Below are 57,671 nucleotides of genomic sequence, written 5' to 3'. Positions count from 1 at the left end.
CTATGCGGAACACCAGTTACTGGACGAAGCGGAGAAGGGCTTTAACCTCACGATCCTCTACGGGAAGGATACGGACTGGAGCACCGTGATCAATGCCTGCCGCCGGTACCCCATGTTTGCGGAAAAACAGGTGGTGCTGCTGAAAGAGGCCCAGGCCATGAGGGACCTGCTGAAGCTGGAAGCCTACATTGATAACCCGCTGGACTCCACTATTTTCGTAGTGGCCCACAAGCAGGGCAAAATAGACGGGCGCAGCAAAATGGCCAAGCTCATCAAGGAAAAAGGCGTGCTGCTCAGCACTAAGAAATTATACGATAACCAGTTGCCCGGCTGGGTGGAGGCTTATGTACGGGACATGGGCCGGGCCATTTCCCAGAAAGCCTGCATCCTGCTGGTAGACCATATCGGCAATGACCTTTCCCGGATCGCTAACGAGATAGACAAGCTGCTGGTGAACCTGCCGGCGGAGAAGAAGATAGACGAAGGCGATATTGAGAAATATGTAGGCATCAGCAAGGAGTACAATGTTTTTGAGCTGCAGAATGCCGTGGGCCAGAAGGACTTTACCAAAGTAATGCGCATCATACAGTACTTTGCCGCCAATCCCAAGGCCGGCCCTGTACAGATGGTGCTACCTGCCCTGTATAATTTTTTTGCCAAGGTAAACCTCATTTTCGGCGTGAAAGGCGGGGAAAAGGAAATTGCGGCCGCCCTGGGCGTGCACCCTTTCTTTGTGAAAGATTACATGCTGGCCGCCCGGCAATATGGCGCAGAAGGGGCGGAAAAGGCCATACTGCTGCTGCAGCACTATAACCTGCGCAGCATTGGTATTAACGATAGCGGGGTGGAGGACGAAGAGCTGATGAAGGAGCTGGCGTATAAATTAATGTGCTGATATATATTTGAGCTAATTAAACCCAATACCCTTACCTATGAAGAAAAAAGATATCGGTACAATAATGATCGTACTGGGAGTTATAATAGCGATCGCCACCATTAAGGGGATACCAGAGCAAATAGAGAAGCTGAAAGGGGAAGATACCAGTTATGCCATTGGAAGTATGATGGCAACTGTCGTATTTTTAGGGGCGGGCATTGCTTTAGCTATAGGTGGTTATAAGATGACTAAAGCTGATTAAGCCGTTCTTTCGCCTCCGCGCTGTCCCTGTCCATTTGCGCGATCAGCGCTTCCGCGCTGTCAAATTTCCGGTTCTGCCGGATAAAGTCAATGAACTGCACCTGTAGCTCGGAACCATATATATCCCGGTCAAAATCAAAGATATGCACCTCCAGCCGCAGGTCGGTGCCGTTAAAGGTGGGGCGGGTGCCTATGCTCATGACCCCGTTCAGCAGGGTATGGTCCAACATTACTTTCACGGCATAGATCCCTTCGGCCGGTATCAGCTTGCGCTCGTCCGGCAGTTGCAGGTTGGCGGTAGGATAGCCCAGTTGCCGGCCCATTTTGTCGCCGTGTATCACGGCGCCTTCCAGGAAATAGGGGTAGCCCAGCAGCTCGTTGGCCAGGGTAATATGCCCTTCCTGCAGGCTGTTGCGTATTTTGGTGGAGCTGACGGTCAGGTCGTGCACTACCTGCTGCGGGATCTCTATCAGCGCAAAGCCGTACTGCTGCTGCTCCGCTTCCAGCAGCTCCAGGCCGCCTTCCCGGTTATGCCCGAAGCGGTGGTCGTAGCCGATAATGATGGTATGCGGTTTGAACCGGGCTATCAGGAAATCCTCCAGGTAAGAGCGGGCGGACAATGCGGAAAATGCTTTGGTAAAGGGCACCACCACCAGGTGATCAATGCCTTCCCGGTCCAGCAGGGCTATTTTCTCCGGCAGGGTGGTGAGCAGGCGCAGCCTGTTATCGCCGGGAAACAGCACCTCCCGTGGGTGCGGGTCAAAGGTGACGATCACGGTTTCGCCCTGCACCGCCGCCGCCGCTTCCTGCAACTGGCGGATGATATGCCGGTGGCCGGCATGCACCCCGTCAAAGGTGCCGATCGTGATAACTGCATTACGAAAATCCGGTAATTGTGATAGTTCCCTGTGAACCTGCATAAAACTGAATAACGGTCTAAAACGCCGTGCAAATCTAACTTAGATTTTGTATAAATGTTTATGCAGGCCCGGTTTCCTTAAGAATTAATCAGTTACTTTTGCAGCGGGTAACGGATTGATCAGCTACTCATTATTCATTATCTAATTATTGATTATTCATGGATCTCTACGCCAAGCGCGGTGTTTCTGCTGATAAGGAGGATGTGCATAACGCCATCAGGAACATTGATAAAGGCTTGTTCCCGAAAGCTTTCTGCAAAATAATACCTGACATACTGGGAGGAGATGATAACTGGTGCAATATCATGCATGCCGATGGGGCAGGCACCAAGTCATCCCTGGCTTACGCCTACTGGAAAAAAACAGGCAACCTGGATGTATGGAAGGGCATTGCACAGGATGCTATCATCATGAACATAGACGACCTGCTTTGCGTAGGCGCTACGGAAAATATCCTGCTTTCCTCCACCATCGGCCGCAACAAGCAGCTCATTCCCGGCGAGGTGATCGCCGCCATCATTAACGGCACGGAGGAGATACTGGAGGAGCTGCGCAGCCATGGCATCAGCATTTATTCCACTGGCGGGGAAACGGCCGACGTGGGCGACCTGGTGCGCACCATCATCGTGGATTCCACCGTAACCTGCCGCATGCCGCGTGCGGATGTGATCTCCAATCACCGCATTCAGGCGGGCGACGTGGTGGTGGGACTGGCCTCTTACGGGCAGGCCAGCTATGAAAAGGGGTACAATGGCGGGATGGGCAGCAACGGGCTTACCTCTGCCCGGCACGATGTATTCAACAAATCCGTGGCGGAGGAGTTTCCCGAAACCTTTGACCCGGGCATTCCTTACGACCTGGTGTTCAGCGGCCGGAAGGCCCTGACGGACAAGATAAATGTACCCGGTTTCGGGCAGGTGGACGCCGCCAGGCTGGTGCTGTCGCCCACCCGCACCTATGCGCCGGTGATCAGGCAGGTGCTGGCGCAGTACCGGCCCCAGGTGCATGGCATAGTGCATTGCAGCGGGGGGGCGCAAACCAAGGTGCTGCATTTTATTGAAGGCCTGCATGTGATCAAGGACCGCCTGTTTCCCGCGCCGCCCCTGTTCCGGCTGATACAGGAGCAGTCCGGTACCGGCTGGCAGGAAATGTACAAGGTGTTCAACATGGGGCACCGCATGGAGCTGTACGTGCCGGAAGCCATTGCCGCCGATATTATCAAAATCTCTCAAAGCTTCCAGGTAGATGCGCAGATCGTGGGCAGGGTGGAAGCCGCCCCGGCAAAAAAAGTGACCGTAAAGAGCGAGTACGGCGTCTTCGTGTATGAATAAATAAAAAGTCCCGCACTGAAAAGCGCAGGACTTTTTTCCATAGTTGAGTTGTGTGTGCTGATCTTAGCACTTGTCTTTCTGTTTGATGTCTTTCTGCTTGAATAACAGGAAGGGGTTCAGCAAAGACAGGCCCTTATTTTCCAGCGTATACCGGATGGGCAGGTTGAACTTCACGGCCACCTTGTGCCCTTGCTGCCTGCCGGGTACCCATTTGGGCATGGACTCCACCACCCGCAGGGATTCCTCTTCCAGTCCGCCGCCTTTATGCTGGCCTACTATTTTGGCGTCCCGCACCGTACCATCTGCATCTACTACAAACTGTACGAACACGGTGCCGCTGATATTCTTTTCCTGCGCTGCTTTCGGATAGCGGATGTTTTTGCTGAGGTAGCGCGCCAGTTCCTGCTCCCCGCCGGGGAAGGCAGGCGGCTCTTCTACAAAGGTGAATACTTCGTTTCTTGAAATTGCGTCCTTTTTTACCTGGTCCTTTAACGTGAAATTTTTTGCGCGGTAAGTTTTGCCATCCTTGGTGCGTATGGTGGCGGTGGTCTTTTGATCATCGCCCGTAACCAGGTCAATGTGGGCAATGTCTTTGGTGTCAATTTTTGCCAGTTCCTCCGGGCTGACGTCAATAATACCCGGTCCTACTTCCGTTTGCGGTTGTTGCTGGCAGCCAATGAAAATGATCAGTGCGGCCACAATGGGAAATGCGATCAGTCTTTTCATGATAGTGTAGTTTGATTTTTGGTGAAGCAGCATTTGTATCCTGCGTTTGACAGGCGGATGGAAGAAATCATTGGTAAAGGACAGTTGCCGGCTTTGCAGGCTGGCCTGCAGGATGGTCTGCGCATAATCCGCCACGCTGTCTGCCGCCGCCTGCCGGTCCGCAATAAATTCGTGCACCAGCGCCAGTTCCCGCCTGAACAGGTGAAAGAAAGGATTGATCCAGCCGATGGCGCAGGCCGTTTCCAGCACCAGCTTGTCTATGCTGTGCTGTTCCTTTACGTGCACCAGCTCGTGCTGCAATATCTGCCGGCCATCCCTGCTGTCGGGATTCAGGTCCTTGCTCCAGAATATGTAGCGGAAAAAGGAGAAGGGCGCCTGCACCTGCCGGCTTTCTACAAAGCGGTAGGGAGGTAAATGCTGCACGCTGCCGGTTTTGATCAGCAGGCGGATCTTCCAGCAACCATAGCCGATGCGGGCCAGCAGCAGGAGCACCACCAGGCCGTAGCCCAGGTAAGCCGCCTGCGGGTAGCTGACCGTGCCGGATTGGGGAGCCGGTAAGATAAACTCGCGCAGGGTAATGATCTGCCGGGTATAGGCGGTAAGGGCCGGCGCTTCCGCCGTTGCCTGCGGTACCGGGAGCTGCAGCAGGGGCAAGGCGAGGGACAGCAGCGGCGCCAGCAGCAGGTAGTACCGGTTCCACTGGTGAAAGCGGTTATTGCGCAGCGCGGCATAATAGTACCCGTACAAAATGGCGGAGCACAGGAACATTTTTAGCAGGTAGGAGATTACCGGAGTCATGGCTTACTTGTTTTGAGCGTCCTTGATTTGTTTGAGCAGCTTTTCCAGGTCGTTTACGCTGAGGTCTTTTTCCTTGACAAAAAAGGAGATCATGTTGCTGTAGGAGCCTTCAAAATATCCTTTTACCAGTTGCTTTACCGTTTTACGGCTGTATTCCTCCTTGCTCACCAGCGGGTAGTACTGGTGCGATTTGCCATAGGCCTTGAAGTCCACGAAACCTTTTTCCACCAGTATCTTTACCAGGGTGGAAATGGTGTTGTAATGCGGTTTGGGGCCGGGCAGCTCGTCAATTACTTCTTTTACAAAGCAGGGCCCTTTCTGCCAGAGCACCTGCATGATCTGTTCTTCCGCCTTGGTCAGTGTTTTTAATGGAGATGCAGACATATACCGGTTGTTTTACTTGATCCAAATGTATAACTAATTAATTAGTTTGACAACTATTTGATTAGTTTTTATATAAAATGGTTCGTTAACCCCATTATTCATTTATTTTTGTTGGCATTACAGAAAAAACACAGGACTTTACAATGGAGGAGCAACCGATCTTACAACTATCCAACGCCAGTATATACCAGGGAAATTCATTGATCTTATCGGATGTAAATGTTGCGGTGAACCGGGGGGAATTTGTTTACCTGATCGGGAAAACCGGCACAGGCAAGTCCAGCCTGTTGAAAACCCTGTATGGCGACCTGCCCCTGCGCGAGGGAGCCGGCCAGGTAGTGGGATTTGACCTGAAGAAAATGGACTGGAAGAAAGTGCCGTACCTGCGCCGTAACCTGGGCGTAGTGTTCCAGGATTTCCAGTTGCTCACGGACCGGAATGTGCATAATAACCTGAAATTCGTGCTAAGGGCCACCGGCTGGCAGGATAACAAGCGTATGGAGGACAAGATTGCCGATGTGCTGGAAAAGGTAGGACTGGGCACCAAGGGCTTTAAAATGCCTTATGAGCTCAGCGGCGGGGAGCAGCAGCGTGTGGACATTGCCCGGGCCCTGCTGAATTCGCCCAAGCTGATCCTGGCGGATGAGCCCACCGGTAACCTGGACCCGGAAACCTCCGACGGCATCATGCAGTTGCTATTCCGCATCAGCCGGGAAGACGGGGCTGCCATCGTGATGGCCACCCATGACTATATCGTGCTGCAGAAATTCCCCTCCCGGGTGCTGCGTACGGAGAACGGGCAGGTAATAGATAATGCCGCCGTTAACTTTGCCGGCAATAATTAATGAACCCAACAATTAATAATTAAGAATTAATAATTATAGAAACTTGTCTTTCAGTCAATTATTAACTATTAATTATTCATTATTAATTGTTAAGGAGGGAAATTGTTAAATCCAAATATTCAATTTACCTTTGCACCGGAAAAATAGCGACGAAAAAAACTTTATCATTTTATTATTTTATTTAAGATGTCTTACTTAACTGTTGAAAAGAAAGCCAATATTTTCAAGGAATTTGGCGGAAGTGAGAAGAACACAGGCTCCATAGAAGCGCAGATCGCTTTGCTGACCTTGCGTATCACCAGCATTTCCGATCATATGAAGCAAAATAAAAAGGACTTTTCTTCCAATCGTGGTTTAATGAAAATGGTAGGCCAAAGAAAGCGCCTGCTTTCCTACCTCGCCAAAACTGATCTCTCTGGTTACAGGGCCCTGCTCGAGAAGTTAGGTCTCAGAAAGTAACGATGTTTATGTTATAGCGCTATTCCCAACTTCGAAAGGTTGGGAATAGTTTTTTTTAGGTATTACCTTTTAATCCTCTCTTTTTTATGAATCTAACGCCTATCTCAGTTAATTTCGATATAGGAAACGGCCGCACCGTCACCATTGAAACGGGCAAACTGGCCCGCCAGGCCGATGGCGCCGTTACCGTACGTCTGGGCGATTGTATTTTACTGGCTACCGTAGTAGCGAACAAAGAACCGAAACCGGGACAAAGCTTTTTCCCGCTTACTGTTGACTACCAGGAAAAATTTGCTTCCGCCGGCCGTATTCCCGGCTCTTTCTTCAAGCGCGAAGGCAAACTGTCTGACTACGAAGTGCTGATCTCCCGCCTGATCGACCGCGCGCTGCGCCCCCTGTTCCCCGATGATTACCTCTGCGAGGTACAGGTGCTGGTAACCCTGATCTCTTCCGACATGGAAGTGATGCCGGACGCCCTGGCCTGCCTGGCCGCCTCCGCTGCCCTGGCCGTGTCTGACGTGCCCATCCAGGAGATCATCTCCGAAGTAAGGGTGGCCCGTGTAGATGGCGAGATGGTGATCAACCCCAGCCGCTCCCAGTTGGAGAAGGCCGATATGGACTTCATCGTGGGCGCTACTGAAAAGAACATTATGATGGTGGAAGGCGAAAGCAAGGAATGCAGCGAAGAAGACCTGATCAAGGCCATTGAAGCTGCCCACGAAGCCATCAAGATACAGGTGAAGGCGCAGGAAGAACTGCGCCAGTTGGCAGGTGTAGCCGGCAAGCGCGAGTATACCAGGCCGCACACCAACGAAGAGCTGAAGGCCAAGGTGATCGCGTTCGCCAAAGACCGCATTTACCAGGTGGCCAAATCCGCTTCCAGCAAGCATGACCGCAGCGAAGCTTTCCACAAGATCGAGGATGAGCTGACGGAATCCCTGGGCGAGCTGCCCGAAGAGGACCAGCCGCTGGTAGGTAAATATTTCCATGACCTGGAAAAAGAAGTGGTGCGCAATATGATCCTGGACGAGTCTGTACGCCTGGATGGCCGCAGCCTGGACCAGGTGCGCCCCCTGAACATGGAAGTAGACCTGCTGCCCTCCCCGCACGGTTGCGCCCTGTTTACCCGCGGAGAGACCCAGTCCCTCACCACCGTGACCCTGGGTACCCCGGACGACGAGCTGCTGATCGAAAATGCAGCTACCTCCAAGTATTCAAAATTCATTCTGCACTATAACTTCCCGCCCTTCTCTACCGGCGAGGTAAAGATGATGCGCGGCCCCGGCCGCCGGGAAGTAGGGCACGGTAACCTGGCCCTGCGCTCCCTGAAGCAAATGATGCCGGGCAGCGATTACGCCTATACGGTAAGGGTGGTGTCCGATATCCTGGAATCCAACGGTTCCTCCTCTATGGCTACCGTATGCGCCGGTTCCCTGGCGCTGATGGATGCCGGCGTACCTATGCCCAAGCACGTATCCGGTGTGGCTATGGGGCTTATTTCCCGCGCATCAGACGGTAAATGGGCCGTGCTTACGGACATCCTGGGCGATGAGGACCACCTGGGCGATATGGACTTTAAAGTAACCGGTACCCGTGAAGGTATCTGCGGTATACAGATGGACATCAAGGTAGACGGCCTGAGCATGGACGTGATGCGCCAGGCGCTGGCGCAGGCCCTGCGCGGACGCCTGCACATACTGGAGGCCATGTATGCCTGCCTGCCTGCTGCCCGTCCGGAACCCAAGCCGCATGCACCGCGTATGGAGAAAATGATCATCGACCGCGAATTCATCGGCGCTGTGATAGGCCCCGGCGGGAAGGTGATACAGGAGATCCAGCGTGAAACCGGCACTACCATCAACATCGAGGAAGTAGGCGAAACCGGGGAAGTAAGCATCTTCTCCGCCCAGAGAGAAGGCCTGGAAAAAGCACTGACCTGGATCAAGGGTATTGTGGCCGTTCCCGAAGTGGGCGAGGTATACGAGTCTACCGTAAAATCAGTAATGCCTTACGGTGCATTCGTAGAGTTCCTGCCCGGCAAGCAGGGATTGCTGCACATCTCCGAAATTTCCTGGAAGCGCCTGGAAACCATGGAAGGCGTACTGTCCGAAGGCGAAAAGGTGAAAGTAAAGCTCACCGGCACCGATCCCAAGACCGGCAAGTTCAAGCTGAGCCGCAGGGTGCTGATGCCCAAACCGGAAGGATATGTGGAAAGACCGGAAAGGCCTGAAAGGCCCGACCGTGGCGACAGGTCCGGCCGTCCGCCCCGTGGCGACAGGGACCGCGACCGTGGTGACCGTGGCGAGAACAGGGACCGTGGTCCCAGGCCTCCCCGCCCGGATGCGCCTTTTGCCGCAGACGAAGAATAAGTAAAAAATTAAAAGTAAAAAAGAAAAATAGTAAGGCAGCCTTTCATAACGAAGGGCTGCCTTCCCTTTTTCAGGCCGGGCGCCTTTTATCATTTTTATTTTTAATTTTTGCTTTTTACTTTTATCTTGATTGCCCGTTTGCCACGGTTTAATTTATAAATTTCATGTTATACTGTATGCGAAAAACATCGCGAAACGGAAGCCGTGCTTTATGTTTGATGATGGCGGCAGGAATGTTGCTGCTATCGCTGGTTGCTGCCAGCAAACCGCCGCAGCGGGAGTATTATGAGATCAGGATCTACCATGTAAAAGACGCCAGCCAGGAAGAAATGGTGGACCGTTACCTGCAACAGGCCTTCATTCCCGGCCTGCACAGGTCAGGTATTGCCAAAGTAGGCGTTTTTAAACCCGTGGGCAATGATACGGCGGCAGACCGGCGCATCTATGTGCTGGTGCCTTACCGCAGCCTGGAAAAGTTCCTGCGCCTGCCCGGCCAGTTGGATGCAGACCGGCAGTACGCCGCTGCGGGCAGGGAATACATAGAGGCCCCTTATAACGCGCCCGCTTATACGAGAATGGAAACCATCCTGCTGCAGGCGTTTACCGGTCAGCCGCAGCTACAGCTACCCGCATTGACCGGTCCCAAAAATGAACGCATATACGAATTACGCAGCTACGAAAGTTCCTCCGAGGCATTGTACCGCAACAAGGTGCAGATGTTCAACCAGGGCGATGAGGTAGGTCTTTTCAAGCGGCTGGGCTTTAACGCCGTGTTTTACGGGGAAGTGCTGAGCGGCAGCCATATGCCCAACCTGATGTACATGACTACCTTTGAGAATAAGACCGCCCGCGACGAGCACTGGAAGGCTTTTGGCGCCGATCCTGCCTGGAAGCGGCTGGTAGCCATGCCGGAGTACCAGCACAACGTATCCCACTCCGATATCCTGTTCCTGCGCCCAACGGAGTATTCAGATATATAGTTACGCGTAATGCTTAACGCATAACGCTTAAGGCAGGTAGCGTTCAGCGTTACGCATTCAGCGTTCAGCGTTATTAAGTCTATCTTTGCAGCATGTCACATATTGCAGTTACGATTACCTGTGCGCCCGGGCTGACCGATGTGCTGATTGCGCAGTTGAGCGATGCCGGCTATGAAGGCTTTGAAGAAAAGACCGGCCAGTTGATCGCCTACATACCTGCCGGGCAGTTTGATGAAGCGGCCCTGGTCGCCCTGCTGCCGCCTTCTGGCACCACCTTTACAAAGGAAGAGATCCGGCCGGTAAACTGGAACGCCTTGTGGGAAAGCAATTTTGAGCCGGTGCTGGTAGGTAGCTTTTGCGGGATACGGGCGGGCTTCCATCCCCCGTTTGCACCGGCGCCGGAGCATGAGATCGTCATCACCCCCAAAATGTCCTTTGGCACCGGCCACCACGCCACTACCTTTTCCATGATACAGTTGATGCAGCAACAGGACCTCGCGGGCAGGAAAGTATTTGATTTTGGTACGGGCACCGGCATCCTGGCCATACTGGCCGCCAGGATGGGTGCCGCACAGGTAGATGCCATTGATATTGACGACTGGGCGGTGGAGAACAGCCGGGAGAACATAGCCGGGAATAACGTGCCGCAGGTGTGCATCTGGCAGGCAGACAGCCTGCAGGACATTACCGGGCTTTATGATGTGGTGCTGGCCAATATTAACCGGAATGTGCTCCTGCAATCCATGCCGGATATGCGCCGGTTGCTGGCGCCGGGCGGACAATTGCTGCTGAGCGGCATCCTGGTAGCGGATGAGCCCGAAATACTGGACAGCGCGGCAGCGCAGGGCCTGCTGAAACAGCGCCGCGTGGAGAAGGACAACTGGCTGGCCCTAAGCCTGCTTACACGATAAAAATAAAAGTTATCTTATACATGTAAGCAGCAATAATTTTTTCTCTTTCGTGTTATAGAAAAAATTAATGTTTTATTAATTTTGGCGCAGATTTTTGTTATCTTAGCAGTCCAACTTATTGTGATGATAGAATTGTTATTTCTTATATGTGCCTATTTAATAGGTTCAGTACCTACCGCCGTATGGGTGAGCAAAGGAGTTTTCGGCATGGATATCCGGGAGTATGGCAGCGGCAATGCCGGCGCCACCAATACTTTCCGTGTGCTGGGTCCTAAGGCTGGCACCTTTGTGATGGTGGTGGATATGCTGAAAGGAGTGATCGCAGTAAGGCTTTCTTATTTATTACCGTACTACCAGTCCACTGAGCATCTTACACAACTGGTCAATTTCCAGATCGGCCTGGGGCTGGCGGCCGTAGTAGGGCATATCTTCCCGATATGGGCCGGTTTCCGTGGCGGTAAGGGCATTGCCACCCTGTTTGGGCTGGTGCTGGCCATACAGCCTATCGTAGCCATTTGCTGCGTAGGCGTGTTTTTAATGATCCTGTTCCTCACCCGGTATGTGTCGCTGAGCTCTATTATCGCCAGCATCGCATTTCCTATCCTGATCCTTTACATCTTCAATGAGCCGGAGGTGTTTTACCGCATCTTTGCTATAGCGGTAGCGCTGATGGTGGTGCTGACCCACCAGAAAAATATTGCGCGGCTCCTGACCGGCAATGAGAACAAAGTGCCCCTGTTCAAGAACAAACGGCAGAAAGATTAAAATACCAAATACCAAATACCAAACGGGTAACAGTCACTAAATTGCCGGTACACATTTAGTAGTACTGGTGGCCTGCCGCTATTTTGGAATTTGGTATTTGGAATTTATATTTAGGTTTGGCATATGGATTGCGCTAAGTATTTTTGCTGCTGAACCAACTTAAATCAACAAGCGGTTGTTATATTGTTATATTACGGAGCGTACGGATTTGATAGCTGTTGGTACAATGAAAAACAAATGATTTTACCCATGAAGAAGACTGTTTTATTGATTGCCGCCGGCCTGGGCCTGATGGCTGCCTGTACACGGGTGCCTATTACGGGCCGTAGCCAGTTAAATCTCATTCCTGAAAGCCAGATGCAATCCATGGCCCTGCAGGAGTATCAATCCTTCCTGTCAGAGAACAAAGCTGTTTCGCCCAGTGTAAGCAAGGATGCTGAAATGGTGAAAAGGGTAGGTTCGCGCATTGCCAATGCCGTAACCCGCTACATGACCCAGCATAAAATGGGGGACCAGGTAGCCAACTATAAATGGGAATTTAACCTGGTGAATAGCAAGGAAATAAACGCCTGGTGCATGCCCGGCGGCAAGGTAGTGGTATATACGGGTCTTTTGCCGGTAACGCAGAATGAGACCGCGCTGGCCTGCGTAATGGGACATGAAATAGCGCACGCTATTGCCCGTCATGGTAACGAGCGTATGAGCCAGGGGCTGGTAGCCCAGGGCATACAGGTGGCCGGCGCCGTAGCCCTGAACCGTAACCCGCAGGCGCAAAACCTGTTCCTGCAGGCGTTTGGCGTAGGGGGCAACCTGGGCATGATGGCCTACTCCCGCCAGAATGAGCTGGAGGCAGACCACCTGGGCGTTATCTTCATGGCCATGGCCGGCTATAACCCGCAGGAGTCCATTCCCTTCTGGCAGCGCATGGCCAATATGGGTGGCCAGAAACCGCCGGAACTGCTCAGCACCCACCCCAGCGATGCCCGCCGCGTAGCGCAACTGCAGCAACTGATGCCGGAGGCTATGAAGTACTATACTCCGATTAAGTAAAATTCCAAATACCAAATCCCAAATTCCAAAACGTAGGCAGGCCCCTGAAGCACAGAGTTGTTACCGATAGTTAGGGGATGGCCTCTATTTTGGAATTTGGGATTTGGAATTTGGGATTTCTTCTATTTCGTCTCCGGCACAATATCCACCACGCGCTTCTGCTTCTGCACTTTCATTTTTTCCGGCACGTGCGCCAGTATCTCCTTCTTGAAAGCCCCGATCAGCGCCTGTTTGATGAAGAAGCGGTGTGTCACCAGGCTGATCTCCCGCACCGGTTCCGGTGTTTTGAAATAGCGTACCATATTCATTTGCCGTGTGCTGAGGTCCTGCAGCGAGAGCTCCGGCAGGATGGTGTAGCCGTCGTTCAGGTCTACCATTCTTTTCAGGGTTTCCACGCTGCCGGTGTTATACTCCAGGTTCTTGTACTCCCCCATGGTGAATTTATCCTTGCAGATGTTCAGCACCTGGTTGCGCATACAGTGCCCTTCGTTCAGCAGCCATACTTCCCGCACGTCCAGGTCTTCCGGCCTGATGAACTTTTTTGCGAACAGCTCATTGCTCTTCGCGGTATACACTACAAATGATTCATAAAAGAGGGGATGTTCTTCCAGGCTGGCATTATGCAGGGGAGTGGCCAGCAGCCCGCAATCCAGCAGCTCCTGCTTCAGTTGCTGGACGATCTGTTCCGTAGGGTATTCCCAGATCTCCAGCTTTACCTTGGGGTATTTTTTCATGAAGCCCGTCAGTATGCGGGGCAGTAGGTAGGGCGCCAGCGTGGGTATAATACCTACTTTCAGGCTGCCCTGTATCTCCTTTTTGTGGCCGGCAATGATCTCCCGGATGCGGGAGCTTTCTTTCAGTATCACGCGCGACTGTGCGATTACAGAAATGCCTATTTCCGTAGGCACTACCGGCAGCTTGCTCCGGTCAAATATCTTGATGCCCAGCTCATCCTCCAGCTTCTGTATCTGCATGCTGAGCGTGGGTTGCGTCACAAAGCACTTTTCCGCAGCTACCACAAAGCTCCTGTAAGTATCTACCGCTACAATGTATTCCAGTTGTACCGTGGTCATAGCCCAAATATTTACAGGCTAAGTTATCGATAAAATCTATATCTGCGCTAGAAAATCCGGTAGCGGTATTTGATCTTGTCCGTATTGTTATACAGCTCTTTAATATTGATGGAAGCCTGGATGTCGGTTACCGCCTCATTTTTCAGGTTGCGGAATTCCGTCTGCTTGTTCTCGATCAGGTTCTTGTCTGCCAGGCCATTGTCCTGGGCTATCTTCAGGGAGTTATTCACCTTGGTATAGTAGGAGTCCAGCAGGGAGAAGTATTCGTTATACAGGTTCTCGAAACGCTTGGTTTGCAGGATCAGGTCTTCCAACTGGTTGTTCACCTCCTTCAGGTTGGGATTTTCGCGCAGCAGCAGCTCATAGTCTATGCGTTTGCCTTTGGTATATTTAACTTCCAGCTTGTCGAAGAAATCCACCACTTTTTCCTTTTTAAATTCATCCAGGAAGAAAGTGTTCATGGTTTCCGCGATCGGCTTGTTGCCCCGCTGCGGCAACTGGAACTTAAGCGCGCTGGCGGTAAACATCAGGTGGTCATACAGGTTGTCCTGCAACAGGTTCAGTTGATCCTTGTTAAAGTTCAGCCCGAATTCAAACTTCTGGTTCGCATCGTTGAGCGCCGTGTAGTACACTACATATTTGTTCAGCTCTTTTTCAAATTCCTGCAGCGTTTTCTGGCTGATCTGCTTATTGTTCACGCTCACGCTGTGCAGGAAGTTCATCACGGAGTTGGCAATAGCCAGCGGCGGCGTCAGCGAGGTAAAGCTCTGGAAAATGGGGCTGTTGATAATGGACTTGGTAGATTCCACTATTTTACCGTTACGCTCCCCCTTGTCCGCTTTGCCTTTCAGCACTACTTTTTCAACCAGTTCCACGATGCGGTCACTGAAAGAAAATCCCAGTTCCTTGCTTTCCGGGTTGTTCAGCGAGGTGATGAACACGTCCAGGTTGTTGGTGGTAGTACGGGATTTCAGGTCAATGATCTTCTTGTTCAGCAAATAATAAGTTTCGCTGGCATTGATAAGGTTATTCCTTACCAGCTCATATTTCGTAAGATTGTCAATTTCTTTACCCTGTAACAGTCCCTGTATGGCGTTAGAGTTCTGTTTGTCACTGTCCGTTACTTTCTGCAGCTCCTCCAGTATATGTTTAATGGTGGTATCCCGGGTCTGTATGGCCGGCGCGCCCCGCATTTCCATATTATTCACTATGGTGTCAGCAGGTACGGTATCGGTCCTGGGCACCTGTGCCCAGGCAGTAAAAAAGCAGTGCAGCATCAAGAAAAGAAGGATGGTGAAACATCTTCCATAATTTTTCATATAAAGTATGTTCATGCTGTATTTGCGTTTTATTAACAAAGTATTAAGAAAATATAATGCCAAAAATTTTCAAGGGACAAAGATAGTGTGATTTTATTTGATAAGTAGGAATGCCACGATTCCTGTTATCTTTGCTGCCAAATTTAACCACTTTTCATGCTCAATAATAAGAAGATCATAGTGGTACTGCCGGCCTACAACGCAGCGTTAACACTGGAAAAGACCTACCGGGAGATCCCTTTTGACATAGTGGACGAGGTGGTGCTGGTAGACGATGCCAGCCGTGACGACACTGTAAAGGTAGGGGAGCAACTGGGCATCCGGCATATTATCCGTCATGACCGGAACAAGGGCTACGGCGGCAACCAGAAAAGCTGTTATGACAAGGCCCTGGAGCTGGGAGCCGACATTGTGATCATGGTACACCCTGATTATCAATACACTCCCCAACTAATACCGGCCATGTGCAGCATTATTGCCAACGGAGTGTACCCGGTGGTGTTAGGCTCGCGCATCCTCGGCAGGGGCGCGCTCAAAGGAGGGATGCCCCTGTATAAATACATATTTAACCGTTTTTTAACCCTGGCGCAGAACCTGCTGATCCGCGAAAAGCTGAGCGAGTACCATACCGGCTACCGGGCTTTTTCCCGGGAGGTGCTGGAAAGCATCTACTACAGGCGCAACAGCGACGATTTTATTTTCGATAACGAGATGCTGTCGCAGATATTCATGAAAGGGTTTGAAATAGGGGAGGTGACCTGCCCTACCAAGTATTTCGAGGAGGCGTCCAGCATCAATTTCAGGCGGAGCGCTATTTACGGGCTGGGTGTGCTGCGGGTGTCGCTGCAGCACCGCCTGCATAAATGGGGCATTATTAAAGGGAAGATATATTAAATGGGATTCCAACACCAGATACAATTCGCAAAAAAATACCTGCATTACTATTTTACGGCCGGCAACCGGCATGATGTGCACTCTCCTTTTGTATACGCACTGGTAGAGGAAGTGCTGCGGGATAAAAGGCAGCCGGCCGCATTCCGGGAAGTGGAGGCATTACGGAAGGAGCTGCTGGAAAGCAGGGAAACCCTGCAGGTGACAGACCTGGGAGCCGGCTCGCTGACCGGCGCGGGGCCGGTACGCCGGGTGGCGGATATTGCCCGGCATGCCGCCAAACCGCCCAAGTTCGGGCAGTTGTTCTATCGCCTGGCGCAATACCTGCAGCCGCAATACCTGCTGGAGCTGGGCACTTCCCTGGGCCTGTCCACCGCCTATATGGCGCTGGCCCGGCCGGAGGCGCAGGTCATTACCATTGAAGGCTGTCCCAATATTGCCGCCCGCGCCCGCCGCAATTTCGAGGCGCTGGATATACCCGGCATCCGGCAGGAGACCGGTAATTTCGATCACGTGTTGCCCGCCCTGCTGCCGGAGCTGCCCCGCCTGGACTGGGTGTATATTGACGGCAACCATCGCAAAGACCCCACCCTGGATTACTTTGAGCAATGCCTTACCAAAGCGCATGACCAGTCCATGTTCATTTTTGACGACATTCACTGGACGCCCGGCATGGAAGCAGCCTGGCGCACCATCCAGCAGCATCCCCGCGTAACCCTTACTATTGATCTCTTTTTTATAGGGCTGGTGTTTTTCAGGCCGGAGGTGAAAGTGCCGCAGCACTTTGTGCTGAAGTACTGACAGGAGGTAGCACATTATTGCGTATTTTCATTAAAACATTTCCACGATGCGCTACCTTTTACTCTTTGCTTTTACGCTAATGAACATATACAGTATGCAGGCCCAGGACATGAGCGCCTACAGCCATGAAATATTCTATCACGGGGGCGATACCCTGCGTTACCGCCTGCTGGCCCCCGCCGGCGCCGATATGCATAAAGCCTACCCGCTGATCATTTTCCTGCACGGCTCCGGGGAGCGGGGACGCGATAATGCCGCGCAGTTGCTGCATGGCGGCGCGCTGTTCCTGAAGGATTCCATCCGCCGGGAGTTCCCCGCATACGTACTGTTCCCCCAGTGCCCGGACAATGAAGCCTGGGCGCCTTTCCGCCTGAAGCGGGATACCAGCGGTAAAGTGACCGGGGCCGATTTCCCTGTAGATGTACCGCCCACCAAACCGGGCGCGCTGGTAAAGGCATTGCTGGACAGCCTGCTCACCACCGGCAAGATAGACAGCAAGCGGGTGTACCTGGGCGGTCTCTCACTGGGCGGTATCGGCACCTTTAACATGCTGGCCCGCTACCCGGATATGTTTGCCGCCGCTTTCCCGATCTGCGGGGCCGGCAATCCGGAGACTGCAGCCAATTATGCGGGCAAGGTGCCGGTATGGATCTTCCACGGGGGAGACGATAAGGTGGTACCGGTCAGCTTTTCCCGGGATTTCTATGCAGAGTTGAAAAAACTGGATGCGGAAGTGAAGTATACGGAGTATCCCGGCGTGGGGCATAACAGTTGGGACAATGCCTTTGCGGAGCCCGACCTGGTGCCCTGGCTATTCCGACATCATAAATAAGCCATTATACTTTGCGGTTTTATGTATATTTACCTTTGTAAAAGGGTAACGGACCACCTTTATGGACTATCATCATACACTGGAAGCTCCTTCCGGTATTTTCTCCGCCAGCATGCGCCGCAAATTCCTGCATCGCCGGTGGATGTGGCTGGCAGCGGTGCTGCTGTTCCTGCTCTCGTTTGCGCTATGGCAATGGTTTGGCACCAACATGACGGAGATACGCACCAACGCTGAGAAACGTACCCAGGTCACTTTGCCGGACCATACCGAAGTGCTGCTCAATACCGGCACTACCTTCCGGTACCGCAAATTGTTCAACGACTACGCCCGCCGCGAAGTATGGCTCAACGGGGATGCGGTTTTCCAGGTGCCGGAGCAGGAAGTGAATACCGGCCACCAGGCCCGGCCTTTTATTGTGCATACCGCCGGGATGGACATTACGGGGGCGGGCAGCAGTTTCAGGGTAACCGCGCATCGCCGCACCACCCGGGTATCCCTGGAGGCGGGCAGCCTGCATATTCATTTTAAGGATAAAAAACTGGCGGATCGCCGCCTGGAGCCGGGGCAGACCCTGATCTACAACGGGAAGGACCAGCCGCAGGTCCAATAAAAAAATCCCGATACCCTGTCCCGGTAAAACCAGGACCGTACCGGGACTCCCACTCAGCACAGGATTGAATTGTTAACTATTTTTAACCGCCTTGATGGCTGCCTTGGCGGCTGCAATGGTAAAGTCAAGATCTCCGCGGGTCAAAGCATGGCTGATGAACCAGCTTTCAAAGGTAGAGGGCGGCAGGTACACGCCGCGTTCCAGCATGGCATGGAAGAAGCGTTTGAACAGCTCGTTGTTGGCGCCCGATGCCGCGGTGAAATCAATGATGGGGTATTCTGTAAAATGCACGCTCAGCATAGAGCCCAGGTGATTGATCTGGTGGATGATCCCGGCGGCGCCCAGCGCCTCGCGCAGCCCGTTCACGAGATAGTCTTTTTTCTCCTCCAACTGCTGGTAGATCACCGGGTTTTCCTGCAGGGTCTTCAGCAGGGTATAGCCTGCTATCATGGCAATGGGATTGCCGCTCAGGGTACCGGCCTGGTATATTTTACCCGCCGGGGCTATATGCTCCATGATCTCTTTAGGTCCGGCAAATGCCCCTACCGGCATACCGCCGCCGATGATCTTGCCAAAGGTGACCAGGTCCGCCCGGATACCGAACAGCTCCTGTGCGCCGCCCCGCGCCAGGCGGAAGCCGGTCATCACCTCGTCAAATACCAGGAGGATGCCGTTGGCGTCGCAGAGCTGGCGCAGGCCTTCCAGGAAGCCCGGCTGGGGTGGAATGCAGCCCATGTTGCCTGCTACCGGTTCTACAATGATGGCGGCTATCTGCTCCGGGTGCGCAGCTATCAACTGTTCCACGGCGGGCAGGTTATTATAGGGCGCTGTCAGCGTATCTTCCGCTACGGTTTGCGTAACGCCGGGCACGGACTGTATCTCCAGGGTGGCTACGCCGCTGCCTGCGCTTACCAGGAACGCGTCTGCGTGGCCGTGATAATTCCCTTCGAACTTGATGAACTTGTTGCGCCCGGTATAGCCGCGGGCCAGCCGCAGGGCAGACATGCAGGCTTCCGTACCGGAGTTCACCATGCGCACCATGTCTATATTGGGCACCATGCTCACGATCAGCTCCGCTATCTTTATTTCTAGCTCCGTAGGTGCGCCGAATGAAGTAGAGTAGGTGGCATACTCCTGTATGGCCTTTACTACCGGCTCATAGGCATGTCCCAGTATCATGGGCCCCCAGGAATTGATATAGTCTATATAGCGGTTCCCGTCTACGTCAAACAGGTGGGCGCCCTGGGCGCTCCGCATGAACACAGGCGTACCGCCTACGCTTTTGAACGCGCGCACCGGGGAGTTGACCCCGCCGGGAATGAGCTGCTGCGCCCGCTCGAATAGAACATTGCTTCGTGAATACATGGCACAAAAATATTTTTATCCTAACAACTTTACGGCATCTTTTGCAAAATAAGTAGCGATCAGGTCGGCGCCTGCGCGTTTGATGCTGGTTAGTATTTCCAGGATGGCTTTTTCTTCGTTCAGCCATCCCATGCGGGCGGCCGCTTTTACCATGGCGTACTCGCCGCTTACGTGGTAGGCGCTTACGGGAACGGTTACACGGTCCTTTATCTGGCGCATAATATCCAGGTAAGCCAGGGCGGGTTTTACCATTACAATGTCCGCGCCTTCTTCCACATCCATCAGGGTTTCCTTAATGGCCTCCCGCGCGTTGGCGTAATCCATCTGGTAAGTTTTCTTGTCCCCGAAGCCGGGCGCGGAGTCCAGCGCATCGCGGAAGGGGCCGTAAAAACAGGAGGCGTATTTGGCGCTGTAGGCCATGATGCCCACCTTATCAAAGTTATGGGCTTCCAGCAGGTTGCGGATGGCCAGTATGCGGCCGTCCATCATATCGCTGGGCGCTACAAAGTCCGCCCCGGCCTTTGCATGGTTCAGGCTCATGCGGGCCAGCACTTCCACGGTAGCGTCGTTCACGATCTCCTGGCCTTTTACAATGCCGTCATGCCCGTAGGAAGAGTAGGGGTCCAGCGCTACATCGGTCATTACTACCATTTCCGGAACGGCATCCTTAATGGCTTTAATGGCGCGCTGCATCAGCCCGTCAGGGTTAACGGCCTCGGTGCCTTCGTTATCTTTCAGCTCATCCGCACATTTTATGAACAGCAATACGCTGCGGATGCCCATGCTCCACAGTTCCCTGGCCTCCTGCACGGTATTGTCCAGCGAGTAGCGGTAGTAGCCGGGCATGGAGGCAATCTCTTCCTTCACATGCGCTCCCTCCGTAATGAACAGCGGTGCAATAAAGTCTGCAGGCGTCAGTATGGTTTCTGCCACCATCGCGCGGATGGCGGGGGAGGTTCTCAATATCCTGTTACGTCGTATCATAATCTAATATTTGAGCATGTAAAATCATAAATGTAAAATTTCAAATGTAAAAGTAGTCGTTAAGTGTTTTAATGAAACATCGCCATTTTACTTTTACATTTGAAATTTTGCATCTAATATTCTTTTTTCTATTCTGTCCAATCCCTCGGCTGCAAATACTCTAGCAGCTTCGCTTCCGGGCTGCCCGGCGCGGGATGGTAATCGTATTCCCAGCGCGCGCGGGGCGGAAGGCTCATCAGGATGGACTCTATGCGGCCGTTGGTTTTCAGCCCGAACAGGGTGCCCCGGTCGTGGATCAGGTTGAACTCCACGTAACGGCCACGCCTGTACTCCTGCCAGTCCTTGTGAGCCGTGGTAAAGGGCGTGTCTTTCCTTTTCCTTACAATGGGAAGGTAGGCTTCCGCCAGGGCCTTCCCGTTGGCCTGGGAAAAGCGGAACAGTTGTTCCGCGTCCCGGTTCGCATCGGGGCGCAGGTAATCGTAGAAGATACCGCCAATGCCCCTGGCTTCATTATTCCGGTGCTTATTTACAAAATATTCGTCGCAGTGTTTTTTATACAACGGGTACAGCTCTTTGCCAAAAGGATCGCAGGCCTGTTTGAAGGCCTGGTGAAAATGCCGTCCGTCCTCTTCAAAGATATAGTAGGGCGTAAGGTCCGCGCCACCGCCAAACCAACTGTCCTTCAGTTGGCCCTGCTGGTCGTACAGCTCAAAATAGCGGAAATTGGCGTGCACGGTGGGCACAAAGGGGTTCAGCGGGTGTATGACCAGTGAAATGCCGCAGGCCATAAACCGGCTGTCCGTTACCTTGAACTGTTGCGCCATGGCTTCCGGCAGGGCGCCATGCACCACGGAGGTGTTCACGCCGCCCTTTTCAAATACGGCCCCGCCGGCGATCACGCGCGTTTTGCCACCGCCGCCGCCGGGCCGCTCCCAGCGGTCTTCCCGGAAGGTGGCTTTCCCGTCAATGGCTTCCAGGGCGGCGCAAAGCTCGTCCTGCAGGCCGTGTATGAATGATATGAAGGAGTCTTTTATCATAAATTAATAATGAATAATTAATAATTAATAATCGTAAGGCCGGCATAACATGAAACACCGCTGTTGCGAATATTATTAATTATTAATTCTTAATTATTCTTCACCGTTTCTACGAACGCCCGGGCATGGTCCACCGGTATATTGGGCAGGATGCCGTGGCCCAGGTTGGCGATGTACCGCTGTTGGCCAAAGCCCTGCATCATGGCTTTCACCGCTTTTTCAATTTCCGGGATGGGCAGCAGCAGCCTGGCGGGATCAAAATTGCCCTGCAGCGTTACGTTGCTGCCGGCAAAGGCCCGGGCCTGCTGTGGTTGTATGCACCAGTCTATTCCCAGCCCGTGCGCGCCGGTAGCGGCCATGGCTTCCAGGGCGTACCAGGCGCCTTTGGCGAATACGATCACCGGGCAAATGTCTTTCATGGCCGCTACGATCTGCCGGATATATTGCAGGGAGAAAGTTTCAAAATCTTCCGGGCTTAGCAGGCCGCCCCAGGAGTCGAATAGCTGCACGCAGTCGGCGCCGGCGGCTGCCTGCTCTTTCAGGTAGGCGATGGTGGTATCGGTGAGCATCTGCAGCAGTTGGTGCGCTACCTGCGGCTGCTGGAAGCAGAAGCCTTTAGCCTCGTCAAAAGTTTTGGAGCCTTTGCCCTGCACCATGTAGCAGAGCAGGGTCCAGGGCGCGCCGGCAAAGCCTATCAGGGGCACGCGGCCGGCCAGGGTTTGTTTGGTAAGGCGCAGCGCATCAAACACATAATGCAGGGTATCCTTTACATCGGGTACGTGCACGCGCTGCAGGTCCGCAGCGCTTTTTACCGGCGCCGGCAGCACAGGGCCTACTTTTTCTATAAGCTGCACCTCCAGTCCCATGGCCTGGGCTACCACCAGTATGTCGGAAAATATAATGGCGGCGTCCACGCCCACCTGGTCTACCGGCATGACAGTGATCTCGGTGGCCAGTTCGGGGTTCTGACAGCGTTCAAAAAAAGAATATTTGTCCCGCAGCTTGATATAGTCCGGCAGGTAGCGCCCGGCCTGGCGCATCATCCATACAGGGGTACGTGCTGTTGTTTCTCCGCGTAAAGCTCTCAGCAAAAGGTCATTCTTCAATGCGCTCATTCGTAGCAGTTAATGTTGTTAAAATAAAATATAGCTGTTTGCACCATGCTTTCCGCACTGGGCGCGGTGCTGATAATGATCCGGTTATCGGTAAAGTCCTCCAGCGCCGCTGCAGTGGTTTGGCCAATAGCAAAACATACCGTGTGCCTGGGCAGCCGGTTCACGCTGAAAAAGCTGGTTACCGCGCTGGGACTGAAAAAGAACATCCCGTCATAATCCGATGTAGTGACAACAGGCGTGGGCACATTTTCATACAACACTATTTCATGCACCCGGATGCCATGTGCGGAAAGGATGGCCGGCAGCTCATCCCGGCGTTGCCGGCTGCAGAAGAAATATACTTCCTGTACATCGCCCAACTGCACAATGGCATAGGCCAGCGCTGTGGCATTGGCGGCCGTGGCCCTGAAATTACATTCACGTAACGCTTCCTGCACCGCCTGCAGGGTAGCGCCTTCCAGGCAGCAGATGTCCCAGGTACTGACTACGTAAAACGTATCGCCCTGGTGCAGGTAGCGGTCCATGATATTACCTGCATGAGCGCTGGTAAATACCGCGGTAATATGCTGCGGCAGCAGTTGTTCAATAACGCCCCACAGCTCCTCCGTTATAACAGGCTGTATATCTGTAAACGCCTGCACGCTGATGTCCAGTCCCTGGCCGGCCGCTTTTTCCAGCAGGTGGCCGGAGAGGGGCCTGGTGCATAATATGCGTGGGCGTTCATTTTGCATGTTTGATCTCCGCTACTATTTTATCGCCGCCCCGGAACAGGATGTCCTGTGCCATGGTTTTGCCCAGGTCAGCCGCTGCCTCCACCGGCACCTGTTTCGCCGCTTCCAGGAAGGTTTGCCCATCCAGGCTGCTCAGCTCCCCGGTAAAATGGAGCCGGTTGTCGCGAATATAGGCATATGCGCTGATCGGGGTGGTGCAGCCGCCCAGCAAGGTGCGCAGGAAATCCCTTTCCACCTGGGTGCACAGGGCGGTTTCCGCGTGATGCAGGGGCGCGCAGGCTTCCCGGCAAAAAGTATCGTCCTCCCGGCATACGGCCGTTACCGCGCCCTGTGCAGGAGCGGGCAGCATCCAGTCCAGCTCCACGGACCTTTCGGGCCGCAGGTGTATCCTTTCCAGCCCGGCGGCGGCAAAAATAGCGGCATCCCAGGGCTCGGCAGCCAGCTTTTGCAGGCGGGTGTTCACGTTGCCCCGCAGGTTATGTATCTGGTGCTGCGGGAAGCGGCGCAGCCACTGGGCCTTGCGCCGCAGGCTGCTGGTGGCGATATGGGCGGTATGGTCCTTTTGCTCCAGGAAGGCCATGTCCTGCTTGTATACCAGCAGGTCGCGCACCGGGCCTCTTTCCAGCACGGCCGCCTGCACAATATTTTTCGGTAACTGGGTAGGAACGTCTTTCAGGGAGTGTACCGCAATATCGATGCGGTTGTTCAGCAGGGCGGCATCCAGCGCTTTGGTGAAAATGCCCTGTACGCCTATTTCGTACAAAGGAGTGACCAGGTCTATGTCTCCTTCGCTTTTGATCAGCACCAGTTTGGCGGTATAGCCTTGTGCGGTCAGCAGGTCCTTTACCAGGTTAGCCTGCCAGAGGGCTAGCTGGCTTTCCCGGGTGCCTATCCGTATTTCTTTTTGCATGAATTAATCCTGGTTAATGCCGGTCTCAAAAATGTCGTTAATCATGGCGATGTACTGATCGCTTTTGCCGGTTTCCTTTCGCACTTTGCCAGCCATCAGGTTGATCATTTTCTGTATGATGCGGGAAGAAACTTCTTCCATGTCCTCCAGGTCGTAGCTGGCGCCGTTCTTCTGCTGCTGTATTTCCCGGGTGTGGATCTCCTGCAGCTTGTCCTTTACGGCTTTCAGCACCACGGCATGTTTGCGCATTTTGTACCAGTAGAGGAATTCCGCCATGTGCTCGTCTATCATGGCCAGCGCTTTGGGCACTTCCTGCATGCGCATCTGCAGGGTCTCGTCCTGTACTTTGGACAATTCGTCCACGTTCACCAGGGTGATATGCGGCAGCTCGCCTACGGCCGGCTCCACGTTGAAAGGAATTGAGAGGTCGATGACCAGCTTGGGCGTGGCGGCCTGCAGGTGCGAAGCCAGTACGGTGGGCTGCGGCGCATTGGAGGCTACCAGTATCACATCGGCCTGCTGCAGGGCGGGCACCAGGGCCTGCCAGGGGGCGGACTGCAACCCGTGTAGTCCTGCAAATTCCGCAGCCACGGCTTCCGTGCGGTTGATGAGCGTAATATCCTTTACGCCCAGGTACTCCATCATATTCTTGCAGGTGTTGCGGCCTATCTTGCCTACGCCCAGCAACACCACTTTTTTATGCTGTATGTCCGGCACCTTTTTTTCCAGCAGGCGCACGGCGGCAAAAGCTACGGAAACGGTGCCCGCGCTCAGCCCTGTTTCATTCTTGATCAGCTTTGAAACCTGCAGCACGCTGTTTACCAGCCTTTCCAGGAAGCCGCCCAGGCAGCCGTTTGCCTTGGCAAAGCGGGAGGCGGTGCGCAACTGCCCGATGATCTCGTAATCGCCCAGTATCTGTGAATCCAGCCCCGTGCCCACCTGGTACAGGTGTTTCACCGCATCTTCGCCGGAACGGATGTAGGCTAACTGCGCAAACAGGTTGCAATCGCCGTTGGTGGCCTTGCAGATCAGCTCCATGAGCTGCTGTGCACTGGGTGCAAAACCGTAAATTTCCGTTCTGTTACAGGTAGAAAGTACGAAAAGATCATCCAGTTGTAGTGCCTTTGCTTGCTCCAGCAGGTGCCCGTATTGTGCCTGGTTGATGGCAAAGCGTCCTCTGATAGCAGCATCCGTTTTTTTGTAGTTGATACCAATACTGTGAAAATTGGTAATATCTTTTGAATAGCTGACCTGCATTATTTCCATATAAGCTTCCGGCTGCAAAAATACTGGCATACGCAGCAAACACGGGCTTCTTGCTGTCATTAGTGTGTCATTTGTGCTGTTTATGACAATCATAAGACATTGGCCGCAGATGCTGCTGTTACGTAGATAAAAAACAATGATTTTCGTCAGCTTTGCAACTGACGCTAATCTAACAATTGCATGACATTTTTCACAACATCAACCTGAAAGAACCGTTACTTTTGCAACAATTTCTGAATAATGGAAGCGAAAACTGATACAGGGATCGTACTGATGAATCTGGGCTCTCCTGATTCCACAGCCGTTCCCGATGTGCAACGGTACCTGAATGAGTTCCTGATGGACAAAAGGGTGATCGATTACCCTTATTTATTACGGTGGCTGCTGGTAACCCGCATCATTGTGCCCCGGCGCGCGCCCAATTCTGCGGCGGCTTACCGCTCCATCTGGTGGGAAGAAGGCTCCCCGCTGATGGTGCTTACACAGCAGTTGCAAAAAGCAGTGCAGCATGACCTGCAACTGCCCGTGGAAATTGCCATGCGCTACGGCAATCCTTCCCCGGCCGTAGCATATGATAAGCTGCTGCAGCAAAACCCGCAACTGAAGGAAGTGATCCTGCTGCCCCTGTACCCGCATTACGCCATGTCGTCTTACGAAACGGCTGTGGAGTACGCAAAGGAGCTCCATAAAAAGAAACGCTATCCCTTTAAGCTCACCATTATTCCCCCTTACTATAACGAGCCGGATTATATCAATGCCGTAGCGGAAAGCATGCGGCCCTACCTGCAGCAGGACTACGACCATGTGCTGTTCAGCTACCACGGTGTACCGGTAAGGCATATACGAAAAGGAGACATTACCGGCGGGCATTGCCTGCAGGTGGAGGACTGCTGCCATGTGCCGTCAAAAGCGCACGGGTTTTGCTACCGCCACCAGGTATACAATACATCGGAGCTGGTGGCGGCCCGGCTGGGACTGCCCGCGGAGAAGTGGAGCGTTTCCTTCCAGTCCAGGCTGGGGCGGGAGGAATGGCTGCAACCCTATACGGCGGAGCGGCTGGAACAGTTGCCTAAAGAAGGGAAGAAAAAGCTGCTGGTGGTATGCCCGGCCTTTGTGTCCGACTGCCTGGAAACGCTGGAGGAGATTGCCGTGGAAGGAAAGCACTCCTTCATCAGCAACGGCGGCGACAGCTTTACCATGATCCCCTGCCTCAATGTGCACCCGCTCTGGGTGCAGGCAGTGGTGAAGTGGTGCGAACAATCAGTTACTACATCATGACCAACACGACCATCATCGCCGGCGCCGGTATTGCCGGGCTCACCGTCGCTTATGAGCTGCAGAAACGGAACATGCCCTACCTGTTGCTGGAAGCGGGACCGGAGGTAGGCGGCGTGGTACGCTCCCTGCACAAAAATGGTTTTGAGCTGGATGCCGGGCCTAATTCCATAGGCGCCACATCCGCCACCCTGGCGTTTTTCCGGGAGATAGGGCTGGAGCAGGAACTGCTGGAAGCTACGGCAGCAGGCAAAAACCGATTCCTGGTGCGTCATGGTCGTTTACACCCCGTGTCTCCCAATCCCGTCAAAATACTTTCTTCCCCCTATTTAAGCGGCGCCGCCAAATGGCGCCTGTTCACCGAGCGTTTCCGGGCCCCGCAGCCGCCGGCTGCAGAGGAATCTGTAACGGCTTTTGTGAGCCGCCGTTTTAACCGGGAGATCTGCGATTACCTGTTCGATCCCATCCTGTCCGGCATTTATGCCGGCGACCCCGCCCGGCTTTCCGTGAATGAAGTATTGCCTTTCCTGCCCAAATGGGAGCAGGATTATGGCAGCGTTACCAAGGGGCTGTTCCGGAACAAGGGCCTGATGGCCGGCCGTAAGATCGTGGCCTTCAAGGGCGGCAACCAGGTGCTGGTGCAGCGCCTGCAGGCGTTGCTGCGGGAGCCGCCGCGTTACAATTGCCGCATTACCGGCGTGGAACGGGCGGCAGCAGGATATGCGGTGAAATATGACGCCGGCGGGCAAACGGAAACCCTGTCCGCAGCCCGCGTGCTGTTCACCACCCCGGCCTATGCCACGGCAGCGGCATTGCAGGGCCTGGACCCTGCACTGGCGCAGCTCCTGCACGCTATTCACTACCCGCGCATGGGCGTGCTGCACCTGGGGTTTGACAGGGAAGCGGTGCGGCGCATGCCGCAGGGCTTCGGCTTCCTGGTGCCTGCCGCCGCGCAACTGCATTTCCTGGGCGCGATCTGTAATTCCGAGATATTCCCATCCCGGGCGCCGGCCGGCCAGGTATTATTCACCGTATTTACCGGCGGCGTACAGCAGGAACATTTCTTTGATGAAATGAACGATGATGCCCTGCAGCAAAAGATACTGGAGGAGCTTACTATTTTACTGCAGTTGCAGCGCCCGCCCGTGATGCAGCATTTCAGCCGCTGGGAAAAAGCCATTCCCCAGTTGAACACCGGGCACCGGCTGGTGCGTGCCGCCGTGCAGGATTTTGAGCAGCGGTTCCCCGGTATGTATATCAGCGGCAATTACCTGAGCGGTGTGGCCATACCAGCCATTATACAACATGCTGCCGCGCTGGCGGAAAAATTGTGGGCTTGGAATTCTAACGGTTAATGGAAGTGAGCTTGATTACGAAAATTCTATTGCACAAATAACCTCTTTAAACTGATAAGTAAGCGTATAATTATGCTCAAGTAATCTCCTATTGTCAAAAAAAGTTTTAATTTACCTTACGCTGATTGATTCATAAAAGAGGATATTAATATCTGCAATATTAAAGGGACATCCAAAACAAGCTGTTGGAATAAGAAAATTCAGGGCAAATAAATTTAACATATATTTCTCATTACCGAAGTATTGTGAGAGATATACTTATGTATTATACTCTATATATTGGCACTGCCTTATGAAACAATCTTTCCTGTTTTTTTTCTTCATTACTTGCTGTATTCCAAAGCTTTTGGCCCAAAAGATAGTAATTGATATCAATACTTTTGATAAATGGGCTTCTATTTCCAAAGACCTGAAAATAAGTAATAATGGGAAGTATGTATGGTATACCATAGCAAATAGTAGTTATACATATTTCCAGCGGAAATTGGTGATTCAATCGGTAGCTACTAATTGGAAATTGGAATTAAATGGAGCACGCAATGCGTCATTTACAGATGATAGCCGCAAAGTGTTATTTATTCAAGAAAAAGATAGTTTATGCTTGCTCGACTTGGATAGCAAATATGCTAAATATATTCCTAGTGTCGTTGATTTTCAGCTTTTTAAGCATGAGGGTGATGAATGGCTGGCTTACCGAAAGAAAATTCCGGAAACTCAACTTGTTCTACGAAACATGAAGAATAATGAAGAGCAGGCATTCACAAATGCTACAGAATACCTGCTAAGTAAAAACGGAACATCTCTGGTTTTTAAGCAGGAGAAACTAATAGGGAATGATACTTTACAGACTTTAAGCTGGGTTAATATTTCTAAAGGGCATTTAGGTGTGCCGAAAGTTATTGACGAATGTAAGGAAATATTGAATTTTCGTTTTGATGTTTCAGGAACACAACTGGCTTTTCTTAAGAGAGAGAAACGAAACGGACTGGAGGACAGATCAATTTGGTATTATAAAATTGGTATGGATCAGGCTGTTCCGCTAATAAATGGCAGTTCTCAGGAGATAGATGGCAACCTGCAGGTGGAAGGCTTATCCAACTTTAGTATTGATGGAGAACGGATGTTTTTTACTTTAAAGAAAAAAGATGTTCTCCGGGCAGCGCCCAAAGGGGAGCAGGTAGATGTATGGAATTACCTGGATGTGAAGCTTCAATCTCAGCAGCTAATAGAAGTTGCTCCCAGTCCAGGGAGCTATGCAGCAGTAATAGACGTAAGAAATGGTCGTATTATTCGATTGCAGAATGAGGACGAGGAATTCCGAATGATTAGTAATGACCGGAATGATGACTGGGCATTAATTACATATAAAAAGGGACATGAAGTAGAGGCCTATTGGAATAGATTATCGGCCCCACAATATTACCTGGAAAGTGTGAAAACGGGCAAGCGGAAGCAAATAGGAGTTCCTTTTTACAATATATCTCCAGGTGGTAAATATCTAGTAGGAGACGATGGACAAGGTAACATATTCACATATGAACCAGCTACTGGAGTGATACATGATGTTACAAAGTCAATTCCGGTACCAAGGGGTGATGCAGATGAAGATGTTGCTGGCAAATTATTTGACAGGGGTTTGATTTTTGGAAATTATTGGCAAATTGATGATGAAGGTATGGTGGTGTATGACAAGTATGACGTTTGGCAGGTAGATCCCAATGGAGTAAATGTTCCCATTAATCTGACCCACGGTTATGGACGAAAGCACAGTATCACTTTCAGATTTATAGAAGATGAAGACAAGATATATAGTAAGAATGAAATATTCACACTGAGTGCCTTTGATAATGACAGCAAAGATAATGGCTTTTATACGATAACATTGGGGAAAATGCAGGCCCCTAAATATTTGACCATGGGGCCTTATGTGTTTTATGTTCCATCCAAGCCGTTTATTATAGATGGAATAAAACCATTTAAGGCACGTGATGCAGAAAGTTATGTTGTATATAGATGTAGTGTTAAAGAATCTCCGAACTATTTCTGGACAAAGGATTTTAAAAAGTTTTATCCCTTAAGTCACGTTTACCCGGAGCGGAATTATGCCTGGTTACAATCAGAACTGGTGACCTTTACCACTATGGATGGGCGTAAGGAACAAGGAGTGTTGTATAAACCTGAAAACTTTGACCCTCATAAAAAGTATCCGGTTATTATTCACTATTATGAAACAAAGTCAGACCGGTTAAATCAATATGTTGCTCCGGGATTTTCAAACGGGGACATTAATATTCCTTATTTTGTGAGCCTGGGCTACCTCGTGTTTACACCTGATATCCATTATACCATAGGCGAGGTAGGACAGAGTGCTTACAATGCGATAGTGGGTGCGGGGGAGTATCTAGTCAGGCAGTTTTGGGTAGATGGCAAAAAGATAGGTCTGTCAGGTCATAGTTTTGGCGGATATCAAACCAATTATGTGATCGCTCATTCCAATTTATTTGCAGCGGCTTGTTCTGATGTTGGTGTGATAGATTTAATCAGTCTGTACGGGCACTTGCGTATGGGAACGACTTGTCAGGAATTTTGCGAAATGGCGCAGCTTAGAATAGGTGCAAGTTTGTGGGAAAAGAACGATTTGTATATAAAAAACTCTCCTATTTTTCAAGCGGGTAAGGTTACAACGCCAGTTTTGTTAGTGAGCAATAAACAGGATAAGAACGTACCTTTTACCCAGGGAGTGAAGTTTTTTACAGCCTTGCGTCGTTTAGGTAAAAGAGCCTGGATGCTGCAATATGACAATGAGGGTCATAATATTTTTCAAAGGAAAAATCAAAAAGATATTAGTATGCGCATAATGCAGTTTTTTGATTACTATCTGAAAGGAGCACCCATTCCTGAATGGATGGCAGCCGGTGTCCCAGCAAGAAAAAAAGGTACTAACCCCGGATTGGAATATGGTATAAGCGCCCCGTAAACAAGAATGTTAAAGTATAAGGAACGTAGTTTATACATTGCTATAAAGTGTTCGGCCAGTTTTTACTATTTATGAGGTAATATTAGTTAAATATAATAATATTTCTTAATATTATTATTGATATAACTGCCAACATTGGCTGGCAGTTATATCCTAATCTGTTTACATGCCGCCTGAAATGTTAGCCCTCATTGTACAGTCGACACCTTCAATTGTCGTAGCATAAACAGTACCAGCAGGGCTGGGTACTGGTCCGAAGTTTACATTAGTTAAAGTACATTCACCTGTCCCGTCTGCAGTTAGCCTATAATAGGTAGTAATACCCCTGTAAGATTTAAATGCCAGCGCTCCGCCAACTACTGCAAACATAACGATGGCTGTTAAAGCAATTTTTGCACGTTTCATGATCAGTTTGCTTTTTAGGATTCAAAAAGCTAAACTTTTAAGTTAACAAATTGCCTATTCTTACTTTTAACTTCAACAAAAAGGCGCTAGGCATTAACCTTCTGCGAAGTACCCGGGTAATTTATTTATTCAGTAAGTTTGGAGTTGAGAACAGAACCAAATTTATAGAACTGCATTTAGATACCTCTCTGATTAATTTTAGTTGGCAAATGAAAGATGTGAAAAGGGGGTTTTAATAGTCTTTGTGAATCTTTAATGGTTCAAATTTTTAAAACTTATACCTTGTATTTCAAATTCTAGAAAGACATCCTGGCTATATTAGCTTCACTTGAACATTGGGATTGGTGCCAAATTCATATTAAGAATAAAATGCAAGCTAAGATAACCAAAATTTTGTAAAAGATCAATAGGGCAAGTTCCTGTTGTCCTGAACAGTAACACGTTAAATTTACCTCTCATTCTTCCGCGGTTTCCCTTTTTTTCTTTAAATTCCATTATAAAATTCCACCAGATGATTGCAGGCGTACTCAAAGAAAAGACAGGAGAAACACGCGTGGCACTAGTGCCGGAGATCGTAAAACAACTGGTCAGGCAATCGGTAACCGTCTGGGTGGAAGCGGGCGCCGGCGCACAGGCCTTTTATCCCGATGAGGCGTATACGGAGGCCGGGGCGGTGATTAAGCCCGCTGCCGACATCCTGCAACAGGCGGACCTGCTCCTGGGCCTCGGCCTGTCTGATCATCATATCCGGGAAGCCATTCCCGAAGGCAAAACACTGGCAGGCATTTTCCAGCCATTATACAACACCGGCCTGATGCAGAAGGCGGCTACCCGCCGGCTTACGCTTTTCAGCCTCGATACCATTCCCCGCACCACGCGCGCACAGAGCATGGATGTGCTCAGCTCCCAGGCCAACATTGCCGGTTACAAGGCGGTGCTGCTGGCCGCTTATACCTATAGCCGTTATTTTCCCATGTTCATGACCGCTGCCGGCAGCATAGCGCCGGCCAAGGTGCTGGTGCTGGGCGCAGGCGTTGCCGGTTTACAGGCCATTGCCACCGCGCGGCGGCTGGGCGCGGTTGTGGAGGTATTTGACACCCGCCCGGCAGTAAAGGAGGAAGTGATGAGCCTGGGCGGCCGTTTCATAGAGGTGGAGGGGGCGGCGGACGCCAGCCAGGCGGGCGGGTACGCTGTAGAGCAAACGGAGGCGTATAAACGCCGGCAGGAAGAGAAAATAGCGGACAGCATCGCCAAAGCGGATATTGTGATCACTACCGCCCAGATACCCGGAAAACCCGCGCCGGTATTGGTTACCCGGGCCATGCTGGAACGTATGCGCCCCGGCGCGGTGATCGTGGACCTGGCAGCCGCTACCGGCGGCAATACCGCGCTTACTCAGGACAGCAGCACCGTGCAGCACAATGGCGTTACCATCATCGGTAATTCCGCCCTGGCTGCCACCATGCCGGTAGATGCCAGCAAGCTGTACGCCAGGAACCTGTTCAATTTCCTGCAGTTGATCATCCGTGAAGGACAACTGGCTCCCGATTTTGAAGATGATATTGTGCAGGGCGCCTGCATTACCCGCAACGGCGCTGTCGTGAATGAAAGGGTGAAGGCCCTGGGCAGCCTGGTGGTGTAAGGTGCCTGCTACCACAGACTTTTTTTGCAACCGATAATACGCAGTTTATGATCGCTTCCTTGCTCTCTTTTATCCAACAACATCTTGAGCTGATCTACATCGTCATACTATCCGTGTTCCTGGGTATTGAAGTTATATCCCGGGTGCCTTCCGTGCTGCACACGCCGCTGATGAGCGGCGCCAATGCCATTCACGGCGTGGTGATCATCGGCGCTATCATTGTAATGGGAGAGGCGCCGGCGGATAATTACCTGGCGCTGGTGCTGGGCTTCCTGGCCGTTATACTGGGCACGCTGAACGTAGTAGGCGGCTTCGTGGTAACGGACCGTATGCTGGAAATGTTTAAGTCTAAATCCCAAAATCCAAATTCCAAATCCCAAACTGCAAAATCCAAATAATGACAGGCACTTGTATGAATAGCTGTTTTCCAATACCTCTGGGCATAGATAGCCTGCTTTGGAATTTGGGATCTGGGATTTGGAATTTCCTTCCCATTATCTACCTGGTCGGCTCTGTTACATTCATTATCGGCCTTAAAATGCTCAGTCACCCGGCCACCGCGCGGAAAGGCAATCTCATAGCCGCCGGCGGCATGACGCTGGCGATACTGGGCACCATCTTCCTGTACCGGCATAACGGGGAGCGCCTGCATAATTACGGATGGATATTTGCCGGTTTGCTCATAGGCGGCGTCATTGGCGTGCTGGCTGCGCGGAAAGTGAAGATGACGGCCATGCCGGAAATGGTGAGCCTCTTCAACGGTATGGGCGGCGCCTGCGCCGCCCTGATATCGGTGGTGGAATTCAACCATATGATCAGCGTGCCGCCTGAAGGCGGCATTATCTCTACCGTGATCAAGGCCATTACAGATACCGGCCCTGCATCATTGAGCGGCCGTACCCTTATCATTTTGCTGGGGCTGATCATCGGCACGGTGTCCTTTGCCGGCAGCATGATAGCCTGGGGAAAGCTCAACGGGCGCATCCGCGATTTTGCTTTCAGGGGACAGCATATTGTGAACCTGCTGGTGCTGGGCGTTTCCGTGGTGGCAGCCGCGTACCTCGTAGCGGCTATTGATAACCATGTGCAGCCGGAGCTATCGGCCGGGCTGGAACTGCGGCTGCAGGCAGACGGTATTGTACGGTGGCTGTTCTACCTGGTATTGCTGCTGTCTGTCGTGTACGGCGTATTATTCGTGATGCCCATCGGCGGCGCGGATATGCCGGTGGTGATCTCCCTGCTGAATTCCTTTACCGGCGTGGCAGCCGCCTGCGGCGGTTTCCTGTATAACAACCCGGTGATGCTCACCGGCGGGATACTGGTGGGCTCTGCCGGCACCATCCTCACCATCCTGATGTGCCGGGCCATGAACCGTTCCCTGAAGAATGTGCTGATCGGCTCTTTCGGCGGCGCCAAAACCGGTGTGGCCAAAGAGCAGGGGCAGTACAAGGCCATTTCCGTTCCGGATGCGGCCGTTGTGCTGGCTTACGCGCAGAAGGTGATCATTGTGCCGGGCTATGGCCTGGCTGTAGCACAGGCCCAGCACGCCTGCCATGAGCTGGAGAAACTGCTGGAGGACCGGGGCGTGAGCGTGCAGTACGCCATTCACCCGGTAGCCGGCCGCATGCCGGGGCATATGAATGTATTGCTGGCGGAGGCGGATGTGCCTTACGAAAAGCTGCAGGAAATGGAGCAGGCCAACGAGGCCTTTCCCTCTACGGATGCCGTGCTGGTGCTGGGCGCCAATGATGTGGTGAACCCTGCCGCCAAAAATGACCCGGATAGTCCCATCTACGGGATGCCCATCCTGGAAGTGGAGCACGCCAAGATGGTGATCGTGAACAAGCGCAGCATGAAGCCCGGCTACGCCGGTATAGAGAACGATCTTTTTTTCCGGCCTAAAACGTCCATGCTGTTTGGCGATGCCAGGCAGGTGCTGCAGCAGTTGATAACGGAGATCAAGCAGGTGTAGGTAATTGTAAATTCCTATAATTATTTTTGCCCCAAAGTATTCATGTGTCATCTTACCTGCCATCCTCATTACTCAACTCCCTGGAAGGGCTGCCCGGCTTTGATCGCGCGGCGTTTGAGGAGGTGCATGCCGCCGGTGAGCGGGTCACTTCCCTGCGCCTGAATCCTGCGAAGCTGCAGGATAAAGACCTGGCGGAAAAAGTATTACAGTCATTAAGTCCCGTGCCGGTGCAGCCGGTGCCCTGGTCGCAGCATGGGTATTATCTCCCGCAGCGGCCTTCCTTTACGCTGGACCCGTTCTTTCACGCAGGCGCCTACTATGTGCAGGAAGCCTCCTCCATGTTCCTGGAGCATGCGATCCGGCATAGCTGCGACCTGGCGCAATCTTTGAAGGTGCTGGACCTGTGTGCTGCGCCGGGCGGCAAAAGCACCCTGCTGCAATCCATTATCAGCGCCGGCAGCCTGCTGGTGGCCAATGAAGTGATCCGCGCCAGGGCCGGCCTGCTGGCGGACAATATCAGCCGCTGGGGCGCAGCCAACGTGGTGGTGACCAACAACGATCCGCGGGACATGGCCCGCCTGCCCGGCTTTTTTGATGTGATGGTGGTAGATGCGCCCTGCTCCGGCTCGGGGCTGTTCCGCCGCGATCCCGCAGCAGTGGAGGAATGGTCGCCGGAAAGTGTAGCGCTGTGCAGCCAGCGGCAGCAGCGCATACTGGCGGACGCCTGGCCGGCGTTAAAGGAAGGGGGCATCCTGGTATATTCCACCTGCTCCTACTCCAGGGAGGAGGATGAAGCTATACTGGACTGGATCTCCATGGAACTGGATGCCGAGAACGTGCCGCTGCCGGTGGAAGCCTCCTGGAACATTGTGACCACTTCGTCGGGTAAACGAAATTGCGAGGGCTACCGTTTTTACCCGGATAAAGTAAAAGGGGAAGGTTTTTTTATCGCCTGCTTCCGCAAAACGGGCGGTGGCGCCTGGCAGCCCGGCAAACGGAAAGATGCCCTGCCGGCGCTGTCTAAAAAAGACCGGGTGAAGCTGCAGCCCTGGGTGCAGAACCTGGAAGAATTATATTGCATGGCGCACCAGGGCGACGTTATCCTGCTGCCGCCGGGTATGACCAGCATTGTGCCGGTATTGCAACAACACTTATATTTGCGCAAGGCCGGCATAAAGGCCGGGCAGCTCACCGCGAAGGAACTGGTGCCGGACCACCAGTTGGCAGCTAGCACGTTAACCGCTGCAACTGTGCCGCGCGTGGCGCTGACACGCGAACAGGCATTGCAGTACCTGCGCAAGGAAGATCCTGCCGTGCAGGCGGCTGTAAAGGGATGGGCGCTCATGCAGTACGAAACTATGCCACTGGGATGGGCAAAAATATTGCCGAACCGCATCAATAATTATTATCCTAAAGAACTCCGTATTTTGAAAGAGATCTAGGGTTTTTACATCACCGGTATTCGGGAATTTTTCATTTTTTACGCATATATTCGTTGCCGAAAATGCGTTTGCATATAAAAGAGTTCAGTATGGTAAGATCATTTTTGATAATTGCGGGCATTATGTTGGGAGCGGCCGTAGCAGAGGCGCAGGAGATGTTGCAGGTGCAGGGGATAGCGCCGGACCTGTACCTGGTGCACACCGTTCAGAAAGGAGAAACTTTTTATAGCCTCTCACGCACATACAGCATTCCTCCCAAAGAAATAGCGGCGGAAAACCAACTTACTTTTGAGCAGGGACTGCAGATAGGACAGCAGGTGAAGATCCCGCTCACCGGCAGTAATTTTATGCAGGGCAGCAATGCCGCAGGCGGAGCGCCCGTGTATCACAGGGTAGCAGAAAAAGAAACATTATACCGTATCAGCGTTAACTATAACAAAGTGCCGCTGGACAATATCCGTCACTGGAACAATTTCAGCGGCGATGGGGTGCAGAAGGACAGTTACCTGATCGTAGGCTGGTTAAAAGGCGGCAACGGCGCTTCCGCACCTGCCTACGCGCAAACATCCGTGAGCCCGGCGCCACCTGCCACTACACCGGTGAGCACCGCGCCAGCCAGCCCGGCCCCCGCGCCGCCAGTAACGGGCGCTCCCACGACGCCCCGCCAGGAACAGGCGCCTGCTGCTATTACGCCTGCTCCCCCGGTATTAACGCCTGCTCCGCCGGTACAAACGGGCACAAGCGGCGCCACCGCCACGCAGGATACCGGTGCCGGCTCCATTGCAGGAACAACGCCTGCTGCCCCGGCAGCTACACCGCCGCCGCCTGCTACCGGCTCTTTTGAGCAGATATACATGCAGCAAACGGCCGGCAGGAAGGCGACCACGGAAAAAGGTCCCGGTGCCTGGTTCAAGAGCAATGCCACAGCGGGGAAATACTATGCGCTGCACAACTCCGCATCCCGCGGTACCATCGTAAAAGTTACCAACCCCCTCAACGGAAGGTCTATTTATGCAAAAGTGCTGGAAGCTATTCCGCAGATGAAGCAGAATGAAGGGTTGATCATTAAGCTCAGCGATTCTGCCATCAACGCCCTGGGCACTAATGAAGCCAAGTTCTATTGTGAGCTGAGTTACGAGAATTAAAGAGAGAATGTAAAATAACAAAAGTAAAATGACAAATGTAAAAGTTGGCGGCAACGTATCATTAAGACATTAAAACTGCGTTGAAACATATCTGCCGGCTTTTACATTTTACATTCTTCACTTCCCCTGTTTCATCACCGTTGACTCCCGGATGATCAGTTTTGTTTTCAGCATCACGGACGGCGCTTTCTTTACCGAGTAATCATTTTTTACGGTACTGGTAATATCCTGCAGCAGCAGCCTGGCCGCCTCGCGCCCTATTTCAAAGGTAGGCTGGGCCACGGTGGTAAGGCCGGGGGATACCAGCCTTGCGGAGAGATCGTTGCTGAAGCCCACTACCGCAATGTCGTCCGGGATGGACAATCCTTTTTGCCGGATCACTTCCATGGCGGCAATGGCGGTGGGGTCGTTGATGGTGAACAGCGCATCCGGTGGCTGCGGCAGCTCCAGGAAATGTTTGATGTAGATCCGGACTTTTTCCAGCGTCAGGTCATAGGAGATGACCAGGTCCGGGTCTACGGGTATCTTGTGCTTTTTCAGCGCATCCAGGTAGCCCTGCTGCCGCAGTTTGGTATTGATCAGTGAATCGGGGCCTGCCAGGTGCGCGATCCTTCTCCGGCCTATTTTGATCAGATGCTCCACGGCCCGGAAGGCGGCTTCATAATCATCCACTACTACATGCGGTACGTTCAGCTCATCGCTGGTGCGGTTAAAGAACACCAGCGGAATGCCCCTGCGCTGTATCATCTGGAAGTGATCAAAATTGCGGGTCTCCTTGGTATGCGATACGATGATACCGTCTACATGATAGGAGAGGAGCAGCTTTGTGTTCAGCACCTCCGCATTGTAGGATTCATTGTTGTGGCAGATGATGGCATTATATCCTGCTTCGTGCAGTACCTCCTGTGCGCCGATGATCACGGAAGGAAAATAGGTGGACATAATTTCCGGCACCAGGATGCCGATAATGTTGGTGTTGTTCCTGGCAAGGCCCAGCGCCAGCGGGTTGCGCTGGTAGTCCAGCTTTTGCGCCAGCTCCAGCACCCGGCTGCGTGTTTCCGGATGCACGCTGGGATGCCCCGTGAGCGCGCGGGAAACGGTGGACTTGGAGATGTGGAGTTGTTTGGCAATGTCGATAATGGAGATATACTTTGACTTCATATGCGTGGAATTTTATACCGCCGGAGCAAAAATAAGGAATATGGGAACATTCCCAATAGATTGGGAACAGTCCCACGGAAAAAACAGTCTTATTTATTTGTTTAATCGGGTTTGTTTAGCAAAATTTGACCATTGCCACGTACCACGTTTTGGGAAACTTCCCACGATCTTTTTTAATTATTTGTATGACGACAGCCATAGATACGGGGGTTATTTTCATCTTTTCAGTATTTGTGCTTTTCATCGGGATATTGTTCGCCCGCACCGGCCGGAACATGAAATCATTTTTTGCCGGGGGGGAGGCAGTGCCCTGGTTCATCGGCGGACTGTCCCTGTTCATGAGCTTCTTTTCAGCGGGCACTTTTGTAGCCTGGGGCTCCATTGCCTATAAATATGGCTGGGTGGCCGTCACCATCCAGTGGACCATGTGCCTGGGCGGACTGGTAACGGCGCTGTTCCTCGCCCCGCGCTGGAAGCGTGCCGGGGCGCTCACCGCTGCGGAATTCATCAAAGAACGTTTAGGCGTGCCCGTACAGCAGTTCTATATTTATATTTTCCTGCTGGTGTCCCTGGTCAGCAAGGGATCGGTGCTGTACCCCGTGGCCAAGCTGGTGAGCGTATCGCTGGGCTTTCCGCTGGAAGCCTGCACCCTGGTGCTGGGCGTGATGATGATCGCCTACACGGCCATCGGCGGACTGTGGGCCGTAATGGTAACGGACATCCTGCAGTTCGTGATCCTGACTGCTGCCGTACTCATTGTACTGCCCCTGTCATTGCAGGCGGCTGGCGGCTGGCAGACCTTTACTTCCAATGTGCCGGCAGATTTCTTTCATGCGCTCAACGGGGAGTATACCATTGGCTTCATACTGGCGTTTTCGTTGTACCATATCTGTTATATCGGCGGCAACTGGACCTTTGTACAGCGCTATACCAGTGTAGACTCGCCGGCATCGGCGCGCAAGGTATCTTTCCTGTTTGCGGCGCTGTATATCATCAGCCCCGTTATATGGATGCTGCCGCCTATGATCTATAAAAGCATCAATCCTTCCCTGCAGGGGCTGGATGCAGAGAATGCCTACCTGCAGGTGTGCCGGCTGGTGCTGCCGCCGGGCCTTATGGGCCTGATGCTCACCGGCATGTACTTTTCTACTTCCGCCACTGCCAATACAACATTAAATGTTTCCGCCGCTGTTTTCACCAATGATATTTACAAGGGCCTGCTGCGGCCCGGCGCTTCCCAGCGGCAATTGGTTCGTGTGGGCCGTCTTTCTTCTTTCCTGCTGGGCGCCGGTATGATCGGCATCGCGCTGCTGGTGCCTGCTGCCGGCGGCATGATAGAAGTAGTGCTGAGCATAGCGGCCATTACCGGTGGACCCTTGCTGCTGCCACCCTTATGGGCCTTGTTTTCCAAACGGCTCAGCGGCAGGGCGGCCTATGTGATATCCGCTGCCTGCCTGGTGGTGAACCTGCTTTTCAAGTTCGTAACGCCCTGGCTGTTCAGCATCAGCCTGAGCAGGGCGATGGAAATGGTGCTGGGCATAGGGCTGCCCTTGCTCATGCTGGCCGTATATGAATTCGTGATTGCCGCGCGACATAGCGCCTGTGATGACTACCTGCGGTACAGGTCGCGCGACAAACGGCAGCAGCAGGCGGCAGATGCTGCGGAGGCGGCCGCCGTTCACCGGCAGAACCTGTTCGGTCTGCGGGTCATTGCTTTTGCGCTGGGCTTTACTGCCTTGCTGCTGTACGTGTTGAGTATTATCACCACTTCCGGGAAGCTGCTGGTAGCCGGCATTGCCAGCGCCATCCTGTTGTGCGCGCTGATCCCCCTGCGCGCCGCCCGGAAACTGCAACAGCGTATGAAGGCGGAAGCCGTGCAAACAGCGCCGCCGCATACCGTTATGTTTTGATCATTTTACTATAAGGAGCATCGTATATGATTATCAGAGAGGAACATACTGTTCAGACAAGAAGCAACCGTTTGCTAACCCTGCAGGCAGACCTGGTGATCACCGGGGGCGGCATAGCCGGCTGCTGTGCCGCCATCACTGCTGCACGCGCCGGTACAAAAGTAGTGCTGGTGCAGGACCGCCCCGTGCTGGGCGGCAATGCTTCCAGCGAAATACGGTTATGGATACTCGGCGCCACTTCCCACCTGGGGAACAACAACCGCTGGTCAAGAGAAGGCGGCGTAATAGACGAGATATTGATAGAGAACCTTTATCGTAATAAAGAAGGCAACCCGCTGATACTGGACACCATCCTGCTGGAAAAAGTGCTGCAGGAATCCAATATCACCCTGCTGCTGAATACCGTGGTGTACGAGGTGCATAAATCGTCGGAGCGCAGCATCAGCAGCATACGCGCTTTCTGCAGTCAAAATTCCACGGAGTACGTGCTGCAGGCGCCCTTTTTCTGCGATGCTTCCGGCGACGGCATTGTGAGCTTCCTGGCCGGGGCGGCTTTCAGGATGGGCGCAGAGTCAAAGGAAGAGTTCGGGGAGCCGCTGGCGCCGGACAACGATTATGGGGAGCTGCTGGGGCATTCGCTGTACTTCTACAGCAAGGTAGCGCCGCAGCCCGTGAAGTTTGTAGCGCCGGCTTATGCGCTGAAAGATATCAAGCAGCTACCACGTTACAAGCTGCTCAGCCCCGGTGTGGATGGTTGCCGCCTGTGGTGGATAGAATACGGCGGGCGCCGGGATACGATATACGACACGGAGCAGATCAAGTGGGAGCTGTGGCGCATCGTGTACGGCGTATGGGACTACATCAAGAACTCCGGGAACTTTGAGGATGTGGACCACCTGACCCTGGAATGGGTGGGCGCTATCCCGGGCAAGCGGGAGAGCCGCCGTTTTGAAGGGCATTACATGCTCACACAGCAGGATGTGGTGAACCAGCAGCCGTTTGAAGATGCGGTGGCATTCGGCGGCTGGGCGCTGGACCTGCATCCCGCCGATGGCGTATACAGCCACCTGCCCGGCTGCAATCAGTGGCACACCAAAGGCGTGTACCAGATACCGTACCGTTCTTTTATCAGCCGGGATATTGACAATCTTTTCTTTGCCGGGCGTATCATCAGCGTTAGCCATGTGGCATTCGGCTCTTCCCGGGTCATGGCTACCTGCGGGCTGGGCGCGCAGGCTGCAGGCATGGCCGCCGCGCTGTGCGTGCAACATGGCATGCTGCCGCGGCAGTTGATGGAAAAGCCCTGCCTGCACCGCCTGCAGCAGGCCCTGAGCCGCGCGGGTCAAAGTATTCCGGGCATTCCGATCAGTCGCGATGAAAATGATCCCATGCGCACGGCCCTGATCACTACCTCTTCTACCTTGCCATTAGACGAAATTCCTTTTGACGGCCCCTGGATGCCACTGGAGGAAGGCGCCGGGCAACTGTTGCCGTTCAGGAAAGGAACATGCTACCAGTTCACGATAAAGGTTAAGGCTGCGCAGGCCACCACCTTACACGCCTCTTTGAAAGTGAGCGGGAAACCGTTCAATTACACGCCGGATGTTACACTGGAAACACTGGCCATACCGGTACAGCCTGGCGAGCAGTTGCTCACGCTTTCCTTTACTGCGCCGCTGCCGGAAACGCAATATGGCTTCCTGCTGCTGACCGCCAATCCTGCATTGCAGGTGCAGGGCAGCCAGTGGCGGTACAGCGGTATCGTATCCGTGTTCAACGGTAAGAACAAGGCGGTGTCCAACGAAGGCCGGCAAATGGCCCCGGAAGGCTCCGGGGTGGACAGTTTTGAATTCTGGTGCCCACGCCGCCGGCCGGAAGGATATAATATATCCATGACCGTTACTCCGGCACTGGAGCCCTATGCGCCTGCCAGCCTGGTAAACGGCTTTACCCGTCCCTACCTGGGGGCTAATGCCTGGGTGGCCGATCCGGCTGATCAACGGCCTTGGGTGCAGTTGCAATGGAAAGCGCCGCAGAAGTTGCGCGCGCTTACCCTGCACTTTGATACCGACTTTGATCATCCCCTGGAATCGTCCCTGATGGGGCACCCGGAGGATGTAATACCTTTTTGCGTGCGGCATTACCGCATTTACGACGAGCATGGCACACTGATACATGAAAGGGAGGACAATTATCAAACTATCAATCACATTGTATGGGACAAGCCTGTTAAAACTTCCACGCTGCGTATCGAAATAGCGCATCCTGCCGCCTTTGTGCCGGCGGGGCTTTTCGAGATACAGTGCGCCTGATCGCAGGGACTGTTCCGCCTTTATTAATTACCACGGTTATGAAAAAACATTTATCAGATCTGTTCATGAAGGTATGGATGCTGCCGGCCATACTGTTTATCCCGTTCTCGCTTTTCGCGCAGCAGCAGGCAGTAACAGGGAAAGTGGTCTCCATTGAAAAGGGAGAGCCGCTGGCGGGCGTTACCGTCAGGTTGAAGAACGGTAACAGCGGCGCCGTTACAGGGCCGGACGGTACTTACTCCTTAAAGGTGCCGCAACCCGGCGCCGTGCTGATCTTTTCCTTTACCGGTTTCCTGGAACAGGAAGTGCCGGTAAACGGGCGGCAGGAAATCAACGTAACAATGGGACCCGATCCCAAATCGCTGGGAGAGGTGGTGGTAGTGGGCTACGGCACGCAGCAGAAAGCCAATGTAGCCGGCGCCATCGCTTCCGTAAAACCGGCGGAGCTGAAGCAAACGCCTATTGCCAACGTGGTGCAGGGCCTGCAGGGCAGGGTGGCCGGGGTGCAGATCACGCAGAACTCCGCCGCACCCGGTGGTAACGTGAGCATGCGCATACGCGGCACCAACTCCATCAATGGTAGCTCCGAGCCGCTGTACGTGGTGGACGGCGTACAGCTTTCCAACTCCGGCGGTATTAACGACATCAGCAGTCTTTCCATTATCAACCCCAATGATATTGAATCCGTGGAGGTATTGAAAGACGCTTCCGCCACCGCCATTTATGGAGCGCGCGGCGCCAACGGCGTGGTGCTGATCACCACCAAACGTGGCAGGTCCGGTAAAACCCGGGTTACCTACGATGGGTATTATGGCGTGCAACAGGTGACCAAAAAGATGCAGATGATGAATGCCGCGGAATTTGCACAACTGGAAAATGACACCTATCATACCAATGTGTATGATGATCCCGCATCGCTGGGCGAAGGCGTGGACTGGCAGGAGCTGATATTCCGGGATGCGCCCATGCAAAGCCACCAGGTAGGGGTATCCGGCGGCAATGAGAAAACACAGTTCGCGTTGTCTGCCAACTATTTTAACCAGCAGGGCGTTATCATCAGCTCCAATTTTAAACGGTATGCTTTCCGCCTCAATTTTGATCACCGCATCAGCCCCTTGCTGCGGGTGGGCACCAGCCTGTATACCAGCTATATCATCAACAATACCATTCCTACCGCTTCCAGCAGCATTGATGCCGGCGCAGTGACCACCAGCATACTAGGCGCTGCATTGGGCGCACCGCCTACCTTGCAGCCTTACCGCGAGGATGGCAGCATATGGCCCTTTGGGGATCAGCTCAACGGCCGCTACCGCGAAGTGGTGAACCCGCTGGGGCTGGCGCAGATACTGAACCGCGACAAAACCAGCAGAACGCTGGGCAACATTTACGCGGAGTTTACCCCGTTGGAAGGGCTGACCTACCGGGCCAACTTCAATCCCATCATTTCCTCCGGTTTAAAGGATTATTACTCCCCGCGTTCCATTATGAATACCGGCGACCTGGTATCCGGCGGGGGTAAAGCGGCCAAAACCAATTCCAATACGGTGGTGCTGTTGCATGAAAGCGTGCTGACCTACGAACGGCGTTTTGCAGATCATTCCCTGAAATTCACCGGCGTATTTGCCACACAGACCAATCATAGTAATTGGAACAAGATCGAGGCTTCCAATTTCCCGAATGATGCCACCGCGAACGAAGCCCTGCAACTGGCAGTGGATAGAACGGTAGAAAGCTCGCGCAGCAAGGACCGGCTGGATTCCTACATGGGCAGGATCAACTACGGCTTCCGCGATAAATACCTGCTGGACCTGATTGCCCGCATGGACGGGGCCAGCAAGTTCGGCACCAACAACAAATACGGCTTTTTCCCGGCAGCAGCCGTGGCCTGGCGCGTATCTGAAGAACCGTTTATGAAGCGCCTGGCTGCGGTGAGCAACCTGAAGCTGCGTTTCAGCTACGGCGTTACCGGTAATGCCGGCGCCATTGATCCTTACCAGTCACTGGCTACCGCTACCGCCACCGGCAATTACTATTTTAACCATGCGCCTGTGAATGGCATCAGTCCTTCCGGTATTCCCAATCCTGACCTGAAATGGGAACGCTCTACCCAGGCAGACCTGGGTATAGACGCCGGCTTCTGGAATAACCGGTTGAACATAACGGCTGATGTGTATCATAAAAAGACCAAGGACCTGCTGTTTGTAATGGCGCTGCCCACTTCCTCCGGTTACAATACCATTACGGGCAACTTTGCCAACCTCGAGAACAAGGGCCTGGAAGTGGCTGCAGATGCGGCGGTGCTCACCGGTAAGCTGAGATGGAATGTGGCCGGCAATATCACCGTGAACCGGAACAAGGTAACGCATCTCACCAGCAGCACTAATGAATATACCGTGAACAACTATACGATCCTGAAAGTGGGAGAGCCGCTGGGCCTGTTCAAAACCTATGTGTTCGACGGCATTTACCAGACCGGCGAAACCATACTGCCCGGTGGTAGCCGCACCGGCGGCGTTAAGGTAAAGGACCTGAACAAGGATAACGCTATTACCGCCGATGACCAGACCATTATCGGCAATGCCAATCCTTCCTTTACCTATGGTTTTTCCACTAATCTCAGCTACGGGCGGTTTGACTTCAGCGCTTTCTTTTCCGGTTCGCAGGGCAACAAGGTGTACAACCTGATACGCTACTCTTTCGAGAATCCCTATGGCAGCCGCAATGTGTACAAGGCGCTGGTAAACCGCTGGTCGCCCACGAACCCCAGCAACGAATATGTGAGCGGGTTCCAGGGAGGCCGCCTGCCGCTGACAGACCGTTTCCTGGAAGACGGGTCCTACCTGCGCTGCAAGAACATTACGCTGGGCTACACGCTGCCGGCCATGAAATGGATCTCGTCTGTCCGCGTATACGGCAGCGTGAACAACCTGTTCACCATCACGGACTATACCGGGTTTGACCCGGAAGTGAACACCTTCGGCAATTCCAATACGCTGATAGGGGTGGATAACCTGGTATACCCGATAGCCCGTTCTTTCCTGTTCGGGATGCAGGTATCCTTTTAAAAACGTATAGCCTTTACAGTAATCACTAAAAAATATTGATCCATGCCAGGTAATATCAGATCAAAATACGGCGTCCTCACCTGCCTGCTGGCAGCAGCGCTTTTGTCCTGCAAGCTGGAGGAAACGCCCTATTCCGCCATTTATACAGACACCTTCTATAAAACGCAGCAGGACGCAGAAGCTGCCATTGCCGCCGTATACACGGCGCTGGCCGATATGTACGGCGGTCCCTCCCCATTGCTGGTGGCGGACCTCAGTGCAGACCAGGTATATCCCAGGCCGGTAGTAGGCCGCGATACCTATACCCTGTTCAGCTATGATGCCGATTATACGGCGGTAAGGAGCTATAACCGCACCATGGAGTCGCCGGTGAATATCTGGGACAATTGTTATAAGGGGATAGAAAGGGCCAACTGGGTGCTGGAAAAAGTGCCCGGCACCAGCATGGATGCGGAGCGCAGGCAACAGATACTGGGGGAAGCCTGGTTCCTGCGCGCCTGGTTCCACTGGATGCTGACAAAGAATTTCCGTGACGTGGTGGTGAGAACGCATCCCAGCAAGGTGCTGGAGGATGCTTACAAGCCGGGGAGCCCGAAGCAGGAAGTGTACCAGCAGGTATACCGGGACCTGGACAGCGCCATCGCCGCCCTGCCGGAGTATTCTGCATCCTGGGCCAAGGGCCGTCCCAGCCGGGAAGTGGCGCAGGCCATCTATGCCAAGGCGGCCCTGTATAATGAAGATTGGACCACTGCCCTGGAGAAGGCCAGTGCGGTGATCAATAGCGGCAGGTACCAGTTGATGGACAATGTGCTGGACGTATATGATCCGGCCAGAGAAGATGCGGCCCGGCAGGAGAATATGTGGGCTTTTGAAGCGGAATCCGCTGTGCCTTCCCGCGCTTCGCAGATCATGTCGCTGTACGGCCCGCCCAATAGTAAGGGGCCCGCTTATGGAAATTCTTCCTACGGCTCTATTTTTGCCTACCCGGACTTTTTCGCTTCCTTTGATCCGGCGGATAAGAGGCGGCAACTGCTGGACACGTTTTATATAGACCGGCAGGGCAATACGGTGCACCAGGCTAACATTACGCCCATTACGCCCAAAGGCGTACTGGTAAAAAAATATATGGACCCTAATTCCATCGGCAATGCGCACAGCACCAACATCCCGCTGTTACGGCTGGCGGATGTATACCTGGTGGCGGCGGAGGCGGAAGCCAGGCAGAACGGGCCTACCGCGGCGGCCTACGGTTTCATTAACCGGGTGCGCACCCGGGCCGGCCTGCCGAACCTGGAGGAAGGGCTGAGCAAGGAAGCCTTTATTGCCGCCGTGCTGCAGGAGCGTAGCTGGGAACTGTTTGCGGAAGGCGACCGCTGGTACGACCTTACGCGCACCAACACTTTTATGCAGGTGATACCGCAGGCGGTGAATGATGTATTTCCCGCCCGCAACCCCCAGCCCAGGCACCGGTATTTTCCCATACCGCTCAGCGAGATCAATGCCAATCCCGAACTGGAACAAAACCCTGACTGGAAATAAACCGAATGATACCAACAATGAACCTTACACGATCATACCATACCCTGATAGCCGTCTTGTTACTGCCCGCGTACCTCTGCGCGCAGGACAAGGCGGCCCTGCATAACCGGCACCTGGATGTTGAATGGAGGCAGGGGCAAAGCGGTTACCGCATTGTAAAGGCCGCTGTAGTGGCAGGGAACGGGCATACACCGCTGGCGCAGCCTTCCGGTGAATATACGGTGCTGTACAGCGCCCGTAAGCCGGATTCCCGGCCTCTGCGGCAGCAGGTGGCTAAGCGCGCGGCCACTTTCCCGGAGCCGATTTACAGGTACCTGATCAAGCGCTGGGATGAGAACCTGGAACCGGTGGCCATGAACACTGCCGGCAAGGCCCTGCATTTTTTCCCGGCAACCGCTACGCAGGACGGCGATACGGCGGTGGTATTCCGCTATGGCAATGATACCCTGCAGTTAACAGCCCGCTGGAGCCTGGAGGCCCGCTATCCGCAGGATATTACAGTGACGCTGACGCTCAAAGCCCTGAAGCCTGGCTATTATGCCCTGGCCACCCCTGCATTGGCCACTGTACCGGAGCAGCAACTGGCCTGGGGCATGATACCCGGTTATTTCCAGGCCAAAAGCCTGCAGCACGACCTGGTGAGCAGCTACGGTTACGGGCAGGGCATACCGGACCGTCCCATCATCCTGCGGGAACGTACAGCCAGCACCCTGTGCCCGTTGATACAGGACCGCAACGGTATTTCCCTGGCCGTAATACCTGCGCCCGGCACCGGCCGTGATCCCTGGGAAAGTGATCATAATACCCATAGCGAATGGAAGTTGGGACTGTCCCTTATGGACCGTAAAGGCGCGCTGACGCCGGTGGCGTACCACCCCGTGCTGGGACAGCAGGATTCGTATATGCAGCCCGGTGAGGAGCGCGCCTTCGCTTTCCGTTACAGCCTGCAGGCAGCGGATTGGTACAGCGTGTACAAACACGCCATCTATGATATTTACCGCTTCCGCGATTTCCTGGCGCTGAAGCAAACCCGGCAATCGTTGACGGACCGTATCATGGAGATGCTGCATTATGTGAAGGCGGACAGTACCTCCCGCTGGCGCATGGCAGTGCACAAAGGTTTGCAGATAGGCGCGCAGGACTACCTGGGCGGCGTGGTAGGATCGGACAAGGATGCCACGAAGAATTCCGACTATGGCGCTATGTGGATGCTGGCCCGCCTCACCGGCGATACCCTGCTGGAGCGGCAGCGCCTGCCCTACGCGCTTAATTTCAAGCTGATGCAGCAGCAGGAGGAGCCGGGCTTTTTCCAGGGGGCCACTACCGGGCAGTACTATCTCTGGAAGAGCAAACGCTTTACTGAAGAATGGGGCGCCTACGTAGAGCCGGTCGCGTTAACCTATTACACCATGATGGATATGGGCAATATATTGCTCTTTGAACCGGGTAACCAGACCTTGCGGAAGCGGCTGCGGCTGGGAGCGGACAAACTGCTGCAATGGCAGCACGCGGACGGCCGCTGGGAGGTAGCCTATGATCATAACACTACCCGGCCCATGTTCACCGATCTGCAGGACCTGCGCCCCACCTTTTACGGGCTGCTGGTGGCCTACCGTATACTGGGCGACAAAAAATACCTGGCGGCCGCGCGCAGGGGCGCTGACTGGTTTGTAAAGGAAGCCACTGATCGCGGTTATTTCCTGGGTGTGTGCGGCGATGCGCGCTTTGTAGCCGATTTTGCTACCGGGCAGAGCGTGCAGGCTTTGCTGGAGCTGTACGACCTGACCGGTGAACAGCGATACAGGGATGCAGCCATCGCCACCGCGCGTATCTATACGGCATCCATCTATACGCATCCCATCCCTTCCCGCCGGAAGAAAACCGTGAACGGCGTAACTAGGGAGGATTGGGAGATCAGCCAGGCGGGCCTCAGTTTTGAGCATGGCGGCAGTTTAGGCTCCGCCACCGTTAATGGTCCTATCCTGCTGGCCAGCCATGCCGGTATGTTTGTGCGCCTGTTTTCCATGACCGGGGACTCCCTGTACCTGGACATGGCCCGCGCCGCCGCCCTGGGGCGCGATGCTTTCGTGCACCAGCCCACCGGCGTAGCCTCCTATTACTGGAACGTGATGGATAAAGGCGCGGGGCCGTACCCGCATCATGCCTGGTGGCAGGTAGGCTGGATCACGGACTACCTGTTGTCCGAAGCAGCGCTGCGCAGCGGCGGAAAGATCAATTTCCCGCCCGGGTTCATTACGCCTAAAGTAGGCCCACACCTGTGCTATGGGTTTGCGCCGGGGAAGGTATTCGGGCGTAGCGCCAGCCTGTACCTGCCGGACAGCATGCTGCAGGTCAGCAACCCGTTGGTGGACTATATGAGCGCTATTGATACCGCTTCCAGCCAGTTGTATGTAATGCTGCTGAACAACGATGATGAAACACAGCAGGCCAATGTGCAACTGGACCTGGAGAAGGTATTGCCGGATAAAAAAGTGCAGTTGACCATTGTGCGGCTGCTGGACCACAAGGGGCAGCGGGACGGCGATGTGCGCATTGGCGCATCGCAGCAGGTCACTATCCCGCCTTATGGCCTGAAAGTACTGTTATTCAGCTATGCTCCGGCCGATACACAGTATGTAGCCGTGAAGCACTGGGTATGCGTGAACCAGTGGGGCTATAACAGCAATGCGCCCAAGCGTTTCACAGTACCGACTGCCGCACAGGAAAACCTGCATTTCCGGATCACCCGGCAGAACGGGACGGAAAAATTATTTGAAGGCATGGTGCAGAACGGCATCGGCGACTTTACGGAATTCCGCCCTGCCGACCCCGGACCTTATACTGTGCAGGTGGAAAGCAGCCGCCTGCCGGGTGCCGCCTCGTATCCCTTTGAGATAGGCCCGTTTGTGCTGGAAAGAATGGCCGCGCAGCCTTCCATCGATTTTATGAACGACTGCCGCAGCATTACCGGCACGCATCCATCTGCCTATGGCGGCTGTCCCTGGCGTGACGGCACATTTTACTCCTACGAGATACCTTCCCTGGTGCTGATGTACCTTTCGAATCCACAGCAGTACGAGCGATTGCCTGCTACCATTGATTATGCGGCAATGAAGCGCAAGGTGCTGGACCCAGCCTTCCGCCTGGTAAAAGCGCCGAATGATTCCACCGCGCTGGCCAGCGCGCGCCGTTACTTTACGGAAATACCTCCACTAACGGGAAAGCATATACCGGACCTAATGTGGGACCTGCATTGGGGCATCGGGTATTACCTGGTAAACCCCCTTACCGCCGACCCCAGCGACAACAGTAAACCGCCGCCCGAACTGCATGCGCAGACACTGGCACAGTTTGCCTACTTCCTGTATGCTTATCCCTGGCTGGAAAAATGGTTCCCGCAAAGCATCTATGAACAGGCGTTGCAGTTTGCCCTGGCTCACTGGAAAGCAGCCGGCCTGCTGGAGGTACGCCGCGAGATAGGCAGTCCCAAAGGGCGTTACGCCCCCGGCTTTTCCATACTGCCCAACTTAATGATGTACGAGGTATGCAGGCGGGAACAACAATCCCACCCGGAGGCCTTCATGCAGGCGGCCCGCCGGCAGGCGGAGTGGATCATAGATTCCCTGGACCTGCAGGACCCGCTGGTCACCAAGGGGCAGCGCATGAGCGAACATATGCTGATGACGGGGCTCGCTTTCTACCAGTTGCATTACCCGGATGCCGCGCCAGCCGGGCTGCAGCAGAAAATAAACGAATGGGTGGACGTGGTGATCAGCCGTTCCGGCAACATGTGGGATTTCCGGCGTTATGACCTGGACAGCAACTGGACCGTGCCCTGGTATAATGAAGTAGGCAATGTGGCGGGCTTCCCGGCATCTGCCCTGCAAGCGGCCGCAGTAATAACGGATACGGCAAAACGCTACCGTTTGCTGGAGATTGCCTTTGCCCATTTTGATAACCTGTACGGGCGCAACCCCCTGAACGTGTTTACAGCCCACTACCCGGAAATGGGCTTTACCGGCGTGGAGAAAGGTTTTCCCAAGGGGTATCACGAGGATGTATGCGCCCGCCTGGAACTGGTGCGCGGCGCGCTGAGCTGCCTGCCCGGCACGGAAATGTATCCTTTCAACCCGGCCGGCAGCTACCGTCACCTGGAGGGATGGGTGAACCATAATACGGCCTGGAACGTGAGCCTGGCCATGCTCAATTGGTTCGATAACCAGCCATTGTCCCTTACCCGGCAGGAGAACGGGCTGGCTGTCCGCTGGCAGGCGCCGGTGAATGATGATGTGCAGGCCCGCGAAAGCCTACCCCTCATCGTGTATGTAAATGGCAGGGAGGCTGGTACGGTTACCCTGGCGGAAGAAGGGAGTAACAGCCACGCATTTGCTGCATTGTTGCCGTTGAAGGGCAATAAGCTGGTGATGGATGACCGGCAGGTGAGGTTGCGGAAGGGAGATGTGATAAGGCTGGCGTATGGCAGGGGGATATTGGAGAAGGGGATGGAGCTGAGGTGGTAAAGGAGGATTATTAAATACTTTTTAGGATGGTTGTTAAATACGGTTTTTTATTTCAATCTGTTGCTGAAACCAGGGCAGATAAGTTGGTACCTGTGTAGCCAGGCAATAGGGCAAATTAAGCAGAAAATAATGTTTGCCCTCAAGGGTTTGTACCGATGATATGTGCAAAGGGCCGGCATACAGGCGAACCGCCATGCTATGCGGAGCCGTATCCATAAATAGATGTAAAGACCTTAGTGTGCCTTCCGCGCCAGCTTTCACTTCTATAGGGATTAGCTTTCCTTCCCACTGTAGCAGGTAATCTACTTCTGCGGAAGAGCTTGTTTTTTCCCTGACCCAAAAATGCAGGTCGCTTAATGCATTGTATTGTGTGGCCAAAAACTCTTGTCCGACGAGGTGTTCAACCATATTGCCTCCGTATACGTTATTGAGGTCAGGGGTGCCAATAATCAGTTTTTGTATACCTAAGAAATAATTGAGCATGCCAGTATCCAGCACCTGCAGGCGGGGCGACTTCCGGGTATCGGGTAATAGCGGAAGCGTAGCGCCGGTATTAGGATATATCAAATGCAGCAATAAGGCTTTTTCCAGCGTACGCAGGGCTTCGCCCATCTCGCGGCTGCCATAGTTAGACTTGCCGAAGCCATGGAACTTAATACGCTTGCCAGCTTCTACAAACGAAGCCCTGATTGCATGCCGTATAGTTTGTACTTGACTGTTACTTGTTGCATATTTTTCCACATCGTCCAGGTAGCCTGTTATCAGAGATTCATAGATAGGGGCCAGCGCTGTAATATCCCGGTATGTGGCATAATGTTGTACAATCTCCGGCATTCCCCCGATGATGGCATAGGTATGAAATAACTGCATCAGTTTGTGCTGTGCAAAAGCGGGTAGGGGAGTATGCTGCAACTGTTCCAGGGCGGCTGTTTCCCCTACAGCGTTAAGGAATTCGGCAAAGCTGGCTGGTCGTACTACCAGGTAATCTACTCTGCCTACCGGAAAGCTGATCTTTTGATCAAAGATGGTTTCCAACAGGCTTCCGGCTGCAATTACAAAAACTTCAGGAGCTTCTTCATAGAAGTACCGGAGTATGTTCAATGCTTCAGGGACTTCCTGTATCTCATCTATAAAGATCAGGCTGTGGTGCTTTTGTTGATAGCTTTTATTTTTTAGGAAAAACAAGGCCTGCAACAGGTTATCTATATTGGTAAATTGCTCGAAGGGAAGACGATCGGCTGCCAGCTCAAGATTGAGATAAATATATTGTGGGAACCCGGTTGCAAACTGCTGTACCAGGGTTGTTTTGCCCACTTGTCGGGCCCCCCTGATAACTAAGGGTTTACGATTAGGCTGTAAACGCCATTTTTCCAATGCTGTTACAATGTTTCTTTGGAACATTGTACAAATGTAGGGTTATTTTTCCTAAAACAATACACAAAATTAGGGTAAATTAAATGATTATTTGCAATAAAATTAGGGTTATTTCGACGCTAGAACTTGAATCCATTTATCGCCTGGGCTATTATCGTAGACAATAGTATACAGTTCTATTTCGGGTAATTATCTGGATCAATTGTATTATTTGGAAGATCCTCAAGTTTCAAATCGGCCTTACTCGATCCTTGCGACATTACCAATTCATATGCTTTCAGAACTGAGCTTTTCCCCACATTATTTCCACCAACCAAAACCACAATGTCATAGATCAATCTCAACAGGGATCTTACCGATACATCGGTAATTCCTGCATATTGTAGGATATAGAAATTGAACAAAAGGTAATAACATAAAATCCTTTCACCCCATCCTGTACCCTCTCAAAAACGCCTCAACATCCATCTTTTTCTTCCCTTCCAGTTGCACCTCCTGCAGGGACAAATACCCATCCGGCGCGGCTATTTTCAGCCAGCTTTTGTGATCGGTAATGGCTTCTCCCGGTGCTACGGATGGCGTGGCATGTTCTTTCACTGCCCTGAATATTTTAAGCTGCTTACCCTGCAGCAGGGTCCAGGCGGTAGGATAGGGGCTGAGCCCTCTTACCAGGTTGTAGATACGGTCTATCGGCTGCTCCCAGTTAATGCGGCAGTCCTCCTTGAATATTTTGGGCGCATGTTTTACCCGGGCGGGGTCTGGCTCCGGCTGCGGTTTTTCGGTAGCAGTACCGGCCGCCAGGGCGTCCACGGTTTTCAGAAGCAACTGCGCCCCGGTCTGCATCAGCGCATCGTGCAGCTCGCCGGCGGTCTCATCTTCCCGGATGGGTACCTGTTCGCTGAAAAGGATATGGCCGGTATCGATCGCGTGCTGTAGCTTGAAGGTAGTGACCCCGCTGGCTTTTTCACCGTTGATGATGGCCCAGTTGATGGGTGCGGCGCCACGGTAGTCCGGCAGCAGGGAGGCATGCACATTAATGGTGCCCAGTGGCGGCATGTTCCACACCGCCTCCGGCAGCATGCGGAAGGCCACCACCACCTGCAGGTCTGCCTGCAGGGCTTTCAGTTCTTCCAGGAAAGCCGGGTTTTTGAGCTTCTCGGGTTGCAATACCTTCAATCCTTTGGATACTGCATATTTCTTCACCGCGCTTTCCTGTAGCTGCAGGCCGCGCCCGGCTGGTTTGTCCGGTGCGGTGATAACGCCTGCCACCGGGTAGCCGTGCTGCACCAGTATGTCCAGCGAGGCTACGGCAAAATCGGGCGTGCCCATGAATACAATACGCAGATCTTTCTTATTGGTCATTTCCAGTCTTTAAAAATGAAACACTTCTTATTTCTTCCTTCCTGCTTCCTTCTTCTTACTGATATAGCAGGTATTTTTTACGCAACTGCTTGAAGCGGCTCAGCCCCGGCTCCCAGCTCTGTCGGATCTCGCTTTCGCTTTTACCGTCCTTTATTTGCTGCATCAGTTGGCGGTTGCCGGCCAGCTTGTTAAAGAAGGCGTTAAAGAACTTATCCTTTTGCGGGTACATTTTATAAGCCTGTATCAGCCATTTCAGTTGCAACTGGTAGCCGGTTTGCCGCAATACGGAGGCTGCGGGGCCGGAGAGGTCGTACCCGTAGCATACCTGGTCCTTCAATACGGGGTTCTTCGCCCCGGGTGTGCTGCGTGGCGTAAAGCTATACAGGTCTTTCGGGAAAAGCGGGCTGCCAAATACCTGGAAAGGCTTGTCTGTACCACGTCCCAGGCTAAGGGCCGTGCCTTCAAAGAGGCAGAGCGAAGGGTACAGGTAAATAGACGCCATGTTGGGCAAATTGGGCGATGGCTTTACCGGGAGATGGTAGAACGTCTGGTGCGTATAACGCTGGCAGGGGATCACGGTCAGCTTGCAATGCACGCCGCCTTTTAGCCATTTTTCACCGTTCAGCAGGCGGGCGTATTCGCCTACCGTCATGCCATGCACCAGCGGGATGGGCTGCATGCCTACAAAGGAGCGGAAAGCTGTATCCAGTATGGGACCGTCTACATAATGCCCGTTGGGATTGGGACGGTCCAGCACGATCAGTGGTTTATTGTTTTCCGCGGCAGATTCCATCAGTTCCTGCAGGGAGGAAATGTAGGTATAAAAGCGGGCGCCTACGTCCTGTATGTCAAACACCAGCACGTCCACATCCCGCAGGTCGGCGGCATCGGCTTTGCGGTGTTTGCCATAGAGCGATACAATGGGAAGGCCCGTGCGCTCATCCACGCTGTTGCCTATTTTTTCACCGGCATCGGCATTGCCGCGGAATCCATGTTCCGGGCTGAATATCTTCTGGATACGCACACCCAACTGCAGCAGTGAATCCACGAGGTGTGTTTGCCCGATAACAGCGGTCTGGTTTACCAGCAGCGCCACCCTTTTATTTTTAAGCAACGGCAGGTATTCCGCTGTTCTGTCTGCCCCGGTTATTACCGGAGCCTGTGCCTGTACCAACCGGAAGGCCAGCAGCAGCACGCTCAGCAATTTAATGGTCTTGTACATGGCCGTAAAAATACGGATTGCTGGGTTTGTGCGCCTTGATCTTTTTTCCTTACTTTGCAGGAGACATATTCTGTTAACACATTAACATTTTTTTTATGCAGACAGTTAAAACAGGGGACACGGTACGCGTGCATTATCACGGCCGTTTGACCAACGGATCTACTTTTGATTCCTCCGAAGGAAGGGACCCGCTGGAGTTCCAGGTAGGCGCCGGTATGGTGATCAAAGGCTTTGATAGTGGTGTGCTGGAAATGCAGGTAGGGGACAAGAAAACGGTACAGATCCCTGTGGATCAGGCATATGGCCCGAAGAACGATGAGCTGATCATGGAGTTCCCGAAGGCCAATATTCCGCCTGACCTGAAACCGGAAGTGGGCATGGAGTTGCAGATGAGCAACGCCCAGGGCCAGGTATTCCCGGTGAAGGTGGCTGCAGTAGGTAATGAATCCGTTACGCTGGACGCCAACCATCCGCTGGCCGGCGAAGAGCTGATATTCGATATCGAACTGGTAGAGATCGTTTAATTAAAAATTAATAATGAATAATTAATAATATGCGTTACACAAGTGCTTTATCGAAACGGCAAGTTGCGTATATTATTAATTATTCATTATTAACTGTTCATTCTTCAGCAGGTGGCAATACAATCGCCGTAGGCCGTTTCTGGTCGTCAATCGCCACAAAAGCAAAAGTGCCCTCAATAGCCTTCTCACGGTGATTTGCATACATCTGTTCCACATACACTGTTACACGTACCTTCAGGCTGGTAGTGCCTACATGCATCACTTCTCCCACTAATTCTATAATGGTTCCATGCGGAATAGGTTTCTTGAAATCTATCCGGTCGCTGGATACGGTGACCATGCGCATGCGGCTGAAGCGCGTGGCCGTAATAAAGGCCACCTCGTCCATCAACTGCATGGCAGTGCCGCCGAACATGGTATCATAATGATTCACCGTATTGGGAAATACCGCTTTGTAGATCCGCGTCACGGACCGGGCTATCTGTGCTTCGTATGACATAAGTTATTATCGCTTTCCGAATAAAGTGAATACCTGCTGCAGCCGTTGCCGGAACTTTTCCTGCTTGTAGCTGCTTTTTACTGCCTGCAGGCAGTCCGCGCACAGGCAGCCGCTGTACTGTTCGCTAATGTACTGGCGCTCCTCCGCTGTGAGCGGCACTGCCTGGCACTGGCAGCGGAGGATAGTGCCTACGCGGCATTCAAAAGCGCTTTTGCAGCGCGGACAGGTGACGGTTTCATGGCAGGCCATAGCGCAATTTACTACTCTGCCAGCACATTGGCCCGCATCTCCTGCGCCGCTGCCACCATGTTGCGGAGCGCTTGTTCTGTTTCCGGCCATTTGCGCGTCTTCAGGCCGCAG

48 protein-coding genes (2 of these 48 only partly in view) are annotated in these 57,671 nt (G+C 53.1%); 28 read left to right on the top strand and 20 right to left on the bottom strand.

Annotated features, from left to right (window positions below):
- Together holA and LX66_RS26645 are read left to right on the top strand one after the other, a co-directional pair.
- On the top strand, positions 1–895 hold the 3' portion of the coding sequence (gene holA / locus LX66_RS26650; protein WP_145719205.1) for a DNA polymerase III subunit delta. Its footprint begins 101 nt before the window's first position; the window shows 895 of its 996 coding nt (coding positions 102–996); its start codon lies beyond the left edge, outside the window; the stop codon is at positions 893–895.
- Positions 896–932: 37 nt separating this feature from the next.
- The gene (locus tag LX66_RS26645; protein ID WP_145719203.1) at positions 933–1,139 is read left to right on the top strand and encodes a hypothetical protein; all 207 of its coding nucleotides are present in this window, start codon (positions 933–935) and stop codon (positions 1,137–1,139) included.
- Here the strand turns inward: LX66_RS26645 and LX66_RS26640 are convergent.
- Entirely contained in the window at positions 1,126–2,058 is a 933-nt protein-coding gene (locus LX66_RS26640) for a bifunctional riboflavin kinase/FAD synthetase (RefSeq protein WP_145719201.1), read from the bottom strand. The genes LX66_RS26645 and LX66_RS26640 overlap by 14 nt on opposite strands.
- A 158-nt stretch (positions 2,059–2,216) precedes the next feature.
- On the opposite strand from LX66_RS26640, the gene LX66_RS26635 reads away from it, so the two are divergent.
- A complete protein-coding gene (locus LX66_RS26635) occupies positions 2,217–3,389 on the top strand; it encodes an AIR synthase related protein (RefSeq protein WP_145719199.1) in 1,173 nt (390 codons plus the stop codon).
- 63 nt (positions 3,390–3,452) lie between these two features.
- On the opposite strand, the gene LX66_RS26630 is transcribed toward LX66_RS26635, so the two are convergent.
- Together LX66_RS26630 and LX66_RS26625 are read right to left on the bottom strand one after the other, a co-directional pair.
- Complete coding sequence (locus tag LX66_RS26630) at positions 3,453–4,913, bottom strand: TonB family protein (RefSeq protein ID WP_145719197.1); 1,461 nt, start codon at positions 4,911–4,913, stop codon at positions 3,453–3,455.
- Positions 4,914–4,916: 3 nt separating this feature from the next.
- The gene (locus LX66_RS26625; protein ID WP_145719195.1) at positions 4,917–5,297 is read right to left on the bottom strand and encodes a BlaI/MecI/CopY family transcriptional regulator; all 381 of its coding nucleotides are present in this window, start codon (positions 5,295–5,297) and stop codon (positions 4,917–4,919) included.
- Between the two features lie 143 nt (positions 5,298–5,440).
- On the opposite strand from LX66_RS26625, the gene LX66_RS26620 reads away from it, so the two are divergent.
- The 7 genes from LX66_RS26620 to LX66_RS26590 all read left to right on the top strand — a co-directional run bounded on the left by LX66_RS26620 (position 5,441) and on the right by LX66_RS26590 (position 12,676).
- Positions 5,441–6,142, top strand: a complete 702-nt coding sequence (locus LX66_RS26620) for a cell division ATP-binding protein FtsE (RefSeq protein ID WP_145719193.1) — start codon at positions 5,441–5,443, stop codon at positions 6,140–6,142.
- Positions 6,143–6,328: 186 nt separating this feature from the next.
- A complete protein-coding gene (rpsO, locus tag LX66_RS26615; RefSeq protein WP_145719191.1) occupies positions 6,329–6,601 on the top strand; it encodes a 30S ribosomal protein S15 in 273 nt (90 codons plus the stop codon).
- An 86-nt stretch (positions 6,602–6,687) separates the two neighbouring features.
- Positions 6,688–8,970 carry a polyribonucleotide nucleotidyltransferase gene (locus LX66_RS26610; protein ID WP_145719190.1) on the top strand — a complete coding sequence of 761 codons (2,283 nt, stop codon included), beginning with the start codon at positions 6,688–6,690 and terminating at the stop codon, positions 8,968–8,970.
- 176 nt (positions 8,971–9,146) lie between these two features.
- Positions 9,147–9,950: an NIPSNAP family protein gene (locus tag LX66_RS26605; protein ID WP_244620524.1), complete on the top strand. Its 804-nt coding sequence runs from the start codon at positions 9,147–9,149 to the stop codon at positions 9,948–9,950.
- 92 nt (positions 9,951–10,042) lie between these two features.
- Complete coding sequence (prmA, locus tag LX66_RS26600) at positions 10,043–10,861, top strand: 50S ribosomal protein L11 methyltransferase (protein WP_145719189.1); 819 nt, start codon at positions 10,043–10,045, stop codon at positions 10,859–10,861.
- 123 nt (positions 10,862–10,984) lie between these two features.
- Positions 10,985–11,626, top strand: a complete 642-nt coding sequence (gene plsY, locus LX66_RS26595) for a glycerol-3-phosphate 1-O-acyltransferase PlsY (protein WP_211366586.1) — start codon at positions 10,985–10,987, stop codon at positions 11,624–11,626.
- Positions 11,627–11,875: 249 nt separating this feature from the next.
- Positions 11,876–12,676: a M48 family metallopeptidase gene (locus LX66_RS26590; protein WP_145719188.1), complete on the top strand. Its 801-nt coding sequence runs from the start codon at positions 11,876–11,878 to the stop codon at positions 12,674–12,676.
- 122 nt (positions 12,677–12,798) lie between these two features.
- Here the strand turns inward: LX66_RS26590 and LX66_RS26585 are convergent, their stop codons facing one another.
- Both LX66_RS26585 and LX66_RS26580 read right to left on the bottom strand, forming a co-directional pair.
- Positions 12,799–13,749, bottom strand: coding sequence for a hydrogen peroxide-inducible genes activator (locus LX66_RS26585; protein WP_145719187.1), 951 nt, complete (start codon positions 13,747–13,749; stop codon positions 12,799–12,801).
- Between the two features lie 47 nt (positions 13,750–13,796).
- Entirely contained in the window at positions 13,797–15,083 is a 1,287-nt protein-coding gene (locus LX66_RS26580) for a hypothetical protein (protein ID WP_158642774.1), read from the bottom strand.
- A gap of 141 nt (positions 15,084–15,224) precedes the next feature.
- Between LX66_RS26580 and LX66_RS26575 the strand changes: the two genes are divergently transcribed.
- The 4 genes from LX66_RS26575 to LX66_RS26560 all read left to right on the top strand — a co-directional run bounded on the left by LX66_RS26575 (position 15,225) and on the right by LX66_RS26560 (position 18,202).
- Positions 15,225–15,962: a glycosyltransferase family 2 protein gene (locus tag LX66_RS26575; protein WP_145719183.1), complete on the top strand. Its 738-nt coding sequence runs from the start codon at positions 15,225–15,227 to the stop codon at positions 15,960–15,962.
- Positions 15,963–16,760: an O-methyltransferase gene (locus tag LX66_RS26570; RefSeq protein ID WP_145719181.1), complete on the top strand. Its 798-nt coding sequence runs from the start codon at positions 15,963–15,965 to the stop codon at positions 16,758–16,760.
- Positions 16,761–16,806: 46 nt separating this feature from the next.
- Positions 16,807–17,592 carry a carboxylesterase family protein gene (locus tag LX66_RS26565; RefSeq protein ID WP_211366584.1) on the top strand — a complete coding sequence of 262 codons (786 nt, stop codon included), beginning with the start codon at positions 16,807–16,809 and terminating at the stop codon, positions 17,590–17,592.
- A 61-nt stretch (positions 17,593–17,653) separates the two neighbouring features.
- The gene (locus LX66_RS26560) at positions 17,654–18,202 is read left to right on the top strand and encodes a FecR family protein (RefSeq protein WP_145719179.1); all 549 of its coding nucleotides are present in this window, start codon (positions 17,654–17,656) and stop codon (positions 18,200–18,202) included.
- A gap of 72 nt (positions 18,203–18,274) precedes the next feature.
- On the opposite strand, the gene hemL is transcribed toward LX66_RS26560, so the two are convergent.
- From hemL to hemA, 7 genes are all read right to left on the bottom strand, one after another.
- Positions 18,275–19,567, bottom strand: a complete 1,293-nt coding sequence (gene hemL / locus LX66_RS26555; protein ID WP_145719178.1) for a glutamate-1-semialdehyde 2,1-aminomutase — start codon at positions 19,565–19,567, stop codon at positions 18,275–18,277.
- A gap of 15 nt (positions 19,568–19,582) precedes the next feature.
- Entirely contained in the window at positions 19,583–20,551 is a 969-nt protein-coding gene (hemB, locus tag LX66_RS26550) for a porphobilinogen synthase (RefSeq protein ID WP_145719175.1), read from the bottom strand.
- Between the two features lie 128 nt (positions 20,552–20,679).
- Positions 20,680–21,588 carry an oxygen-dependent coproporphyrinogen oxidase gene (hemF, locus tag LX66_RS26545; RefSeq protein ID WP_145719173.1) on the bottom strand — a complete coding sequence of 303 codons (909 nt, stop codon included), beginning with the start codon at positions 21,586–21,588 and terminating at the stop codon, positions 20,680–20,682.
- An 89-nt stretch (positions 21,589–21,677) separates the two neighbouring features.
- The gene (gene hemE, locus LX66_RS26540) at positions 21,678–22,703 is read right to left on the bottom strand and encodes a uroporphyrinogen decarboxylase (protein WP_145719172.1); all 1,026 of its coding nucleotides are present in this window, start codon (positions 22,701–22,703) and stop codon (positions 21,678–21,680) included.
- Positions 22,700–23,434, bottom strand: a complete 735-nt coding sequence (locus tag LX66_RS26535; protein WP_145719170.1) for a uroporphyrinogen-III synthase — start codon at positions 23,432–23,434, stop codon at positions 22,700–22,702. Before LX66_RS26535 ends, hemE begins: the two co-directional genes overlap by 4 nt.
- On the bottom strand, positions 23,424–24,344 hold the full coding sequence (hemC, locus tag LX66_RS26530) for a hydroxymethylbilane synthase (RefSeq protein ID WP_145719168.1): 921 nt from the start codon (positions 24,342–24,344) through the stop codon (positions 23,424–23,426). The genes LX66_RS26535 and hemC overlap by 11 nt, the downstream gene beginning before the upstream one ends.
- 3 nt (positions 24,345–24,347) lie before the next feature.
- Positions 24,348–25,640, bottom strand: coding sequence for a glutamyl-tRNA reductase (gene hemA, locus LX66_RS26525; RefSeq protein WP_244620523.1), 1,293 nt, complete (start codon positions 25,638–25,640; stop codon positions 24,348–24,350).
- Positions 25,641–25,850: 210 nt separating this feature from the next.
- Here hemA and hemH point away from each other — a divergent pair, with 210 nt between their 5' ends.
- From hemH to LX66_RS26510, 3 genes are all read left to right on the top strand, one after another.
- Positions 25,851–26,888, top strand: a complete 1,038-nt coding sequence (hemH, locus tag LX66_RS26520; RefSeq protein ID WP_145719164.1) for a ferrochelatase — start codon at positions 25,851–25,853, stop codon at positions 26,886–26,888.
- The gene (hemG, locus tag LX66_RS26515; protein WP_145719162.1) at positions 26,885–28,240 is read left to right on the top strand and encodes a protoporphyrinogen oxidase; all 1,356 of its coding nucleotides are present in this window, start codon (positions 26,885–26,887) and stop codon (positions 28,238–28,240) included. Before hemH ends, hemG begins: the two co-directional genes overlap by 4 nt.
- Before the next feature lie 292 nt (positions 28,241–28,532).
- A complete protein-coding gene (locus LX66_RS26510; protein ID WP_145719160.1) occupies positions 28,533–31,217 on the top strand; it encodes an alpha/beta hydrolase family protein in 2,685 nt (894 codons plus the stop codon).
- A gap of 162 nt (positions 31,218–31,379) precedes the next feature.
- Here LX66_RS26510 and LX66_RS26505 read toward each other — a convergent pair whose 3' ends face one another.
- Positions 31,380–31,622 carry a hypothetical protein gene (locus tag LX66_RS26505; protein ID WP_145719158.1) on the bottom strand — a complete coding sequence of 81 codons (243 nt, stop codon included), beginning with the start codon at positions 31,620–31,622 and terminating at the stop codon, positions 31,380–31,382.
- A gap of 511 nt (positions 31,623–32,133) precedes the next feature.
- Here LX66_RS26505 and LX66_RS26500 point away from each other — a divergent pair.
- From LX66_RS26500 to LX66_RS26480, 5 genes are all read left to right on the top strand, one after another.
- Complete coding sequence (locus LX66_RS26500) at positions 32,134–33,264, top strand: Re/Si-specific NAD(P)(+) transhydrogenase subunit alpha (protein ID WP_145719156.1); 1,131 nt, start codon at positions 32,134–32,136, stop codon at positions 33,262–33,264.
- A gap of 47 nt (positions 33,265–33,311) precedes the next feature.
- Positions 33,312–33,662, top strand: coding sequence for an NAD(P) transhydrogenase subunit alpha (locus LX66_RS26495; RefSeq protein WP_244620522.1), 351 nt, complete (start codon positions 33,312–33,314; stop codon positions 33,660–33,662).
- Between the two features lie 65 nt (positions 33,663–33,727).
- Positions 33,728–35,236 (top strand): NAD(P)(+) transhydrogenase (Re/Si-specific) subunit beta, encoded by a 1,509-nt coding sequence (locus tag LX66_RS26490; protein ID WP_244620521.1) that lies wholly within the window; start codon positions 33,728–33,730, stop codon positions 35,234–35,236.
- Positions 35,237–35,280: 44 nt separating this feature from the next.
- On the top strand, positions 35,281–36,678 hold the full coding sequence (locus tag LX66_RS26485) for a methyltransferase RsmF C-terminal domain-like protein (RefSeq protein WP_145719152.1): 1,398 nt from the start codon (positions 35,281–35,283) through the stop codon (positions 36,676–36,678).
- An 89-nt stretch (positions 36,679–36,767) separates the two neighbouring features.
- Positions 36,768–37,823 carry a LysM peptidoglycan-binding domain-containing protein gene (locus LX66_RS26480; RefSeq protein ID WP_158642773.1) on the top strand — a complete coding sequence of 352 codons (1,056 nt, stop codon included), beginning with the start codon at positions 36,768–36,770 and terminating at the stop codon, positions 37,821–37,823.
- A 117-nt stretch (positions 37,824–37,940) separates the two neighbouring features.
- Here LX66_RS26480 and LX66_RS26475 read toward each other — a convergent pair whose 3' ends face one another.
- Positions 37,941–38,984 carry a LacI family DNA-binding transcriptional regulator gene (locus tag LX66_RS26475; RefSeq protein WP_145719148.1) on the bottom strand — a complete coding sequence of 348 codons (1,044 nt, stop codon included), beginning with the start codon at positions 38,982–38,984 and terminating at the stop codon, positions 37,941–37,943.
- A gap of 185 nt (positions 38,985–39,169) precedes the next feature.
- Here LX66_RS26475 and LX66_RS26470 point away from each other — a divergent pair, with 185 nt between their 5' ends.
- From LX66_RS26470 to LX66_RS26450, 5 genes are read left to right on the top strand one after another with little or no spacing between them, the layout of a single operon-like run.
- A complete protein-coding gene (locus LX66_RS26470; RefSeq protein ID WP_145719146.1) occupies positions 39,170–40,894 on the top strand; it encodes a sodium:solute symporter family protein in 1,725 nt (574 codons plus the stop codon).
- 26 nt (positions 40,895–40,920) lie between these two features.
- Positions 40,921–43,206 (top strand): FAD-dependent oxidoreductase, encoded by a 2,286-nt coding sequence (locus LX66_RS26465; protein ID WP_145719144.1) that lies wholly within the window; start codon positions 40,921–40,923, stop codon positions 43,204–43,206.
- Positions 43,207–43,244: 38 nt separating this feature from the next.
- The gene (locus LX66_RS26460; protein ID WP_145719142.1) at positions 43,245–46,271 is read left to right on the top strand and encodes a SusC/RagA family TonB-linked outer membrane protein; all 3,027 of its coding nucleotides are present in this window, start codon (positions 43,245–43,247) and stop codon (positions 46,269–46,271) included.
- Positions 46,272–46,313: 42 nt separating this feature from the next.
- The gene (locus LX66_RS26455; RefSeq protein ID WP_145719140.1) at positions 46,314–47,810 is read left to right on the top strand and encodes a RagB/SusD family nutrient uptake outer membrane protein; all 1,497 of its coding nucleotides are present in this window, start codon (positions 46,314–46,316) and stop codon (positions 47,808–47,810) included.
- A gap of 17 nt (positions 47,811–47,827) precedes the next feature.
- Entirely contained in the window at positions 47,828–52,330 is a 4,503-nt protein-coding gene (locus LX66_RS26450; RefSeq protein ID WP_145719138.1) for a hypothetical protein, read from the top strand.
- A gap of 33 nt (positions 52,331–52,363) precedes the next feature.
- Here the strand turns inward: LX66_RS26450 and LX66_RS26445 are convergent, their stop codons facing one another.
- The 3 genes from LX66_RS26445 to LX66_RS26435 all read right to left on the bottom strand — a co-directional run bounded on the left by LX66_RS26445 (position 52,364) and on the right by LX66_RS26435 (position 56,288).
- Positions 52,364–53,731: an ATP-binding protein gene (locus LX66_RS26445; protein WP_145719137.1), complete on the bottom strand. Its 1,368-nt coding sequence runs from the start codon at positions 53,729–53,731 to the stop codon at positions 52,364–52,366.
- A gap of 399 nt (positions 53,732–54,130) precedes the next feature.
- Positions 54,131–55,066, bottom strand: a complete 936-nt coding sequence (gene fmt / locus LX66_RS26440; RefSeq protein ID WP_244620520.1) for a methionyl-tRNA formyltransferase — start codon at positions 55,064–55,066, stop codon at positions 54,131–54,133.
- A 55-nt stretch (positions 55,067–55,121) separates the two neighbouring features.
- A complete protein-coding gene (locus LX66_RS26435) occupies positions 55,122–56,288 on the bottom strand; it encodes an exo-beta-N-acetylmuramidase NamZ family protein (RefSeq protein WP_145719135.1) in 1,167 nt (388 codons plus the stop codon).
- Positions 56,289–56,383: 95 nt separating this feature from the next.
- Between LX66_RS26435 and LX66_RS26430 the strand changes: the two genes are divergently transcribed.
- Positions 56,384–56,812 (top strand): FKBP-type peptidyl-prolyl cis-trans isomerase, encoded by a 429-nt coding sequence (locus LX66_RS26430; protein WP_145719133.1) that lies wholly within the window; start codon positions 56,384–56,386, stop codon positions 56,810–56,812.
- Between the two features lie 97 nt (positions 56,813–56,909).
- Here the strand turns inward: LX66_RS26430 and LX66_RS26425 are convergent, their stop codons facing one another.
- The 3 genes in view from LX66_RS26425 to metE are tightly spaced (at most 11 nt apart) and all read right to left on the bottom strand, a layout consistent with a single transcriptional unit that may run on beyond the window.
- A complete protein-coding gene (locus LX66_RS26425; RefSeq protein WP_145719131.1) occupies positions 56,910–57,311 on the bottom strand; it encodes an acyl-CoA thioesterase in 402 nt (133 codons plus the stop codon).
- Between the two features lie 6 nt (positions 57,312–57,317).
- Positions 57,318–57,560 carry a cysteine-rich CWC family protein gene (locus LX66_RS26420; RefSeq protein ID WP_145719129.1) on the bottom strand — a complete coding sequence of 81 codons (243 nt, stop codon included), beginning with the start codon at positions 57,558–57,560 and terminating at the stop codon, positions 57,318–57,320.
- 11 nt (positions 57,561–57,571) lie between these two features.
- Positions 57,572–57,671: the final stretch of a 5-methyltetrahydropteroyltriglutamate--homocysteine S-methyltransferase gene (gene metE / locus LX66_RS26415; protein WP_145719127.1), read on the bottom strand. The gene runs 2,204 nt beyond the window's last position; only the last 100 of its 2,304 coding nucleotides appear in the window; the start codon falls outside the window, past its right edge — the gene reads right to left on this strand; the stop codon is at positions 57,572–57,574.

Origin of the sequence: Chitinophaga japonensis, from assembly GCF_007830125.1 — a bacterium.
Classification (GTDB): domain Bacteria; phylum Bacteroidota; class Bacteroidia; order Chitinophagales; family Chitinophagaceae; genus Chitinophaga; species Chitinophaga japonensis.
This window is presented reverse-complemented; position numbering and strand designations above follow the sequence as displayed.

Excerpts from the sequence above, each read along its gene's own strand:
- LX66_RS26645 (WP_145719203.1), top strand. The coding sequence starts at position 933 with ATGAAGAAAAAAGATATCGGTACAATAATGATCGTACTGGGAGTTATA.
- LX66_RS26640 (WP_145719201.1), bottom strand. The coding sequence starts at position 2,058 with ATGCAGGTTCACAGGGAACTATCACAATTACCGGATTTTCGTAATGCA.
- LX66_RS26635 (WP_145719199.1), top strand. The coding sequence starts at position 2,217 with ATGGATCTCTACGCCAAGCGCGGTGTTTCTGCTGATAAGGAGGATGTG.
- LX66_RS26630 (WP_145719197.1), bottom strand. The coding sequence starts at position 4,913 with ATGACTCCGGTAATCTCCTACCTGCTAAAAATGTTCCTGTGCTCCGCC.
- LX66_RS26625 (WP_145719195.1), bottom strand. The coding sequence starts at position 5,297 with ATGTCTGCATCTCCATTAAAAACACTGACCAAGGCGGAAGAACAGATC.
- LX66_RS26620 (WP_145719193.1), top strand. The coding sequence starts at position 5,441 with ATGGAGGAGCAACCGATCTTACAACTATCCAACGCCAGTATATACCAG.
- rpsO (WP_145719191.1), top strand. The coding sequence starts at position 6,329 with ATGTCTTACTTAACTGTTGAAAAGAAAGCCAATATTTTCAAGGAATTT.
- LX66_RS26610 (WP_145719190.1), top strand. The coding sequence starts at position 6,688 with ATGAATCTAACGCCTATCTCAGTTAATTTCGATATAGGAAACGGCCGC.
- LX66_RS26605 (WP_244620524.1), top strand. The coding sequence starts at position 9,147 with ATGCGAAAAACATCGCGAAACGGAAGCCGTGCTTTATGTTTGATGATG.
- prmA (WP_145719189.1), top strand. The coding sequence starts at position 10,043 with ATGTCACATATTGCAGTTACGATTACCTGTGCGCCCGGGCTGACCGAT.
- plsY (WP_211366586.1), top strand. The coding sequence starts at position 10,985 with ATGATAGAATTGTTATTTCTTATATGTGCCTATTTAATAGGTTCAGTA.
- LX66_RS26590 (WP_145719188.1), top strand. The coding sequence starts at position 11,876 with ATGAAGAAGACTGTTTTATTGATTGCCGCCGGCCTGGGCCTGATGGCT.
- LX66_RS26585 (WP_145719187.1), bottom strand. The coding sequence starts at position 13,749 with ATGACCACGGTACAACTGGAATACATTGTAGCGGTAGATACTTACAGG.
- LX66_RS26580 (WP_158642774.1), bottom strand. The coding sequence starts at position 15,083 with ATGAACATACTTTATATGAAAAATTATGGAAGATGTTTCACCATCCTT.
- LX66_RS26575 (WP_145719183.1), top strand. The coding sequence starts at position 15,225 with ATGCTCAATAATAAGAAGATCATAGTGGTACTGCCGGCCTACAACGCA.
- LX66_RS26570 (WP_145719181.1), top strand. The coding sequence starts at position 15,963 with ATGGGATTCCAACACCAGATACAATTCGCAAAAAAATACCTGCATTAC.
- LX66_RS26565 (WP_211366584.1), top strand. The coding sequence starts at position 16,807 with ATGCGCTACCTTTTACTCTTTGCTTTTACGCTAATGAACATATACAGT.
- LX66_RS26560 (WP_145719179.1), top strand. The coding sequence starts at position 17,654 with ATGGACTATCATCATACACTGGAAGCTCCTTCCGGTATTTTCTCCGCC.
- hemL (WP_145719178.1), bottom strand. The coding sequence starts at position 19,567 with ATGTATTCACGAAGCAATGTTCTATTCGAGCGGGCGCAGCAGCTCATT.
- hemB (WP_145719175.1), bottom strand. The coding sequence starts at position 20,551 with ATGATACGACGTAACAGGATATTGAGAACCTCCCCCGCCATCCGCGCG.
- hemF (WP_145719173.1), bottom strand. The coding sequence starts at position 21,588 with ATGATAAAAGACTCCTTCATATCATTCATACACGGCCTGCAGGACGAG.
- hemE (WP_145719172.1), bottom strand. The coding sequence starts at position 22,703 with ATGAGCGCATTGAAGAATGACCTTTTGCTGAGAGCTTTACGCGGAGAA.
- LX66_RS26535 (WP_145719170.1), bottom strand. The coding sequence starts at position 23,434 with ATGCAAAATGAACGCCCACGCATATTATGCACCAGGCCCCTCTCCGGC.
- hemC (WP_145719168.1), bottom strand. The coding sequence starts at position 24,344 with ATGCAAAAAGAAATACGGATAGGCACCCGGGAAAGCCAGCTAGCCCTC.
- hemA (WP_244620523.1), bottom strand. The coding sequence starts at position 25,640 with ATGCCAGTATTTTTGCAGCCGGAAGCTTATATGGAAATAATGCAGGTC.
- hemH (WP_145719164.1), top strand. The coding sequence starts at position 25,851 with ATGGAAGCGAAAACTGATACAGGGATCGTACTGATGAATCTGGGCTCT.
- hemG (WP_145719162.1), top strand. The coding sequence starts at position 26,885 with ATGACCAACACGACCATCATCGCCGGCGCCGGTATTGCCGGGCTCACC.
- LX66_RS26510 (WP_145719160.1), top strand. The coding sequence starts at position 28,533 with ATGAAACAATCTTTCCTGTTTTTTTTCTTCATTACTTGCTGTATTCCA.
- LX66_RS26505 (WP_145719158.1), bottom strand. The coding sequence starts at position 31,622 with ATGAAACGTGCAAAAATTGCTTTAACAGCCATCGTTATGTTTGCAGTA.
- LX66_RS26500 (WP_145719156.1), top strand. The coding sequence starts at position 32,134 with ATGATTGCAGGCGTACTCAAAGAAAAGACAGGAGAAACACGCGTGGCA.
- LX66_RS26495 (WP_244620522.1), top strand. The coding sequence starts at position 33,312 with ATGATCGCTTCCTTGCTCTCTTTTATCCAACAACATCTTGAGCTGATC.
- LX66_RS26480 (WP_158642773.1), top strand. The coding sequence starts at position 36,768 with ATGGTAAGATCATTTTTGATAATTGCGGGCATTATGTTGGGAGCGGCC.
- LX66_RS26475 (WP_145719148.1), bottom strand. The coding sequence starts at position 38,984 with ATGAAGTCAAAGTATATCTCCATTATCGACATTGCCAAACAACTCCAC.
- LX66_RS26470 (WP_145719146.1), top strand. The coding sequence starts at position 39,170 with ATGACGACAGCCATAGATACGGGGGTTATTTTCATCTTTTCAGTATTT.
- LX66_RS26465 (WP_145719144.1), top strand. The coding sequence starts at position 40,921 with ATGATTATCAGAGAGGAACATACTGTTCAGACAAGAAGCAACCGTTTG.
- LX66_RS26460 (WP_145719142.1), top strand. The coding sequence starts at position 43,245 with ATGAAAAAACATTTATCAGATCTGTTCATGAAGGTATGGATGCTGCCG.
- LX66_RS26455 (WP_145719140.1), top strand. The coding sequence starts at position 46,314 with ATGCCAGGTAATATCAGATCAAAATACGGCGTCCTCACCTGCCTGCTG.
- LX66_RS26450 (WP_145719138.1), top strand. The coding sequence starts at position 47,828 with ATGAACCTTACACGATCATACCATACCCTGATAGCCGTCTTGTTACTG.
- LX66_RS26445 (WP_145719137.1), bottom strand. The coding sequence starts at position 53,731 with ATGTTCCAAAGAAACATTGTAACAGCATTGGAAAAATGGCGTTTACAG.
- fmt (WP_244620520.1), bottom strand. The coding sequence starts at position 55,066 with ATGACCAATAAGAAAGATCTGCGTATTGTATTCATGGGCACGCCCGAT.
- LX66_RS26435 (WP_145719135.1), bottom strand. The coding sequence starts at position 56,288 with ATGTACAAGACCATTAAATTGCTGAGCGTGCTGCTGCTGGCCTTCCGG.
- LX66_RS26430 (WP_145719133.1), top strand. The coding sequence starts at position 56,384 with ATGCAGACAGTTAAAACAGGGGACACGGTACGCGTGCATTATCACGGC.
- LX66_RS26425 (WP_145719131.1), bottom strand. The coding sequence starts at position 57,311 with ATGTCATACGAAGCACAGATAGCCCGGTCCGTGACGCGGATCTACAAA.
- LX66_RS26420 (WP_145719129.1), bottom strand. The coding sequence starts at position 57,560 with ATGGCCTGCCATGAAACCGTCACCTGTCCGCGCTGCAAAAGCGCTTTT.